The sequence below is a fragment of the Rhodopseudomonas sp. genome (genome assembly GCF_036404135.1).
GTDB lineage: Bacteria > Pseudomonadota > Alphaproteobacteria > Rhizobiales > Xanthobacteraceae > Rhodopseudomonas_A.
This window is the reverse complement of sequence record NZ_DASWPE010000089.1, coordinates 1-57,671: the sequence shown is the minus strand read 5'-3', so window position 1 is coordinate 57,671 and position 57,671 is coordinate 1. Positions and strand designations below refer to the sequence as shown.

Genomic DNA, 57,671 nt, shown 5'->3' with positions numbered 1-57,671 from the left:
TGCCCACGCGATGCATTCGGTCGCGCAGATCGAGGCCAGCAGAACCGAGATCAACAACCTCAATGAACGCCTACAGGCGCTGACCGGACAAATCGCCGCCAGCAACGAACAGCTCGCGATTGTCGGGATTCGCCTGAAGGCGGCCGAGGCTCAGCGCGAGGATAACCAGGAGACCATTCGGAGGCTGAGCCTCGAGCTCGAAGAGCTCAAGCTCGGGGCGCTGGAGCGCGCCGATGCGTCGCTCATGGCTGACCAAGAAGACCCCGGGCGCGAGGCCTTGCGCAATCTGGTTCGTCAGCAGTCGAGCATCATTGAGCGCCTCAACCATGACCTTCGTACCGTTCAGAGCGAACGCGCCCGTCAATTCGAAAATGTCCGCCTGCATGCCGACGCCACCGAGCTCAGCCAAAGCGAGTTTCGCGAAATTGTCAGGCAGTACGAAGCTGAGCGAGAGGCAAACGAGCGGCAACTGGCGGACCTTCGCCAGCAGTATGATGTGGTGCTAACTCGCTATCAGCGCGTGGCGTCGCTGGCCAAATGGCTGCCCGGTTCGGTGAAACGCTGGATCAGGCGTGGGCTGACGCGGTTGGGCCGGTAACGGACGGGCACGGGAATTGATCTTGGGATCGGGATGCAAATTGCAGCAGGCGCCGCGCAGCTCGCCTGCAGAGACGATGTCGGGCGTGGGCTGTTGCGTGCCGGGCTTGCTCTGTCACAGCTTTTTTCAGCAATTGCGCCGCCCGGTGCTTGCCTCGCCGCGGCGGGCAAAGCAGGGTTCTGATCGGGTTTTTGTTATTTTGGTTGCGAGATGAATATTGATCTAACCGGGCCCGAACGCTTGATGATCAAGGAAACGGGGCTCTTCGAAGACGTCTATTATCGAGCGCAGGCGCGACTGCATCCGACACAGGATGCGGTGAACCACTATCTGCAACAGGGCTGGATAGCTGGATTGTCGCCGCACCGCGATTTTGACGGCGCTCTGCTGGCCTCCTATTTCGAGTCGGCGGGATTCTCCGGGCCGCCGCTGTTGACGTTGGCGGTGCTGCAGATGGCCGGATGGCCGGTCTACAAGAATCGCGACGAGCTCGATCGGTTCGCCGAGGTCATGCGGCTCAGTCCGTTGTTCGATGTCTCCTATTATCGCCAGCAGGTCGGGGCGGCGCTGGCGGGTCTCGATCCGGTGCTGCACTATCTGATTGTCGGCGAACAGCTCGGGTTCAGGCCGTCGGCCGGGTTTGATCCGGTCTACTACGCGGAACGCTACGCCGACGTGGCCGGCGCGCGCTTGAATTGTCTGTATCACTTTGTGGCGAATGGACAATATGAGAACCGTTGCGCGTTGTCGGTCGCCGACCGGCAGCCGATCGACCTGACGCGGTTCTCACCCGCGAAGCGGACCGTCGTCGTGGTCAGCCATGATGCGTCGCGAACCGGCGCCCCCATTCTGGCCTTCAACATCGCCAAACAGCTCGCCGAAAATTACAACGTGGTGGTGATCCTGATGCACGGTGGGGCGCTGGTCGGCGATTTTGCCGCGATCTCCTCGCACCTGATCGTCATCAAGGACGGCGAGCGCACGCCGACCGAACTGAAGTTCTTCGTGAAGAGCATCTTGAACGCCCGCAAGGTGCGGTTTGCCGTCGTCAACAGCATCGAGTCGCGCGATATCGTGCAGCCGTTTTCGAGGTGCTTCGTTCCGACGCTGATGTTGATGCATGAGTTTTCATCCTACACGCGGCCGTTGGAGTCGGTGCGCCAGGCGCTGTGCTGGGCGACCAAGATCGTCTTCTCGGCGCGGCTGGTGCTGGAAGCGGCGGTCAGAGAACACCCCAATCTGGCCGATCTGGACTGTCAGGTGATCCCGCAAGGGCTGTGCGACCTGACGGGTCTGTTGCCGATCAAGGCGAAAAAAGACGAGTCCAAGGAACTGAAGAAGGCGATGCGTCCGGAAGGGCACGAGAACGATTTTGTCGTGCTCGGCGCCGGCTCTTTGCACATTCGCAAAGGCATCGACCTGTTCTTGATGACCGCCGCGGAGGTGTTGCGACGGGCGCCGCAGCTGCCGGTTCGGTTCGTGTGGATCGGCCACGGCTACGAGCCGGATCGCGACATGAGCTATTCGGTCTACATCCGCGAGCAGATCCTGCGCTCCGGCTTGAACGATCGGGTCAGTCTGCTCGATGAGGTTGTCGGTTTCGAGAACGCCTATGCCAACGCCGATGCCTTCTTTCTGTCGTCGCGGCTCGATCCGCTGCCGAACGTGACGATCGACGCGTCGATTCATGGCCTTCCGGTGATCTGCTTCGATCAGGCGAGCGGCTTTGCGGAGATCCTGCTGCGCGATCCGGTCGCCAAACTCACGGTGGTTCCGCATCTCGATGTCGGCGCCGCCGCGAGCGTGATCATGGAGCTATCCAGCGATGCCGGGCTGCGCCAGCGTCTCTCGGAAGCGACGCGCGCGCTCGGCCACGCCACCTTCGACATGCGCCGCTATATCGGCCAACTCGAAGACCTTGGGCTGTCTGCGATCGGCGCGGTGTCGCAGCGCTTGCAAGACTTCCATACGATCCGAAACGATCCGCTGTTCGATGACACGATCTTTCTGCCGCCGTCGAGCCGCGGCGAGTCGCGCGACGACGCGATCAAGCGATTCCTCGCCTATTGGTCCTCGACCCTGATGGCGCCGTCGCCGCTGCAGATCCTGCCGGATTTCAGACGGCCGTTTCCCGGGTTTCATCCGCAGCTCTATGCCGAGCGGAATGAGCCACTGACGCCCGGCAGCAACCCGCTGGCGGATTTCATTCGCCGCGGCCAGCCTGAAGGGCCGTGGCTGCACAGCGTTTTCCGGCCGATCCCCGGCGACAACAGGCTGAGCGGGCCGACCAAATTGCGGGTCGCGATCCAGGCGCATTTCCACTACCCGGAACTCATCGTCGATTTCCTGGCCAAGCTCGGGGCCAATCAGCATCGATGCGACTTGTATTTGACAACCGACACCATCGCGAAAGCCAAGTTCCTTGAAACGGCCACCGCGAAATACGATCGCGGTTGCGTGGTGACCAGGGTGGTACCGAACCGTGGGCGCGACATCGGTCCGTTTCTCACCGCGTTCCGGCAGGAACTCGTGGGCGGCTATGACGTGATCGGGCATTTTCACGGCAAGCGCAGCCTGTCGGTCGATCCGGCGGGCGGCGAGACCTGGCGGGATTTTCTTTGGCATCACCTGATCGGGGATCTCTACCCGATGATGGATTTTGTGCTGCATCGCTTCGAGGATGACCCCGGGCTCGGCATGGTGTTTGCGGAGGAGCCGCATATCGTTGGCTGGAGCAAGAATCGCGGCCTCGCCGAGCAGCTTGCAAGGAAAATGAACATCGCCCTGCCGCTGCCGCAGTTTCACGAATTCCCGGTGGGCACGATGTTCTGGGCGCGGGCGGAGGCGCTGGCGCCGATGTTCAGCCTCGATCTCGGCTGGGAGGACTATCCGGAGGAGCCGATCGACGACGACGGCACGGTGCTTCATGCGCTTGAACGGCTGCTGCCGCTGGCGGCCGGCCATGCCAATCTCAGCTTTGCGACGACCTATATCCAGGGCGTCAGCCGGTGAGCCGTGCTGGCCGCGAAGACGAACGAACCGCGATGGTCGAGAGCATGATCCCGAAAAGCGGGCACCCGCTTTCGGAAAAGATCACGCTTTAGCTGCGATGTTATCCTTGTACCACGCATAGGTCTGCGTCACCCCGTCGCGAAGCGCGATGCGGTGCGTCCAACCCAGTCGCGCGATCGCGGTGACGTCGAGCAGTTTGCGCGGCGTGCCGTCGGGCTTGCTGCGGTCGAACACGAAAGATCCTTGATAGCCGACCACCTGCTTGATGGTTTCCGCGAGTTCAAGAATGGTCACGTCGACGCCGGTGCCGACGTTGAGCGGCACAGCGCTCTCGTGAAATTTCATCAGGTGAATCGTGGCGTCGGCGAGATCGTCGACGTGCAGGAACTCGCGGCGCGGCGCACCGGAGCCCCAGATCTCCACCGAAGGGCTGTTCTGCAGCTTGGCCTGATGCACCTTGGCCAGCAGCGCCGGCAGCACGTGGCTCGAGGTCAGGTCGAAATTGTCGTGCGGCCCGTAGAGATTGGTCGGCATGCAGGAGACGAAGCGGGCGCCATATTGCTGCCGATAGGCCTCGCACAGCTTGAGCCCGGCGATCTTGGCGATCGCATAGGCCTCGTTGGTGGGCTCGAGCTTGCCCGCCAGCAGTTCTGATTCGGAAATCGGTTGCTGCGCGAATTTCGGATAGATGCAGGACGAGCCGAGGAACAATAGCTTCTCCACGCCGGCCTGCCAGGCGGCGTGGATGATGTTGGTCTCGATCACCAGGTTCTCATAGAGGAATTCCGCCGGGTGTCGCGAGTTGGCGAGAATGCCTCCGACCTTGGCGGCGGCGAGGAAGATCGCCGCGGGCCGTTGGGTCTCGATGAAGCGCGCGACGTCGGCCTGCACCCGCAGGTCTAGCTCCGACCGAGAGGCGGTGATGATCTCGCAGTCTTCACTCTGCAGCCGCCGCACGATCGCGGAGCCGACCATTCCCCGATGGCCGGCCACCCAGATCTTGCGGCCCTTGATCGCGAACGGGGTCTTTTGCACGGCGGCTTCGGCGTCCATCTCGCACCTGTCAAACTGGGCGGTTTGCCCTGCAATTCTCGCGGCTGTTGCCGTGGCCGGCTCGGCGCGCGGTCACGTCGTCAACTGCTCCCAGGCAGCCGTCAGTACCGCGCCACGCGGTTCAAGCCGGTCGACCGAGCTCCCTCCACAGGTAGCTCAGCAACAGCTTGCCGGTGCGGAACGCCTTGAAATGCGTCTCACCGGCAATCCGCCTGGACTCCCGCGTCGGAAATTCCACCGCACGGTAACGCTTGCGGTAGCACCTCGCCACCATTTCGATGTCAATCGAAAGACCTTCCTGCAACGGTTCGATCGCCAGGAAGCGGTCCTTGCGCATGCCGCGGAAACCGTGCAGCACGTCCCAGATGATCGGGCCTTTGCGGCGCCACAGTACAGCGGTGACGAAGCTGATGCAGAGCACGAACCATTTGCGCGGACGAAACCAGTCGTCGTCCTCTTCGTTCTTGGAGCCTTCGATATTGCGGCTGGCGATGACGAGGTCATTACCGGCCTCGAACAGCGGGCGAAATTTCAGGATGTCCTGCTGATCGACCGTTCCTTTTGGGTGGAACAGCACCAAGGCATCGGTCGTGCACTTGGAAAATGCGAACAGGTAGGCCTGATTGTAGCCCTTGACGGGTTGCCGATACACCGGGATTCCCAGCGATTCCAGGTATTCGACCGTGCCGTCGGTGCTGCCGCCGTCGACCGCGAAGACTTCTTCATAGGCATGCAGCGGCAGCCGCGGCGCGTCCTGTTGGCAGCCCTTCAACTCGTTCCATGTCAGCAGACACAGCGACAGCCGGAGCTGACCCTTGGTGTTACTTGGTTCCACTGCGCCCCTCGCTGATATCGTTGAGATCGCTGATCCAGGCGTTGAGCAAAGGCAGTTCATCCTTGCCGATGACGTCGAGCTTCACCAGCGCTTCGTAGCAGCGGGCGAGGTTATCGAGCATGTGCGCGGTGCCCTTGCGCAGCGGGGTGTCTTCGAGGGTCTTGCGGATCCGGTCGTTGTTCAGATAGCCGGGGACCTCGTCGGCGAAATCCTTGATCAGGCTGTGTTCGTTACGCTCCTGATAGACGGTGGGTTCGTGGAACAGGATGTGCCAGTCGTTCTCCCAGGCGATGCGCTGCGCGACGAAGCTGCGCCAGATATCGGTCATCCGAAACGAGCAATAGGCAGGCAGATACAATAGCGGATAGGTCTCGGGCCACCAGGTGGTGTTCTGGCTGTTGAACGGGCACCAGGCGCCTTGGCCGAGCGCGACGCGGCGGTCGCTGCGGAACGACTGCGGCAACGGCAGCAGCAGCCGGTAGACCGCGTCGACGTCGGGGTTTTCATCGGCGAGGCCCTGCTGGATCGGGCAATCCAACCGTTCGACCGCGAGGCTCTCGAAATCCGGCGCGGGCTGCTGAACGAACTCCAGCGGCAGGCCGCGCGGCCAGATCTGCACGTCGGAAAAATAGCGATACACGTTGATCCATCGCGATTCGCGGATCGCGCTGGCCTCGACGTGACGATGCCTGGCGCCGAAGAAGTCCGGCCGCGGAATGTTATCGTCGTCGGTTTCCAGGATCAGCGGCGCGCGCTCGGCGATCGCCAGCAGATAGCCGATGTTCTTGCGGGCGTAGTGCCGGGTCGGGCAGCTCTGGGCGAAGGCGAGGCCGGTCTTGAGCTGCGCCGCGACGTCCAGGAAACGGCAGCCGTCGAGCGAGAAATCCGCCGGACTTTTGGTGTCGCCGATCACGATGAACTGAAACCCGGCCTGCTTGGCTCCATCGGCGATGATCCGCAGTGCCTCATTGGGCGCGTTGATGGAGGTCAATACTATGTGCATGTAACTCACTCGCTCGGAAGAGGGGCTGACCGGAACGACTCGTAATCGAGTTGCGATCTAGGCTGTGGGATGGGCTTCCATGTTGGTTTTCCAGAACACGCCGAAGGCACCCGGCAGGCTCGTTAGCACGAGGCTGAGCCCGAACGCCACCGACACCGCAAAGGAGGGACCGCTGGCAATCCCGAGCAGGCCGAAGCCCGCGACGGTAGCGGCCTCGCGCACGCCCCAGCCGGCGAAGGAGATCGGCAGGATCATCAGCAGCATGATCGGCATCAGCAGCACCGCCATCTCCGCAACCGAGGCGACGATGCCGGCGCTGCGCGCGATAAAGATCATCGCCACCACGTTCAGCAAATGCATCAGCGCGCTCAGCGCCACGATCGCCAGCGAGGAGCCGCCATGGCTGAACATCATGCGGACGATCGACACCAGATCCGTGGCGATGGAAAAGATCCGGTTCTGCATCAGCTTCATCGAGGACAGCCGATCGTTCCGGTTGAAGATGCCGAGCCCGACCGCGCCGGCAAGCCCGGCCGCGGAGGCGGCCGACAATAGCAGCAGCGACATTTGCAGGACCGGAGAGGAGTCCGCCAGCTCGTAGGTCACCGGCGTGACGATCACCACCATCCCCAACAGCGTGAGCAGGCCGATCATGCGATCGAGCATGATCACCTGTGCGGCCACCCGGCGCCGCATTCCGGATCGTGTCAGTTTGACGACGCGGGCAATATCGCCGGCCACGAAGGTGATCAGAACCTGGCTGAGGAAAAGCCCGGCCATCCAGATGTTGAGCGATTGCAGGAAACCCACCCGCTGCCCGAACATCGCCACGACGTATTGCTGGCGAACCGCCGCGAGCAGCGACTGCACGAAAAGAATCACCACCGACCCGATGATCGCGTAGAGCATGTTGCGATCGAGCAACACCGACTTGACGCTGTCGATATTCAGGCGGGGCAGAACCAGGAAAATCAGGGCAACGCTGGCAAGTATTTTGACGATTAGGGAAAGTCTTGCCGTCAATGTTTTCTTGAGCAAAAGCCTAATCCCGAATTTGGCCTGAATTCATGACCCTGGCGGCGCGCGAAGCGACCACAAATGTTGTTCAGCTCCCACGCGGGCGGTGCGTTGACCAGCCGGAAATGCTAGCCAAGCTGTTACGACAACATCCATGTCAGATCAAGTCGGCCGCCCCTCCGGGCGGCCTTGCCCGGGGGCGAAACCGCTCTTTTTTCAGATCGGTGCCGGGCGCTTGGATCCGGCATTCACACTCCGACGGGACTCGGCCGGGAACGCTTCAGGATGCGATTGTTACATGACGTTGGCGGCGGCGGGGCCGCCGGCGGGCGCGACCGCCAATCTAAGGCTTGAACAACAACTGCAAGCGATATAATCGACGATGAGGTATATTGTGACGGGTATCTAGCCCAATGGTTTAGCTTCAGCGCCTGCAGCATTTCCCCGGCTTGTCTTGGTCCAGTTGTAGTCTTGGCTACTCGGATTGTGTATGAACCGAGACTAGGCTGCCGCCCGAACCGTGCTTAGGACATTGCAGGATATGACGAAAAAAGTTGCGCTGATTACCGGCATCACCGGCCAGGATGGTTCTTATCTCGCCGAATTGTTGCTGACCAAGGGCTATGCCGTGCATGGCATTCGGCGGCGTACCTCGTTGTTCAATACCGATCGTATCGATCACCTGTATCATGACCCGCACGAAAAGGGCTACGATCTTACCCTGCACTCCGGCGATTTGACGGACTCCACCAGCCTCATTCGCATCATGCAGGAAGTGCAGCCGGACGAAGTCTATAATCTCGCCGCGCAAAGCCACGTCGGGGTTTCCTTCGACGAGCCGGAATACACCGCGAACTCTGACGCGCTCGGGGCGCTACGCATCCTCGAGGCGATCCGCATTCTCGGGCTGATCGGCAAGTCGCGGTTCTACCAGGCCTCGACCTCCGAATTGTACGGGCTGGTCCAGCAGACGCCGCAGTCGGAAACCACCCCGTTCTATCCGCGGTCGCCCTACGCGGTCGCGAAGCTGTATGCGTACTGGATCACCGTCAATTATCGGGAATCCTACGGCATGTATGCCTGCAACGGCATCCTGTTCAATCACGAGTCCCCGGTTCGCGGCGAGACCTTCGTCACCCGCAAAATCACCCGGGCGCTGGCGCGGATCAAGCTCGGCCTGCAAGACCGGCTCTATCTCGGGAACCTGAACGCGTTGCGCGATTGGGGCCATGCCCGCGATTACGTCGAAATGCAGTGGCGGATGCTGCAGCAGGAGAAGCCGGACGATTTCGTGATCGCGACCGGCGAACAGCATTCGGTTCGCGAGTTCGTGCAGGCCGCGGCCGGTGAGATCGATCTGAAGCTGCGGTGGGAGGGCGAGGGAATCGACGAGAAGGGCTACGACGCCGGCACCGGAAAGTGCCTGGTCGAGATCGATCCTCGCTATTTCCGCCCGGCCGAGGTGGAAACTTTGCTGGGCGATCCCAGCAAGGCCAAGCGGCTATTGGGCTGGACGCCGACCGTGAGTTTCGGCGAACTGGTGCGGGAGATGATGATCGAGGACTTCAAGTCGGCGCAGCGCGACGAACTGGTTGCGCATCACGGCTTCAAGTATTTCAATTACAACGAGTGAGAAATCACGGGCGGCGGCACGCGGCGAATTGCGAGCGGATGGCGCTGCCGTCCGGCTTGCGTAATCGCGCAGGGAGGACGCCCTCGGTTGCGGCGCCCGATGTGGCTGCCGGCGGCGCGCTAGGCCGCGGCGCGGTCAGGAATTCGGGTTGCGCGCCGCGCGAATTGGCGGTGACTGAAAGAGGTCCGTGATGCTGGATTTCTCCAGGTTCAATCGACAGAAGATCATGATCACCGGCGGCGTCGGGCTGATCGGCTCGGCGCTGGCGCGGCGGCTGCTGGAATCCGGTGCCGAGGTCGATATTCTGCTGGTCGATAGCCTGAACGAGAATTTCGGCGGCAACCTGTTCAATATCGGGGCGATCAGGGATCGCGTCCGGGTGAACATCTCCGACATCCGCGACACCCACGGGCTGCGTTATCTGCTGCGCGATTGCGATATCATCTTCAATCTCGCCGGCCAGACCAGCCACCTCGATTCGATGAGTGCGCCGTTCGAGGATCTGCAGATCAATTGCCTGGCACAATTGTCGCTGCTGGAAGCCTGCCGCGAGATCAATCCGGACGTCCGGATCATCTATGCCAGCACCCGGCAGGTCTACGGTCGCCCGCAATACCTTCCGGTCGATGAACGCCATCCGGTCAATCCGGTCGACGTCAACGGCATCAACAAGGTGTCGGGCGAGTCCTATCACCTGCTGTATCACACCGTGCACGGCCTACCCACCACCGTGCTGCGCCTGACCAACACCTACGGGCCGCATATGCGGATCCGCGACGCCCGGCAGATCTTCCTCGGGATCTGGGTGAAGAACCTGATTCAGGGAAAACCCTTCGAAGTCTGGGGCGGAGCGCAGCGCCGGGATTTTCTGTATGTCGACGATGCCGCCGATGCGTTTATTGCCGCGGCGCTCAGCGACAGCACGATCGGCAAGGTCCTGAACGTCGGAGGTTCCGACACCGTGACGCTGGAGGAATTGGCGCAGCGGCTGGCCGGCGTGCGCGGGTCCTCCGGCTTTCAGGTCTGCGAATTTCCCGCCGATCGAAAGCGGATCGATATCGGTGACTATTTCACCGACGATACCGCGTTCCGGCAATTGACGGGCTGGCAGCCGCTGACGTCGCTGGCGGACGGGCTCAGCCAGACCGTGGATTTCTACCGCAAGCATATCGATGCCTATCTCTCGTCCTGATCGCGCTTGCGTCCCTTCGCGACATCGGCATCGCTTGCTCGCCCGGTTGCGCCAACAGCGGTTCACAGCATGACACCCCAGGTTCCCCTCAACGATTTGAAGCGGCACACCGAACCGGTGCAGACGGAGATTCTACAGGCGGTCAGCGAGGTCGTCGGCAGCGGATGGTTCGTGCTGGGTCGGCAGGTCTCCGCGTTCGAGGCCGAATTCGCAGCCTATGTCGGCGCTGCGGCTTGCATCGGGGTGGGCAACGGCACCGACGCGCTGGAACTGGCGCTGCGCGCGGTCGGATGCGGTGCCGGCAGCGAGGTGGTCACGGTGGCGAATGCCGGCATGTATGCCTCGGCGGCGGCCGTGGCGATCGGCGCGACGCCGGTGTTTGCCGATGTCGATCCAGTGACCTTGACGATGGATCCGCGGTCGCTGGAGGCCTGCATCGGCGAGCGCACCAAGGCGATCGTGGCGACGCATCTCTACGGCCAGATGGCTGCGATCGAGCTGATCGCCGACATTGGCCAACGCCGCGGCATCCCGGTGGTCGAGGATTGCGCGCAGGCCCATGGCGCGAAACGCGGCGAGCGGCAGGCCGGCAGTTTTGCCGCGGCCGCCTGCTTCAGCTTTTATCCCACCAAGAACCTCGGCGCGATGGGCGATGGCGGTGCCATCGTCACCAGCGATCCAGCGCTCGGCGCGACGTTGCGGTCGCTTCGGCAATATGGCTGGGGGCGGAAATACGAGGCGGTCGCGCCGCACGGCCGCAACAGCCGGCTCGACGAAATCCAGGCCGCCATCCTGCGCAAGAAATTGCCGTATCTTGATGGCTGGAACGCGCGGCGGCGCGACATCGTGCGCCGCTACCATGCCGTCGCCGCGCCGCAGATCGTGCTGCCGGACGCCGCCGACCCCGCCTATGTCGCGCATTTGTGCGTGGCCCGGACGCCGCATCGGGCGGCGTTGCGTGCCTGGATGGACAGCCAGGGCGTCGCCACCGAGCTGCATTATCCGGTTTCCGATCACCAGCAGCCGGCGCTGCAGGGGCTGTCCCGCGCGCCGGTGTCGCTGGCGGTGACCGAGCGGGTCGCCGCCGAGATCGTGACGCTGCCTTGCTTCCCAGAAATGACGGAAACTGAGATAGTCAGGGTCTGCGACGCGTTGCACGTGTTCCGAGCTGCGGATTTGTGATGACCGATAAACCCGACATCGAATGGGACCAGCTCGATTACGCGCGATTTGCGCAGCTCGCCTCGGACGATCGGCTCTCGATGTATGAGAAGATCGGCTTTCCGGATTCCTATCGCAAGGGATATGAGGAGCTGATCGTCAACGACATCGCCGCAAAGCTGCCGCGGCTCGGGCAGTGCGGCCTCACGGTGCTGGACATCGGTCCGGGATGCAGCGCGGTGCCGCACATGCTGATCGAGCTCTGCCGCCGGCAGCAGCACCGGCTGTTTCTGGTGGATTCGCCGCAGATGCTGGCGCAGCTTCCCGATCCGGATTTCGTCGTCAAGCGGCCGGGTCAGTTTCCCGAGTGCGCCGGCGGCCTTGCCGAGCTGAACGGCGCGGTCGATGTGGTGATTTGCTACTCGGTGTTTCACTATGTCTTTGCCAGCGGCAATCCCTACGCCTTCGCCGACGAGATCCTGCGGCTGCTGGCTGCCGGCGGGCAGTGCCTGATCGGCGACATTCCGAACGCCTCGAAGCGCTACAGGTTCTTTGCCAGCGACGCCGGCATCGCCTTCCACAAGCAGTTCACCCGGAGCGATACGCTGCCTCCGCAGCGGCCGGACGGCCCGCAGCCCGGCGTGATCGACGATTCGGTTCTGATGGGGCTAGTTTTGCGCGCGCGGGCGGCGGGGGCGGATGCCTATCTGGTGCCGCAGCCGGCCGAGCTGCCGATGGCGAACCGGCGTGAAGATCTTCTGATCAGGAGGCCCTGATGAGCTCGCCAGCCACGATCAAATCCAGAGATCTGGTGATTATCGGCGACAGCGCCTTCGCCGAGGTGGCCTGCGAGTATTTTACCCACGATTCCGATTACAACGTGGTCGGCTTCGCGGTCGAGCGCGGCTATCTCAAGACCGAGCGATTGCTGGGGCGGCCGGTGGTGGCGCTCGACGAACTGACCACGCGGTTTCCGCCGGCGGACCACGACGTCTATGTCGCGATCGTCTACAGCCAGCTCAACTGGCTGCGCCATCGTCTTATGCGCGCCGCCGAGGAGCTGGGCTACGGGCTTGCGAGCTATGTCAGCAGCCGCGCCTTCGTCTGGCCGAATGTCAAGATCGGCAAGCATTGCTTCATTTTCGAGAACAACGTCGTGCAGCCGTTCGTGACGCTCGGCGACAATGTGGTGCTGTGGAGCGGCAACCACATCGGCCACCACTCGCATATCGCCGACAACGTGTTCGTCTCCTCGCATGTCGTGATCTCCGGGTTCTGCGAGATCGAGGCGAACTGCTTCTTCGGCGTCAATGTGGCGGTGGGCAACAACATCACGGTGGCCCGGGATTGCTGGATCGGCCCCGGGGTGGTGATCAACCAGGGCACCAAGGAGGCCGAGCTGTATCGCGCGCCGGCCGCCGAGCCGTCCAAGGTGAGCGCACTGCGCTTCTTCCGGGTGAAGGATTGACGCATGGCGTGGCGCAAGCTCGGTCTGGTCTATGCGCCCGAAGGCGACGCGCCATGGGCACGCTCGCACGCACTGGCGCCGACGCCGGTGCTGCGCGACGACGGCAGGCTGCGCATTTATCTGTCATCCTGCGACGCGCAGATGGTCGGCAGCGTCGGCTATGTCGAACTCGACCCGGCATCGCCGACGCGCGTGCTCAAGGTGGCGCACCGCCCGGTCTTGGGGCCGGGCGCCCCCGGCTGCTTCGACGACAACGGCGTCAACGTCACCGCGATGCTGCGGGTCGGTGACGAATGGTGGATGTATTATTTCGGTTATCAATTGTGCCAGCGCGTGCGCTACGTGCTGTTTGCAGGGCTGGCGATCAGCAGGGATGACGGCGAAACCTTTCAGCGGGTGTCCCAGGTACCGATTCTCGACCGTAGCGACGGCGAACGCTACGTTCGCAGCGCGCCCTTTGTGCTGCGGCAGGGCGACGGCTTCCGGATGTGGTATGTCAGCGGCGACGAATTCATCGACGTCGGCGGCAAGCAGGTGCCGCGTTATGGTCTGCGCTATCTGGAATCGGACAACGGACTGGATTGGGCGAAGTCGGGTTTGCCGATCGTGTCGCCGCAGGGCGTCGACGAATACGGCTTCGGCCGGCCTTTCGTGCTGGCGACGCCGTCCGGCTATCGGATGTGGTATTCCCACCGCACCCGCTCGCAATGGTACCGCATCGGCTATGCGGAATCCCAGGACGGCGTGCGCTGGACGCGGCGCGACGGCGACGCCGGAATCTCCACCTCGGAGACCGGGTTTGATTCCGATATCGTCTGTTATGCCTCGGTGATCGACACCAGCGCCGGGCGGTTGATGTTCTACAATGGCAACGACTACGGCCGGACCGGGTTCGGCGTCGCGATCGAACAGGCTGGGCAGCGATGACAGACCACCGCAAGACGCTCTCGCTGGTCGTGCCGGTGTATTACAACGCGGAATCGATTCTGGAGTTGCACTCGGAACTGGAGAGCCTGTCGCGTCGACTCGATAGCCGCGGCGTCGATCTCGAACTGATCTTCGTCAATGACGGCTCGGGCGACGAGTCGCTGGCCCGGCTGCTGCAGGTCAAGCAGTTGCGGCCCGCCACCAAGGTGATCAACCTGTCGCGCAATTTCGGCGCGGTGGCGGCGTCGAAGACCGGCTTCGGCTTCGTCACCGGCGATGCCTTCACCGTGATCGCCGCCGACCTGCAGGATCCGCCCGAACAGATCCTCGAAATGGTCGACCGCTGGCTGGCCGGCGCCAAATTCGTGATCTCGGTGCGTGCCTCCCGCAAGGATCCTCCGGTGACGCGGCTGTTTGCCTGGATCTATTACCGGATTGTCGACTGGATGGTGGTGAAAAATTATCCCGCCGGCGGCTTCGACCTGATGCTAATGGACCGCGCGATGCTGCAATACATGATCGGCAGCACCAAGAACACCAATCCGAACATGTACGCGTTCTGGCTCGGCTTCACCCCGGTGAAGCTGCCCTATCACCGCCGCGAGCGCCGCCACGGCCGCTCGCGCTGGACGTTCGGCAAGAAACTGAAATTCTTCGTCGACACGGTCAGCGGCTTCTCGGTGACGCCGCTGCGCATCCTGTCGCTGTTCGGCATCGGGGTGGCGCTGGCCAGTTTCGCCTACGGTGCCAGTGTCGCGGTGTCGGCCTTGCTGGGACATGTGCAGGTTCGCGGCTTTGCGACGCTGGCCGCGCTGATCAGCTTCTTTTCGGGGCTGATCCTGTTCATGCTGGGCGCGCTCGGCGAATATCTCTGGCGGGTGTTCGACGCGGTCAACAACAAGCCGGAAGCCGTGATCGAAGACGTATTTCTCTAGGGATCGATAACGATGACGATCGCGATCAGGCGCTATACGAACGAGATGCGCCCGGCCTGGGACGACTTCGTGCGGTCGAGCAAGAACGGCACGTTTCTGTTTTGCCGGGACTATCTCGAATATCATCGCGACCGCTTCGACGACTACTCGCTGGTCGTGCTCGACGGCGAGCGCATCGTCGCGCTACTGCCGGCCAATCGCGTGGACGACGAGTTGCAGAGCCATGGCGGCCTGACCTATGGCGGCTTCGTCACCAGCGAGACCATGACCACGCCGCTGATGCTGGAGCTGTTCGCCGCGCTCGGCGATTATCTCCGCGAAGCCGGCTTTCGCAGCGTCTATTACAAGACGATCCCCGCGATCTATCATGCGGTGCCGGCCGAGGAGGATCTCTACGCGCTGTTCATCGGCCAGGCCGCTTTGGTGCGGCGCGACGTGCTCAGCGTGGTCAGGATGGCACGGCGGCCGAAGCTGCAGGAGCGCCGCCGCCGCGGCGACGCCAAGGCCGCGCGGGCCGGCGTGAAGGTTGCGCGATCCGACGATTGGCCGGCCTATTGGGCGCTGTTGTCGGACCATCTGCAGCAACGCTTTGCCACCGCGCCGGTGCACTCGCTGGCTGAGATTTTTTATCTGCAGGGTGCGTTTCCGGCCAACATCCTGCTTTACGCGGCCTGGCTGGACGAGGAGATGGTGGCTGGCGTGGTGATCTACCTCTCGGCCGAGGTGGCGCACGTGCAATACATCGCCTCGTCGGCAAAGGGCCGCGATCTGCATGCGCTGGACCGGCTGTTCGTGCAACTGATCGATGAGCCCGCGATCCAGCGGCGCTATTTCGATTTCGGCATCTCCAACGAGCAGCAGGGTCGGGTGCTCAATCGCGGGCTGATCGAGCAGAAGGAAGGGTTTGGCGGCCGCGCGGTGGCGCATGATTTCTACCGGATCGATCTCGACGCGGCCCGGCAATGAGCGACCCGCAGCAGGCGCCGCTGCGGCACGGCCTCAAGCGGCAGTTCTCGCGTTTCGTCGGCGTCGGCGTGGTCAACAGCGTCGCGACCTTCGTGCTCTATCAGATGCTGCTGTTGGCGATGCCGTATTGGCTGGCGTTCACCCTTTCATTCGCCGCCGGCCTGGTGTTCGGCATGATCGCCGGGGCGCGGCTGGTGTTCGGCCGCAAGATCAACCTGGTCTCGGCGGCGAGCTTTTCAGCTTATTACGTATTCAGCTACGCCTTGAGCTTGCTGATCCTGATGGTGGTGGTCGACCGGCTGCAGATCTCGGCGCGGCTGGCGCCGTTGATCGTCATTGCCATCATGGTGCCGCTGAATTTTCTCGGCAGCCGCTATGCGCTATCGCTGCGCTCGCAGCCGCGCGACGCGGGCGAACGCTAGGCCGAGGCGGATTCCGTCTCGGCTTCAGGCACGGCCCGTCGGAACGGCCAGCGCGGCTGCCGCATGGTGTGGATCCACAGCGCGACGAATACGCTGACGTTCATCGCCGCGACCAGTAAGGTGACGTCGATGCCGCCGATCACCCGGGGCCAGCTCGACAGATAGGCGAATAGATTGAACGTCATCGCGGTGGCCCAGAAGATAAACACCGGCAAATAGCTTGGCGCCGCCGCCGCCAGCAGCGCCGAGCTGATCACCGCGATATGAAGATGGTTTTCATGCACCTCGGTATGCAGCATGGCGTAAGACACTGTGGCGGTGGTGCAAAACAGCAACAGGGTGCGGGGCGATCGTTTGGTGAAGCCAAATCCGACGATCAGCGCCGCAAATGACGTCAGCGAGACGATCTGCGAGGTGGTCCACAGCCAGCCGGGCACGTGAAACAGATATTGCTTGATCGTCAGCATCGGCGAGGTCGGGCCGAGGTCGGGGACGGAGGCCTCGCCGCTCGCCAGCGCATTCACCCAACCGACCACCCAGTTCAGGTTGAAGGCGTTGCCGGAAAAGAAAGTGCGGGCGCCCGGCGCGCGGAGAATGCCGAGGATGACCTCGCTGCCGAAAAACCCGATCTCGGAGCCGAGCACCACAAGCGCCGCCACCAGCAGTTCGGCCCAAACCCGAGGCCGCCTGAGTTCCGGCCAGATCCAGATCAGGAAGAACGGCGTCAGGATGATCGGCTGCCATTTGAACAGAAGGGCGATGCTGTACAGCGTCGAAAACATGATCCAGCGCCGGTCGGCGAGCGCGATCAGGGCTCCGATCAGGAACGGCGTGAAAAAGATGTCGGTGGATTCGAAGATCATCGAATTGGCGGCGAGCCCCAGCATGGTCGCGGTGGCGATGCCGAGGTTTCTACGCCAGGCGTAGACCGACACCCCGGTTGCGAACAACAGGATCGATTGGATCACCTTGAAGGTGGCGTATTGCGGCCAGGGCAGCAGCGATATCAGAGCAAAGACGCTGAAGGTCATCGGCGGATAGACGTCGCGCACGGCGTAGTAGCCGGCGACCAGCCCGTGCTCCTGGAACTGCTTGATCCAGATCGCCCAATGGGTGGCCCAGATTTCCGGACCGAGCCGCGACGGCACGAACGACAGCGTCGACAGCGCGACCACCACATAGGCCAGAACGAGGATGTCCCGCATTCCGTTTTGCGGATATTCGCTTAGGTTCATGTCATGACCTGATGTAAGCGAGGTGAAGCGGACAATACGCCTTGGTAACCGAACGCTGCATCGCAGGGCGAACCCCACGAGGTGAAATGCGGATCAATGGGCACGGCCGTCGACAAGATAGACCGCCCCATGGTCGTCATGAAAGCTGGCGCGGGCGTAGCCGGGATCAAAGCCGGGCGGGGCCGGTGCGACCCAGGCGTAGCTGGTGACGTTCGCTTCCCGCAGCAGCAGCATCGCCGCTTCGGCATCGGCGGAGCGCTCCACCCGCTGCAGCCGATCCATCCGGTCGATCGCGATGTTGCGCCGGCTGTCGTCCTGCTTCAGCTGGCTGGCGGCGCGAGCCAGGAACGTCGGGGTGTTGGTCAGGCTCGCCAGGGCGGTGGCGGTGTCGACGATGTAGGCCTTTGGGTCGACGGGGCCGACCGCCACGGTGGCCTTGGCGTCGCTTGGATGAAGCCTGATCCATCGGGCCGCGGCGATAATGCCGGGATCGGCCGCGACGTCATAATATTCCTTGCCCCAGGCGAAGCGCGGCCGGGCCGGATCGAATCCCGTCGCGGCGATGGCCGCCGCCGCGACGCAGACCGCGCCCAACCAAGCAACCGCGAGCCGCCGCTCGGCGGCAAGGCCGCCGATCGCCGTGACCAGGTATTGCGCAATCCAGATGATGAGCACCGCATAGAGCAGCACGAAGCTGCGGTGCTGATATTCGCTGATATCGCCCCAGGGATCATGCGGCGCGTACAGCACCATGGCGAAAAACACCGCGATCAGCGCCAGCGGTAGCGTGTCGAACGCGCCCCAGCGCCAGCCCGCCCGCTGTTTGGCCAGCTTGAGCGCGATGGGGTATAGCAGCAGCAGCGCACCGACCGCCGCGGGTAGCAGCAACAACGTGCCGGCGAACAGGCCGGGCAGCTCGCCGGTCCGCGCGATGATCCGATCGTACAGCCCGGGATAGGCGGTCGGCTCGTTGGCGCGGTAGATGAAATTGAGGTACGGCACCACGGCCGAATGCGCCAACCAGAGCTGTCTGGCCGGCGCAATGGCGGCCACCGCAATGATCGCGGCAAACGCTGCCGCGCCGGCCCCGCCGAGCCAACGCCACGGGTGGCTGCGCGCGGGCTTCGACTGCAGCAGGAAGCTGATCGCCAGCGCCGGGGCGAGCCAGATCAGGAAATGCACCCGCATCTGGAAGATGGCGATGGTCATCACGAGGGCGCCGATCAGCGTGGCGGTTGCCCGGGTCCGCTGCCAATCGTGCAACAGGATCAAGGCGACGCAACAGGCGGCGATGCCATAGCCCGCTCCCGGCGTGGTAAACAGCAACCAGTAGAAGCTGTAAAAACCGTTCTCGAAGCCGTAACGCGCGGCATCGGGAAGTAGCGTCAAGCCCGCTATGGCGGCCACGCCGGCCAGCCTGCCGGCAAACTGGCTCGCCAGCAGATAGCTCGCCGCAAGTGCCAGCAACAGCCCGAGCGGCGCCAGCACGGCGGTAGCGATCGCCATGCCGGAGGCGTTGACGGCCCCCAGCACGGCGGAGGGCAGCATGTACATGCCATAGTGGTAGAACACCCGCGGGTAATCTGCGAGCAGGATCGAGCCACGGCCGGCGGCCAGCGGATCGCCGAATTCGGCGAGCTGGGCGCCGTGCACGTAGTAGTCGCTCCAGGCGTGCAGCCTGCCGGTCGCGTCCAGAATCGGCGCGGTCTGAGCAAAGCCGCGGCACCAGATTGCGACGATCACCGCCACCACCAAGAGCGCTGCGAGATCACGCCAGTCGGTGGTCCGCGGCACTTGCCGCCAGCCCGCGACGGCACCGGCCAGCGGCAGAACGATCACCCCTGACCACAGCAGTAAAGCGCCGCTCGGCACGCCGCTGCCGAACGATCCCACGAGCAGCAGGATCGAACTCACGACGGCGCCGGTCAGCATCGCCATCGGCGCGCGCGGAACCAGTGCCGAGCAGGAAAACAGCGTCAGCATGATCTCGCCCACGGCCAACACGATGCCGCTGCCGATCAGCATCTCGGCCGCGCCGCGCAGCGTCAAGGGCACGTCGGCGAGGGACAGCATGGCGAGCAGGAATGCGGTGGCGATCAGCCCGGCTGCGAGATATCCGGCCAAAGCCAGCGCCGTCTCTTTGGCAGACTCCGCTCGGCCGGTGCGGGGACTCTCGCTTGCCGCAAGGCGGATCTGGCGCTCGACCGACGATGTCATTGCGGCGATCGCCGCAGCCTGGCGACGCCGGTGCGCAACAGGCGCGACAGGTCACCCAGCACGATGAACGGCAGCGCCGCGGCGATGCAGCCGACCGGAAACAGATAGCGCGGCTGCATGCCCGACCAGGCGCTGGCGTCCAAAATCGCGAACAGCAGAACCCGTGAGGCGACCAGCGCCAGCATCGCGCCGAGCGCCAAGCTAAGCACTGGCGACAGCGGCCAGCGGCGGACCAACACGGCGGCCGCGAGGAAGCAGGCCAGCGCGAGCCAGCAGCTCCATTTGAGGGTCGCGTTGTAATGGGCGAAGATCCATTGCGCCGCGGTCGTGCGCCATTCCGTCGTTGTCGGTGGCTCCTGCAGCTTGCTGATGTTCATCTGGATCAAGTCGTTTTCGCCGGCGTTGAGCAGGATCGGGTTGTTCAGCGGAACATGCTCAAGTCCCGGCGTCAATTGCAGCGTGCCGTTCTCACGCTCGATCCGAAACCCGTAGGGCGTCAGGCCCTGCCGGAATGGCCATTCGATCTTGAAGGCCAAGGCCGGTTGCGGGTTGTCCTGCTGCAGGCCGACCCCGGCTTCCCGCCGCAGCTCGGTCTTGGCCTTCACCGCGATCAGGTCGTGCCCGACCAGATCGAAACTCTTGATCGGAGATCCCGACGACGACAGCCAGCCCTCGATGGTTGCCACGGCGGAATTGTCCTGCGGCGGCGGCGCGCGGCGGTTGGCGATGCGGTCATAGAGCGCAATGATGTTCGGGGGCAGCACGCTGTCGGCGGCGCATTGCGAAAGATGCGCGGCAAACAGCAGCGTGGACACGTTATACAGCGAGGCCGGCAGGTATGGCAGCCAGGCCGACAGATTTGGATCGATGAAGGACAGCGGCACCCGACGCGCCTTCACGGTTCCGGCGTGAAAGGCCTGTTCCATTTCATCGGCGATCCGGCCGTAGAACGCCTCCGCCTGCGGTGCGCTGGAATAATACCCCTTGGCATTGACGGCGTCGCGTAGCAGCCAATAGAAATATCCAGCATAGAGGTCGCTGGTGCCGGCGAACATTTCTCCTTCGTGGCGTGCCCATTTGGCCGCCGGACTGTCCTCGAGGAAAGGCCGCAACTCGGCGAACGCCGGACTGACCTGATAGGCTTTTTCGCGCGCCGCCTGCGACACCGGCACAAAGCGCGGCGAGGGGGCGTCGATCTGCTGCAGCTTGGTGAAGGCGCGGACGTAATTCGGCGCGGTGAGTTCGTTGGTTGCCCACAGTCCGAAGCGCGCGCCGCTGATCGAGATCAATACGGCCCCGAGCGCGACGACGAGCACGGCCGGTGCGATGACCAGGGCCGCGGTGAGCCGCCAGGCCGCGGCAAAATCAACCCGCCGCAGCAGCCAGACAGCAACGATCCCGGCGAAGCTCAGCGCCAGGAATCCCCCCAGCAACGGCCCGGCTTCCTTTCGGGTGTGCCAGGCCAGCGCTAAAAAGATGGCGAACAACGCCGCATTCAGCGCCAGGTCGCGCCCGTTTCGGTAAGCGATGACGCGGACAAATTGGCCGCCCGCCAGCAGCATCAGTATTGCGTAGAAATTTTCCGCAAAGGTGCAGTCGAACAGATCGATGCTGTAGGGATGGAACGCGATCGCGGCGAATGCCAGCAACTGCGCCCAGCGCGGCACCGCAAGCCGGCCCCACGCCACGGCAAACGAGATCGCCGCAATCAGAAATACCAACTCGCTGGCAATTCGCAGCGGCAGTCCGGTCTGGCTGACGAGGGCGATCGCCAGCGGATAGATCGGCAAATGGATCAGCGCCATGAAATCGTAGGGCCGCCGCCAGTATCAGGCGTTGGCCGACAAAACCTGCCAGTAATCATCATGCGCGCGACTGGTTGCAGCGATCTCGTGATGCGCCACCAGCACGATTTTTAGGATGACAAGGGCGACGATCAAGCTTGCAAAACGCCAAGAAGTATTGGATGGCTGAGTTGCGTTTTCAGGGAGCTTTGTCATGGTGACGCAGGTAGCACGGCTTGCATCATACGCCAAGAAGCCAGTTTAAAAACCCGGCCGGTTTCCACGAGCGCGGGGCCATCATGGGCCTCGGTTAGCCGGTTTGTGGTCCCGTTTTAAGATATCTATTGGGATTATCCCGAATGAATCTCGCGTTTCGAAGAGGCGAAGGGAGTGCCTGGGCGCTGCTCGCGGTGTTTGTGGTTGCGCTTGGTGGCTACAATGCCAGATTGATTTACGACGACATCTATTTGATCACCTATTTTAAGATCATTCATAATAGCCACTTCGGTTTTCTCCCAACATTAATCTTGAACCTAGATCTTGCGCCTGCTGAATATCGGCTTTACGGGTTTTCGCGGCTGCTACACTACATTTTGTGGAGCTGTTTTGGTTCACAAGCGTGGTTTTATGGTTCTGTAATCAGTGCCACGCAAGTGGCGGCAGGATATGGGATTTCCCGATTATTACTTAGAGCCGGCGCCGATCGATTTCAGGCTAATCTGGGTGGAGTTGTCTGTTCTCTTTCGGCCTTTATCGTGACGTCCTGCTTCCATCACTATTCCTATTTGATTTTGCCTTATCAGTTGACGATCTTCTGTGCGCTTGTCATCAAGCGCCGAAAACTTGTATTGGGTATTTCCATTGCCATCGCGCTTTCGGGCGAGGCGCATCTTGCCGGGGCGGCAACCCTTCTCCTTTTGGCGGCGTTGATTGATAAGGAACGGTCGTTGCGAACCCGCCTCACGGACGCAGCGTTACCAATTTCGGCCATGTTCCTGACGGTTGTTACTCACCGACTGATATGGCTCTATCTCGTCGGGGACAGTGCCGCTCCAACGCGTTACAATCTGAGTTTTCCAACCCGAACGGAGTTAATTGAGCGCACCGGCCGCTGGCTGAACTCTTTGTTCCCGGGAATGACGACCCAAATTTTCGATATTTTCACGTTCTCCGGAGGCTGGGCCTTATTCGGATTTCTCATGGTGATTCTGGCGAGCGCCTTTGTTCGCTTCGTCCCTAAGCCGGGGAGCGACGCCGGGTGGCGCATTCCATTGGGCTTGGCTGCTATCTTTTTGTCCAGCCTCGCAATCTTGTGGGCACTCAGTGCATTTTCGGGACAGGTTTCGGCCGCCCTTCCGCGGCGGTACGGCTATGTTCCCAACACTATTTTTGTAGTCCTGGTCGTCGTCACCCTAAGCGCCCCGAGAATCAGGGCGAGGCTTAGTGCCGGTCCTGCAATCGCGGCAGCCGCGCTTAGCATATCGATCTGGGGGCTGCTTGAGTGCGTGACGCTTCCCTTGGTCAACATTCAAGACGGGCGGGTTTGGGACGTGCTACGTGGCACATTGAAGGCGAAAGGTGATGGAGCCGGCGTCTTGTTCGTGAGTGCCAGTGACTGGTCGGCTACCCAAGTGGATGAACTCAAGAAACTCGACAGCGTCTCATTTCGTGGCGATCCGTCAGAGGTGTTGGAGTCTCCCTTTAGCGGTTATGCTTGGGAGGCAGAGTATTCAATTGTCGTTGCAGGCGCAGCGTTTGCGGCTCACCGGTGGCGCACGGTTGACGAAGACCATGTCGAGCTTTTTGGCAACGGTTTGAATTTTCGTGCTTCACGGTTGGTGGAGAAGAAATCCGTAGTGGTGTTTTTCGATGAACGCCCGGCGGTTCGTCCGCTAAGCGACCCAAGGGCTATTACGACCTTTATGGATTGGGACAAATTTCATGCGGCGGTGACTGCCAAAGGATTGAAATGGTAATTGTCGCCGACCGCGCGGGTATTCCGATTCAAGTGGGACTCGGGTTGATCGTGAATTTAAATAATGAAATGCGGGATCTGTTTGTCGAGTGATCGCCGCCCTAATTCTGCGCCGCGTGTTTCGGCAGATCGACGATGGCGCGTAAGCCGTCCCAATCGGTCGGGCCGCCGGTGATCTTCAGTGACGGCGCGGGCGGCGAGTAGACGCCAAATCCGATCCGGATCGGCGTTGTGTGATTGAGCTGCGGGATCGGGAAACGCTCGATCCATTCGGTCACCGCGGCGCTGTCGGCGCAGCCCGAACACAGCGGCCGGTCCAGCCCGCCGACGATCCCGTTGGCGTCGATGAGATGGAAGAACATCGCTTCTGCGGGCAGCGGCGGCCCGGTCCGGCGCAACGCCAATTCCGCGATCAACTGGTCGCCGGATTGGCGGAAATTCACAGCCGTGACGGCATATTGATGTCCGAACAGCAGTCCTGAGGGCGGAGTGCCAGGCGGCTGCCGCGAGGTGATTTCGACGTTCGGGAACGGCGGCCGTAGCAGAAAGAAGCGGCTGCCATCGGGCTGGGTGGCGTGCAGTTCGGTCTTGCTGAAGCCCTTGCTCACCATGGCGGCGATCACCTCGGATGAAAACCGGCCGAGAAATTCCGGGTCGTAGGGCGGCGACTTATACAAGAGCGCACCGCCATAGGCGGTCTGCTCCGCGGAGTTTTCGATGTCCGCCGCCGTCAGCCGGGGAAATGACTGGAACGGAAATCCGGTCCAGGATCGGCCGTTGCCGCGCAGCAGGCTGACGAAATTGAACAGCGCGGCGTGAAAGGCCGGACTGCCGCCGAGCTGATAGATCGGCCCGCCGGTGGTCAGCGTTTCGGTCTCCGCGACGATCTCGGCGACGTGCCAGTCGCGGCGGTCGGGCGACGGCGGCGCCATTTCGAGCGGGTAACGCGACAACGGAAGTCGCATCGCCTCGGGCAACAGCGCTGCGACCAGGGCGGCGTTGATCAGCGGTGCGAGCAGGCTGGCGCCGATCAGCACGCGGCTCGCGCGGCTCCGCGCCGTCCACAGCAGGCCGAGGCCGAGGCCGGCGCCGAGAAACAGCGGGCCGTAGCCCGGATAGGCGTAGCGCTCGTCCTTGAAATTGCTCAGCGCCACGATGGCCAGCGGCAACACGAATCCTGCCGCCGTCATCGCAAGGAACAGCAGCCTTGGCGCGGCTCTGCAGATCAGGCCGTAGCCGACCGCCGCCGAGAGCGCCAGCGCGCACAGCAGGAATTCGTAGCCGTTGAGCAGGCGCCAGATGAAGCGCAAGGCGCCGATCGGATCGCCCGCGCCGCCTTTGGCGTATACCGCAGCGACGCCGGCGGAGCTCAAGAAGCGGGTGGTTTCGAGCACCGCACGCCAGTTGATGACATAGGATGGAGCGGCCAGCAGCAGGCTCGGCAGCGCGATCAGCGCCAGACCGATCAGGATTTCACCGGCGGCTCGGCGTTGCGTCCATCGCCACAGGATCGGCAGCGCCGGCCCGATCAGAAACGCCGGCGCAGTGACCTTGGCGAGCACGCAGCCCAGCACCGCGGCGCCAAACAGCAGCGCCCAACGCCGGCTGCCGGATTGGAAGTAGCGCAGCCCCGCCGCATAGCCGAGCAGCACAAAAGTGATCAGCGGAAACTCGATCAGGAAGGTATTGGAGAGATATTGCGTCGCCGGGTAGATCGCGAACAGCAGGCAACCAAGAAAACCCGAAATCGCCGCCGCGGGCGCCGACAGGCCGAGCACGGACATGCCGAGGGTCTTGGTGGCGTCGTAGAGCGCAAAGATCGCCAAAGGCCAGAACAGAACGAAGATCGCAATGGCAGCGTCGGGGGAGGGACCGAACAGCAAGAAGCCGGGCAAGGTGAGCAGGCTTGGCAGACCGCCGCGGCCGGGGTCGACGGTGAGATAGGCGTGGATGAAATTCGACAGCGATCCGGAGAGCAGCGCCTTGTATTCGATCAGCCCTGCCAGCAGGTAGGAGGACTCGTCGAATTTCGGCGGTCTTTGGTCGAGCGCTTGCCAACGCCAGAACAATAGCGCGCAGCAAAGCGCCAGCAACGCCGTGGCACCCGCCGCCGAGATCGCCGGGCGGATCACAGCTTTTGGGACTGCTTGGAGACGAACCATTACCGCCTTGCCATCGCTGGATCAGCGAATCTGCGCGCGTTTCAGATAGCGCATTGCCGGTCGCGTGCAAAGTGCGGGTTGTGCGCGCCGTCGTGGCGCAGAGCTGCCCAACCGTCGAGATGGGGCTGCTCAACGGCACGGCGCGCCTCGCGTGGTTCGCGCTAATCATGACCGCGGCGAATCCGTGGTTGCTCGGCGCGGCGATGTCCGCCCGCGCGACCGTGGCCTCGCGAAATATAGGGAAATGGCCGCCGCCGCGATTGGGAAATTTGCGCCGGCCGCGCGCCCGGTAAACGTTGCACATTGATTTTTGCGCATGTATGCCGTGCGTAGCTTTCCCGAAAAGCGCCGATCGTGCGGGCGCGGTGCGCGCGTTTCGGCAGTGCAGCGGCGGCGAGCGGAGGAATTGGGTTGATGTCAGGCCCGTTGGCCGATGCGGCAGGCCGGGACGCCGGCTTCGGTCGTCTGCAGTTTTCCGCACAGCCGCGGACCGGCTCCGCCCGCTGGGCCGCGGCGCTGCTCGCGGTGGTGTTCGCGGCGCTGTTCGTCCGCTGGCAGATGCTCGACCGGGCGCCGCCGGAGTGGGACGAGGCGATGTATCTGCTCGACGGCCTCGGCGAGTATCAGGCCGCCAAAAGCGGCGGGCTGCTGGCGTTTTATCACGCCTTTCTCACCACCAATCCCGGCCGCGTTGGCCTGTTGGCATTGATCGCGCAGCCCGGTTTCTGGCTGTTCGGCCCGTCGGCCGATGCCGCCATCGCGCCGTTCGCCGTGCTGTGCCTGCTGGCGGTGTGGGCGTTTTATGATTTTACCTACCATCTGGCCAAGCACGGTCTCGGCTTTGGCGACCGCCAGGCCGGGCTGGCCGGCGTGGCCGCGGCGCTATTTTTCGTGCTGTATCCGGCGACCGGCTATCAGTCCAACAAGTTTCTCGCCGAGTTTCCTTTAGTGGTCAGCGTTGCGGTGCTGAACGCCGCGGCGATGCGCTATTTTCTGCGCGGCGGCTCGCTGTGGGCGCTGGCGCTCGGCGCCAGCATCACCGCCGGCTTCCTGGCCAAGATTACTTTCCCGGCGCTGGCGATCGTCGCCGCGGGCCTGGTGCTGGCGCGATGGTGGCCGAGCCGCGATTGGCGCCGGGCGGCCACCGAAGCTGTGCTGATTGTCGCCCTGCCGTTGCTGGTGGTGGCGCCGTTTCTGATCCGCAATTTTCATACGATCGTCGAGCAGACCCGCTTCCTGGCCTCGGCACAGCTCGCCAGCGTTTACGGGTTTGGCGGCGCGCTGGATCTGCGCAGCTCGTTTCTGTTCGTGTTCGGACTGGCGCATCAGTACGAATTCCTGCTGCTCAACCTGCTGGCGCTGGCCGCCGTCGGGATCTGCGGGCTCAGTCGCAGCTCGTCGTTGAAATGGCTGGCGCTGCTGGCGGCGGGATATCTGGTGCCGCTGTCGATCGTGGCGTTCAGCAACTTCAAGATCGAACGCTACGCCTATCCCGGCGAGGTGACGCTGTTCTGTCTCGCCGGATTAGGGCTGGTCGCGCTGTGCCGCGGACGGATTGCGGTCGCCGCGTGCCTGCTGGTGGCGCTGTCGATCGTGCCGGGCATCAAATACGCGATCGCCAACAACCTGCTTGCACCGAGCGCGAGAGGACTGGTCGCCTGGAGCTACAGCCACGGTCGGATCAATGAACGTTACTCGATCCTGCCGCTGGAACCGGCCCGGCGCGACGACATCGCGGAATTGATCCGCGAGGTCGACCGCAACGCCGGCGCCGGCCCGGTGATCCTGCTCGGCGGCGCGCCGGATTTCCAGGGCGCGCTGTTGACGTTCCAATCCCGGCTGCAGGGCACCGACCGCATTTACACGACCTTCGCCACGTGGATGACGGACGGAGACGCAGCGCAGCGCAACATGCTGGAGTTCGTCAAGAGCGTCGCGCCGGCCGCGTTGTTGTACAAGACCCCGCCCTATGAGCCGGCGTTTCTCGGCAGGCTGGTTCCGGAGACGGTCGAGCTGCTATTGCGTGGTGGCGGCTATCGGAAGATCGACCTCGCGGTGACGCAGCCCAATGGCAGCCGTTTCATGCTGCTGGTTCCCGGTCACGACGACGGCGGCGGGCAGGCGGCGCCCACGCCCGCGCCGGCGCCGTTGCGTTATGGCGGCCGCTACGAATCGACGCTGCCGGAATTCGCGCGCGATGGAGAGAGGCTGATCGTAAAAATGCTGTTCCGCCGGATCGGGCCGCCGATCCCGGCAGAGACGATTTTCTTTCACGTGCTGGACGATGCCGGCAACATCATCGGCAATCTCGACCGCGCCTTCTGTCAGCAATGTGCCGATCCGGCCAAGGTTCAGGTGCGCGAGCAGCGCTTCGTGATCCAGCCCGACGTGCTGGCGCGGGCCAAGCGGATCGGGTTCGGCGTTTACTCCGCCGAAGCCGGCAGCGTGCCGCTGGCGACCGAGGGCGGCGCCACGGATTGGGATGGCCACCGCCTGGTGCTGGCCATTCCCGAACCAATCCGATGACAGATCCGCGATGACAGTTTCGCGTTCCGCGGCCGACAGCCGCCACAACGACGGCTTTGGATCGTCACCACAATGGGGGCCTCGCAATTTGACAACCCGGGTATTTCTCGCGCTGCTGACGCTTGCGCTGCTGTTGATCGTCGGTCTGTACGTCTCGGCGTCGCACCTGAACAACGATGATATCGTGTTCAACACCGGCTATTTCGACGACCTCAAGGCGTTGCCGCTGCCGCAGCGGCTGTGGCTGCTGCTGTCCAATGGCGACGTCGGCCGCGGCCAATTCCGCACCTATGGTCTCGCCCGGGTCATCCAGTATCTCGAAATCGAAGCGCTGGGGCGCAGCCCGCTGGCGGTGTATGGCAGCATCGTCGCGCTGCAATTGGCGAGCGCCGCGGCACTATATTGGGCGCTGACGCGGCTCGTTGCGGATTCGCTGGCGCGATTGCTGATCGCGGTGATCTGGTTCGGCAATCCCTTCGTACTGCTGATCTCGCACACCTTTCATCACTACCTCTACACGGTCGGCCCATTCCTCTTCCTGTTCATCTGGATCGGCCTGGCGCTGAACCGGCCAAAGACCCCGTGGGTGATCGGCGCCGCGCTGTTGAACGCGGCATGGCTGATGGGGGAGGCCGCGATCCCGAGCATCTACCTGCTGTTGCTGCTCGGCATCGTCGGCGCCGAGCGAAAGCGGCCGTTCCTTTATCAGTTGGCGGCGGTGTCGTTGCTGCTCGCGGCCTATATCGTGTATCAGCGCTCGGTGCTGTATGATCCGACGCTGTCGCGCTGGACCTTCGTCGCGCCGGCGTCGTTTGATGACGCCTGGTATCGGGCGATCCACGTGTTCGACCGCATCTTCCACGATGGCCGCGCCAGCGTCGGGCTGGACTATCGGGATTTCGACATGCCGGGCGGGTTGGTCGCCGGCATGGAGATCTACAGTAATCCATTGTTCTGGGGTGCGCTTATTGCGCTGGGCGGCGTCGCGCTGTGGTTGCCCCGGCAGCCGGGCCGGATCGCCGCCACGCCCCTGATCGCCGCGCTGTTGTTCGCGGCCAGCACGTTCTCGCTGTATTTTCTGCTTTACGTCGCCACCGGCGCGCCACCCTTCACGCTGCGCTACATGCCTCCGGTCGGCGCCGTGCTGGTGGTGACGCTGGTTCTGCTGCTCGGCAGCCTGCTGCGGCGGCCGCGGCTGGTGGCGGCATTGAGCTGCGTGGTGCTTTTGTGCATCACCACGCTCGGCCTGTGGTCGCTCAGGCAGAGCGTCGACGCCGATTTCAACGACAAGGTCGGCCGGCTGATCGCCGCCAGGCAGCAGGGCAAGACCGCGGTGCTGATCTACAACCAGTTGCCGGAGATCGGCGTGCCGCGCGTCAGCGGCAACTATCCGGCGCTGGGATCGCCCTACGAATCCGCGGTCAATCATCCGCTGGCGGTGATGTGGACCACCCACTATTATCTGTGGCTGGTGCTGGGCTTTCAGGCGATCGGGTCGGACTACAAGGAGATCGACGCCGACAGCATCGATCTGATGTATGGGCCGTCGGCGGTGCGGGTGAAGAAGTCCGATCTGGTGATCGTCGGCATGGAGCCGTCACCCTATCCGGTGTATCGCCCGAATTTTGTCTGGTATCGCGACTGGGACGAGTTTCTCAAGCGCTGACGCTGTCACGCGGGCGAGCCGGTCACTTTTCCCGGAAGGCGTGGGCGATCTGGTCGTTCAGCGGCTTGGTCAAAAAGCTCATCACGGTGCGCGGCGTGGTCTGCACGAAGGCTTCGACAGGCATGCCCGGGATCAGCTTCAGCCCGCCGAGCCGTTTGATTTCGTCCTCCGGCACACCGATCCGCAGCGTGTAGTAGCGGCTGCCGTTCTTCTGGTCCTCGCTGACGTCGGCCGAAATCTGCTTCACGCTGCCGATCAGCTCCGGAACGCTACGCTGGCTGAACGATGAAAAGCGGATCAGCGCGAGCTGGTCGAGCTCGACCTGGTCGATATCCTGCGGCTGTAGTCGGACCTCGACGCTGAGCATGTCCTTGTTGGGGACGATCAGCATTATCTGCTCGCCGGCGGAAATCACCCCGCCGACGGTATGGATGCTGAGCTGCAGCACGCGCCCGGCCTGCGGCGCGCGGATGTCGATCCGCCGCAGCAGGTCCTCGGCGGCGACCTTCTTCTCCACCAGTTCGGCGATCTTGCCGCGGATGTCGGCGAGGTCCTTGCCGACCTCGGTGCGCATGTCCTGATCGATCTGCAGGATCTGGATTTCGGTTTCGGTGATCTTGCCTTTCGACTGCGCGATCGAGGCTAGAAGCTGGCCGCGTTCGCCGTCCAGCCGTTCCTTTTCGCGTTCCAGCGTGGTGACGCGGGTATAGGGCACCAGGTTCTGTTTCCAGAGCCGGTCGACGCCTTCCAGTTCCTTGATGATCCATTCGCTCTGCTTGAGCTTGGAGCCGATCTGAGCCTCGTAGCCGGCGATCTCCTCGCGCAATTGCGCGACGCGTTCGCGAAGCTGCGAGCGCTGGCCGTTGCGGGTCTGGCGGCGGACCTCGAACTGGGTGCGCTCACCGCGGATCGCCTTGGCGACGTCGGGGCTGCCGATCCGATCCAGCAGGCCGGGCGGGAACGCGACGACGTCCTCGCCGTCGCGTTCGGCCTCCTCGCGGGCTTGCCGAGCCGCCAGTTCGTCCAGCGCCTTGGTGATGATCGCGACGTTGGCGCGGGTCTGGGTTTCGTCGAGGCGCAGCAGGATATCCCCGGCGTCGACGAGGTCGCCTTCCTTGACCCGAACCTCGCCGACCACGCCGCCGGTCGGGTGCTGGACCTTCTTGACGTTGGAATCCACCACCAGCAGGCCCTGCGCGATCACGGCGCCGGAGAATTCCGTTGTCGTCGCCCAGCCGCCGAGGCCGAAAATCAGCACGCCGGACGCGATCCCGGCCGCCCAGATGTGCCGGGTGAGCGAACCCCTGATATTGGCGAGGGGCGTGGTCATCGTCCCGGCATTTCGTTACGGATGCGCCAGCCGGCGGCCGCCGCGGCGGCCGGGGGCGTCGCGGGCGGTGGTGTCGGGGCGACGCGACGGACCATCCTGGACAGAATCTCGTCTTTCGGCCCGATCGCCTGGCAGCGGCCTTGCACCATGACCATCACGGTATCGAGGCTCGCCAGCGCGTTCGGCCGATGCGCCACTACGATCACGATGCCGCCGCGCTGCCGCACGCCGAGGATGGCGCCGCTCAGCGCCTCCTCTCCCTCGGCATCAAGGTTGGAGTTCGGCTCGTCCAGCACCACCAGGAACGGATCGCGGTACAGCGCCCGCGCCAATGCGATGCGCTGGCGTTGGCCGGCCGACAGCGCGCTGCCGTTCTCGCCGATGTCGGTATCGTACCCCTTTGGGAGACTCACGATCAGCTCGTGGACCCCGGCGCAATGCGCGGCGGCCACGATCTTGGCGGGGTCGGGGGCGGGCTCGAACCTCGCGACGTTTTGCGCGATGGTTCCGGCGAGCAGTTCGACGTCCTGCGGCAGATAGCCGATGTGCTGGCCCAACACCTCGGGCGTCCACTGATCGAGCGCCGCGCCGTCGAGCCGGATGGTGCCGCGCGCCGCCGGCCAGATCCCGACAAGCAAGCGCAGCAGCGAGGATTTGCCGCCGCCGCTCGGGCCGATGATGCCGAGACCGGCGCCTTTCTCCAGCCGAAACGAGACGTCCTGAACCACCAGCCGGCTATCTGCCGGCGGCGTGGCGCTGACCCTGTCGGCCTCGAAGCTGGCGCAGGGCGCCGGCAGGCCCATCTGCGGTGCCGGCTCCGGCAGCTTCGCCAACAGCTTGTTGAGGCGTTTCCAGCTCTGCCGGGTCGAGACGAAGTTCTTCCAATGCGCGATCGCCAGATCGATCGGCGCCAGCGCGCGACCGCCGATGATCGAGCCGGCGATGATCACCCCGGCGGTGGCCTCCTGGCGGATCACCAGCCAGGCGCCGATCCCCAGCATGGCGGATTGAATGACCATCCGCGTCGTCTTCGACACCGCCCCGAAGCCGCCGCTGATGTCATTGGCCTGCTGCTGCGCGTCCAGATACTGCACGTTGCCGGTGTTCCACACCGAAGTGATCCGCGCCGTCATTCCCATCGCATGCAGCACCTCCGCGTTGCGCCGCGACGCCTCTGCGATCGCGTTGCGCCGCACCGCCAGCTCGGTGGCGGCGCGCGCCGGCTCGGTGGTCAGCCGATCGGTCAGGTAGGTCAGCGCGATCAGAAACAGCACGCCGAGCAGCGCGGCGACGCCGATCCAGACGTGGAACAGAAAGCAGATGCCGAGATAGATCGGCAGCCAGGGCAGGTCGAGAAACGCCACCGGCCCGGCGCTGGACAGGAAGCTGCGCAGCTGGTCGAGATCCCGCAGCGGCTGCAGGCCGTCGCCGGCGCCGCGCGACGTCAGCGAGATCCTGGACAGCAGGCCGAACACCCGCGTGCTCAGATCCTGGCCGACGTAGCGCCCGATCCGGATCAGCATCCGCGAGCGTAGCAGGTCCAGCAGCGCCTGAAATCCGAACAGCAGGCCGGCCAGGATCGACAGCCCGGCCAGCGTCGGCAGGCTGCGGCTCGGAATCACCCGGTCGTAGACTTCCAGCATGTAGAACGAGCCGGTGAGATAGAGCAGGTTGATCAGTGCGCTGACCGCGCCCAGCGCCCACGGCGCGGCGGCGCAGGCAAATAGCGCCACCTGCAATTCATCCCGGCGGAATCGCTTCGAAATCATGTTTCGCGGCCATTCGGACGTGATCAAATGGAAAAAGAAATTGCTGCCAGTCAATCCATGGTCGAACGAACGATGCTGAAAGCTAGCGCATCCGGCAATAAAGCCAAGTCCCTTCGCGGGGCGGCGCCTTCTGCCGACCGCCGGGCCGCTGATGTTGAACTATTGGCCTGTCGCAGCGCCGCCGCGCGGTGCCCTGCGGCCTTGTCGCGGCAGTCGGATGTGTTAAATTCCCCACGTAGCACGCCGTCGGCCGAATCACCCGGTAGGTACCTGCAATCATTCATGTTTAAAGATTGTCGAAGGTTTTTGTCGACGTCGGGCCTTGGATCATTGTCGTTTGATCATTGTCGGGCCAACACCTGAATCACCGGAGTATTGTGCGCTAGCGAACTTAGGATAAGTTTCTATGTCAGACCCGACCTACGTGGAAGATGACGTCAACGAGGACGGCGCGATCGTCGAGGCGTTCGCAAAGTTGATATTTGAGAATGCCAGGGCTCTTGCGAAGGCGCCGGTCGCCGCGATCATGAGCGCGTTTACCGTTGCCGTGCTTAGCGGGTCGCTTGCCAAGGGGGTTTTCGTCGGCGTCATCTGCCTGTTCGCGTCGCTGTTCAATACCTGGCGGCGGTTCATTGAGCCGATCAGCTTCTGGTTTTTTCTCATCTCCATCGCTTTCTGGTGCGACCCCGACATCGTCAACGACATCAAGCTGGCGCTGGCCTGGACGAAAATCGCATCCTGAACATTCCGGGCTGTCACCAGCCGGGCCTTCGGCGCGCCGACAGGCCGGATGACGAGGGATGTCGCATCCGGCCTTCGCGGATAGTCCGCTCAAAATGCGAACGCGATCTGCACCGGCGCGGCGGCGCGCAATGTCATCCCGCCGGACACCGCAGCGGCAAAAAGAAACGCAGCCATAGCTAGGGGAATGGCGAGCAATCTGAGTACTTCCGTTGACGGACGCATGGCCATCTCCTGGAGAGTCAACCCGGTTGAAGCCTGCATAATTATGGTTAACGCGCGCTTAACGCGGGTATTGATACGCGCCCACTACCAGCCGATCAGCCCGCCTATAGCCAGCGCTTCCGACGCTTGAAGCTCTTGAGATTCTTGAAGCTCTTGCGCTGGTCGCCGGCGCCGCCGAGATAGAATTCCTTGACGTCCTCATTGTCGCGCAACTCATCGGCCGAGCCGTCGAGTACTACCTTGCCCTGTTCCATGATGTAGCCGTGGCTCGCCACCGACAGCGCCGCGCGGGCGTTCTGTTCGACCAGCAGGATGGTGACGCCGAGGTCGCGGTTGATCTGCTTGATGATCGCAAAGACTTCCTTGACCAAGAGCGGCGACAGCCCCATCGAAGGCTCATCCATCAGGATCATCTTCGGCCGCGCCATCAGCGCCCGGCCGATCGCCAGCATCTGCTGCTCGCCGCCGGAGAGATAGCCGGCAAGGCCGGTGCGCTCCTTCAGCCGCGGGAAGTAATTATAGACCATCTCGATGTCGGCGCCGATCCCATTGTCGTTGCGGGTGAAGGCGCCGAGCCGCAGATTTTCCAGCGAGGTCATGTCGGAGATGATGCGGCGGCCCTCCATCACCTGGAAGATGCCGCGGCGCACGATTCTGTCGGGATCGATGCCGTCGATCCGCGCGCCGTCGAACACGATCTCGCCGCGCGTGACCTCGCCGTCCTCGGTCTTCAACAGGCCGGAGATCGCCTTCAGCGTGGTGGATTTGCCGGCGCCGTTGGCGCCGAGCAGCGCCACGATGGCGCCCTGCGGCACTTCCAGGCTCAGCCCGCGCAGCACCAGGATGACGTCGTCATACACCACCTCGATGTTCTTGACGCTGAGGAGGGGGGCGATGGCCACAGTGGGAGCGGGATGGATGTCTGGTTGCACAATCGTCTGCACGGCGAAACCTCCGGATGCGACTTCTTTCCCTCCCCTTGCGGGGAGGCTGGCCCGGCGAGCGAAGCGAAGCCGGGTCGGGTGGGGGTTGCAATTGTCACAGTGCTTACGGCACCCCCAACCCCGGCCTCCGCTTTCGACGATGCTGCGCATCGTCGTCGCCCGGCCGACCCTCCCCGCAAGGGGGAGGGAGCCATTGTCGGCTTCGCTAAAGTAAGCAGTTTTCAATCACCACCCCGCCCATTCCGCTTTGCGCGGCAGGTCGATGGTCGTGACTTTTTCGAGCTTCACGGTGCCCTTCTTGATCAGATCGTTGAGGTCGCCATCGGTCGGCCCCGAGACGCGAGAGCGATACAGGTTCACAGTCAGCGTGCCGCGGTGGTCCTTGTCGGTCCAGGTCGAGGGATTGCATACGCCTTCCATCCCGGCCGGCACCCAGTCCTTCTTCTGATAGAATCCCTTGGCGACGTTCTCGCCGGTGGCACCGCCATTCGCCGCGGCCCAGTCCAGCGCCTCCTTCATGTACAGCGCGCTGCAGATCCCGGCGAGGTAATGCACCGGCCGATAGACGTTGCCGGTCGGGTCGGAGATCCTGGAGATCTCCTGCACGGTCTTGATGCCGGGCGCGTCGCCGCCCCAGCCGACCGCGGTGCGCAGCGGGAAGATCACGCCGTCGGCGGCGTCGCCAGCGGTCTTCGCGGCGTTCTCGTCCATGCCCCAGACATTGCTCATGAACTGCACGTCGACCCCGGCGGCCTTGCAGGCCTTCATCACCGAGATGTTGGAGGCCGCGGTGTTGCCGAGATAGGCGTAGTTGGCGCCGGCGCTTTTCAGGCTGAGGCATTGCGCGCTGTAATCGCCCGGCGACAGCGCGAACACCAAAGGCGGCAGCACCTCGAAGCCGAGCTCGGTCGCCATCGCTTCGCCGGCGGCCTTCGGCGCGTTGGGGTAGGGGTGGTTGGCGCCCATATGCACGAATTTCGGCTTGCCGGGCTTGCCCTTGGCCTTCCAGTCCTCCGCGGCCCAGCTCAATTCGGCGCGCAGCGCGTCGGAATAGGACGGACCGTAGAAGAAATTATACGGCGCCGGCTTGGCCTTGCCGCTCAGGCCGACGGGATCGGTCAGTGCCGCGGCGTAGGAGCCCGACAGGTCGGGGATCTTGTCGTTGGCGAGGAAGCCGGTCAGCGCCTCGGTGTCCGCGGTGCCCCAGCCCATGATCGCCGCCACCTTGTCGCCGCCGGACCATTTCTTGTACAGCGCGATCGCGCGCGGCACCTGATAGCCGTAATCGTTGGTGTCGACGTTGAGCTGCTTGCCGGCGACGCCGCCGTGCTTGTTGACCCAGGCGAAAGTGTCGGCGACGCCCTGGCCGTAGGGGGTGCCGACGTCGGAGGTGCCGCCGGAATAATCGGCGAGGTGGCCGATCGCGATCTGCGCCTGCGCGCCGGCCGCCGCGCTGCCGATCAACAGCGCCAGCGAGGCTGCGCCCAACAAGGATTTCATCGTCATGGTGTTTCCTCCGATGGTTTTCTCTTATTGTATCTTGGCGTCGGTCGTCCTCAATGCGAGAACGGGTAGAGTTTCCAATAGGTCTTGATCTGCCGCCAGCGATGCGCGAGCCCATCCGGCTCGAACATCAGGAACGCGATGATGATCAGCCCGATCGCGATCTCGCGCAGGAAGGTCAGGTTGTTGTTGAGCGACAGCGCGCGGTCGATCGCGCCGCCTTTCAGACCGGCGGAAATCCATTCCATCGATTCCGGCAGCAAGACGACGAAGGCGGTGCCCATCAGGCTGCCCATGATCGAGCCGGTGCCGCCGATGATCACCATGGCGAGGAAGATGATCGAGCGTTCGATGCCGAAGCCCTCGTTGGAGACGACGAGCTGGTAATGCGCGTAGAGCGCCCCCGCAATGCCGGCGAAGAAGGCGGCGAGCCCGAACGACAGCGTGCGATATTTGGTGAGGTTGATGCCCATGATTTCGGCGGAGAGATAATGGTCGCGCACCGCCACCAGCGCGCGGCCGTCGCGGCTGCGCATCAGATTGGTGACCAGCAGATAGCTCGCCAGCACATAGGCCAGCACGACGTAGAAATATTGCCGGTCGCCGCGCAGCACGTAGCCGAAGATCGAGAACGGCTGCGCCATCGCCGGCACCGAGCCGCCGGAGAACCATTCGGCGCGCGAGAAGAAATCCAGCAGAATATATTGCGCCGCCAGCGTGGCGATGACCAGATACAGCCCCTTCAGCCGCGCCGCCGGCAGGCCGAACACCAACCCGACCAATGCAGTGATCACGCCGGATAGTGGAATCGCGAAGAACACCGGGATCGGCAGAGTGTTGGAGAGATAGGCCGAGGTGAAGGCGCCGAGCAGGAAGAACGCGGCGTGGCCGATCGAAATCTGCCCGGTGAAGCCGACCAGGATGTTCAGCCCGAGTGCCGCGATGCCGTAGATGCCGATCTGGATCAGGATGCTGAGCCAATATTCCGAGAGCAGCATCGGCGCAAAGCACACCAGCACGATTCCGAGAAGCGCGGCGTTGCGGCTCATCGGGGTCGGGAAAATCGTGGTGTCGGCGGCGTAAGAGGTGCGGAAATCGCCGGCGGGAATGATCGAGGGAGAAGCCATAAGGATCAGATCCGTTCGATGTCACGTGTGCCGAACAGCCCATAAGGCTTGATCATCAGGATGATGATCAGCACGTAGAACGGCGCCACTTCGTAGAGATTGCCCCAGTGCAGATATTCGCTGTCGACATATTGCGCGAGGTTTTCGAGAAGCCCGATGATCAGCCCGCCGACCACCGCGCCGCCGATGCTGTCGAGCCCGCCGAGGATCGCCGCGGGGAACACCTTGATGCCGTAGCTGGACAGCCCCGACGACACCCCGTTGACCACCGCGACCACCACGCCGGCGACCGCCGAGACGGTGGCGGAGATCGCCCAGGCCATCGCGAACACGCTTTTCACCGAAATGCCGAGCGACTGCGCGACCTGCTGGTTGAACGCGGTGGCGCGCATCGCCAGGCCGTATTTCGAGACCTTGAAGAACCACGCCATGCCGATCATCATCGCCACCGAGACCACCAGGCTCATGACGTAGACGGTCTGGATCTGTAATCCGGCGAAGGAGACCGACTGGCTTTCGAACACCCGCGGAAACGGCTGCGGGCTGACGCCAAACATCCATTTCAGCGCCGCCTGAAACACCGTGGACAGCGCGATCGTCACCATGATCACCGAGATGATCGGCTCGCCGATCATCGGCCGCAGGATCACGACCTGCACTGCGATGCCGAAGCAGAACATGAAGGCCAGCGTGATTGGCATGCCGAGATAGAACGGCACCTGATATTTGGTTAGCAGCGTCCAGCACACCCAGGCGCCGATCAGCAAGAGTTCGCCCTGCGCGAAATTGACGACCTGCGTGGCCTTGTAGATCAGCACGAAACTCATCGCCACCACGCCATATAGCGTGCCGACCACCAGGCCGTTGACCAGGAGCTGGATCAGGAGCTGGGCGTTCATGCGGGCGAGGCTCCGGGCTGACCGAACGTTGGATTGCTGATGGTCTGAAGCAGCTTTACGCTTCTGTATTTCCACGCGTGCTGAGCTAACCTCTCCCCGCTTGCGGGGAGAGGTCGGATCATCGCGCAGCGGTGATCCGGGTGAGGGGGCGTTTCCTCATGCGAGAAGCTAAGGACGTTCAAACCGCGCGTGCCAGGCGGCTGCGACGCGCGGCGACCGAGGCCGAGAACGCGTTGTGGCATCGGCTTCGCGCGCGTGCGCTGGATGGCCACAAATTCGTCCGCCAGGAGCCGGTCGGTCCTTATACCGTGGATCTGATCTGCCGCGAACGGCGACTGATTATCGAGATCGACGGCGGGCAGCACGCCGATAACGCGCGCGACATTCGCCGCGATCAATGGTTGCGAGCGCACAATTATCGCTTGCTGCGGTTCTGGAACAACGACGTGCTGGGCAATATAAACGGCGTATTGGAAACCATCGCCGCCGCCCTTGCCGAAGCACCCCCTCACCCGGATCGCTGACGCGATCCGACCTCTCCCCGCAAGCGGGGAGAGGTGAACTTGCTGCGGCGCTCCGGGCTGTCTTTCCCCAAGCGCGGTGGAGACAAGAGACTGCTGAGGTTCAACGAACCTCTCCCCGCTTGCGGGGAGAGGTCGGCGCGGGGCCGGCGATGCGCAGCATCGTCGGCATCGGGCCGGGTGAGGGGGCGTGTCTCCCTGGGTAGTGTTAGCGGCAATGCGATATTCCTGATCGGAGCCGAGCGGAATGTCGCCCCTCTGCTGCAACCCATCATGGCCGCGTTGTCGCAATTGGCGCCCCCTCACCCGACCGGCTTCGCTGCGCTTCGCCGATCGACCTCTCCCCGCAAGCGGGGAGAGGTGGCGCCCGCGGCTGGCTTCGGTGGTTAAAACCAAGGCCCCGTTCATTCCGCCGCCTCCATCGCCACCACGTCGCGCGCAAGATCGACCACCGTGAGCCGGGTGCGGATGCGTTGCGTGGTGCCGTCCTGGAACTGGATCATCGTGTCGACCGCAATTTCCGGCGCGCCGCCGTAAATCCCTGCGATGATGTCGGCGTATTTCTCGTTGATCACGCTGCGGCGCACCTTGCGGGTGCGGGTCAGTTCGCCGTCGTCGGCGTCGAGCTCCTTGTACAGCAGCAAGAACTTGCCGATCCGCTGCGCCGGCGGCAGCGTGGCGTTGACCGCTTCGACCTCCTTGCGCAACAGCGCGTAGACCTCCGGCCGCGAAGCGAGGTCGGTGTAGGTGGTGAAGGAGATCCGCTTCTTCTCGGCCCATTTCGAGATGATCGAAAACCGGATGCAGATCATCGCGGCGAGCTGATCACGGCCGGCGCCGAGCACCACGGTCTCGCCGATGACGTCGCCGCGCTTGACGCCGAGCTCGCGCATGCCGAGCGCGAAATTCCGCACCCGCTCCTGATAGTCGGCCCAGGAGATTTCGCGCCACAGCCCAAAATCCTTTTCGCGCAGCGCGATCTCGGCGCCGTGCTCGCTGGCGTTGAGCCGCAATAGCTTCGGGTAAGTGTCGGCCTGCGCGACCCGACCCGCATAGTCCATCATGCCGCGGTCTCCGTGGTTTCGGCGACCGCCGGCGGATCGTCGGGATCGACCAATAGCTCGTCCTCTTCGCCGAGATAAGCGCGCTTGACGTGGCTGTCGGCGAGCACCGCGGCCGGCTCGCCCTCGGCGATCTTGCGGCCGAAATCCAGCACCATCACCTTATGCGAGATGTCCATCACCACGCCCATGTCGTGCTCGATCATCATCACCGTCATGCCGTATTCTTCGTTGAGGTCGACGATGTAGCGCGCCATGTCCTCCTTCTCTTCGAAGTTCATCCCGGCCATCGGCTCGTCGAGCAGGATCAGCCGCGGCTCGAGCGCCATCGCGCGGGCGAGTTCGACGCGCTTGCGTAGGCCGTAGGGCAGGGTGCCGGCGGTGGCCTTGCGCACGCTCTGCAGGTCGAGGAAGTCGATGATCTCCTCGACCTTGCGGCGATGCTCGAGCTCTTCCTGCCGCGCGCCGGTCAGCCAGTACAAGGAGCAGGTGATGAAGTTGTTTTTCAACAGATGGTGGCGGCCGACCATGATGTTGTCGAGCACGCTCATATGGTGGAACAGCGCCAGATTCTGGAAGGTGCGGCCGATGCCGAGCGAAGCGCGGGCGTTGGGCTTCAGCGCGGTGATGTCGCGGCCATGATAGAAGAGCTGGCCCTCGGTCGGGCGGTAACGGCCGGAGATGCAATTGACGATCGAGGTCTTGCCGGCGCCGTTCGGGCCGATGATTGAGAACAACTCGCCGTCGCCGACCGCGAAGCTGACATCGGTCAGCGCCCGGACCCCGCCGAAGCGCAGCGACACTGCGCGCAGCTCCAATGCGTGTTGCACGCATTCCCTCCCCTGGTTCGCTGTCGCGGCGGCGCTGCACGCGCCTGCCGTCGCAACGTCCTCGATCCGGGCGTTTCGACGCCCTTAATCACGCGGTTGATCCGCCGCCCGAGCTTACACGGTTCGAATCCGGCTCATATTCGACTATTGGGTTTGCCGATGTCAAAGCCGCCGGCCGCGACCGATATGCGCATCGGGATCGCGCGAGCTGCTGCGCCGCAGCATGCAACGCTCGTGGCAGCGCCGGCGCGCGGCGCCGGTCAGGCCGTCAAGCGGACCGCGGTCTTGCGCCGGCGGCGGCTTGTGCAGAGCGCCAGCGCCTCCTGCAGCGGCATCGGACGGCCGAGCAGATAGCCCTGCACCTTCTTCACCCCGATCGCGCGCAGCGCGTCGAGTTCGGATTGCCGCTCGACGCCTTCGGCGACGATCCGGCTGCCGGTGTCGCGGGCGAAGCCGACCAGGGCGCGGGCTAGCGCCTTGCGCGCCGGGTCGAGGTCGATGTTCTGGGTCAGGCCGATGTCGAGCTTGATGAAGTCAGGCTCCATGTTGAGGATGTGCCGCAGGCTGGAATAGCCGGCGCCGGCGTCGTCGACCGCCAGTCGCAAGCCGCGCTCGCGCAGCGGCCGCAACACGTCGATGATGGCGTCGTAGTTGCCGACCGTGGAATGCTCGGTGATCTCGACGATCAGCCGATCGAGCGGCAGGTCGGCGAACACCGTCGCGAAGTCTTTGCTGAGGATGGTGGCCGCCGAGGCGTTGACGCCAAGATCCATCGGCGCGGGAAAGCTATCGAGCGCCTGCAGCGCCTTGCGAATGGCGTGCAGTTCGAGTTCGACGCCCATGCCGACCTCGGCCGCGTCGGCGAACCACTTGTCCGGCGAGCGCAAAGGCTGCGGCGAAAACCGCGCCAGGCATTCGAAGCCGACCGGCTGCATGATGTTGGTATCCCAGATCGGCTGGTACACGATCGACATCTGGTCCCGCTCGATCACATGGCTGACCCGGCTCTGCTTGTCTCGCAGCTCGCGTTGCGCCTCCAGCTCGCAGCCGATTTCGAACGTGGCGATCTCGGCGAACGCCTTCATGGTCGCCAGGTCGCGCTCGTTGAGCGAGCGATCGGGCTGAAAGCCGATGCAGCAGAACATGCCGTAGGTCTCGCCGTTCGGCAGCTCGATCGGCACGCTAAGATGGCTGCCGACATGGCAGGCGGCGGTGATCGGCATCGCCATCGCCAGCGGCTCGGCGGAGGTGTCGGGAATCAGCTGCGGCAGCCGGCCTTCGAGAATGTGCCGGCAATAGATCTCGTCGAGCGCACGTCTGTCGCCGGGCTTGATCAGGTGCTCCAGCCCCGGCGCATCGACCACGCGAAACACCGACTGGTCGCCTTCGAACTTCGAGACATAGGCGACCTGCAGGCCGAGATGGCTGCGCACCGCCTGCAGCGCCCGCCGGATGCGGTCGCTGGCATCGCCCTCGCGTTTGACCGCTGCGAACAGCGGACTGAGCTCGGGATCGTTTCCGCTCAGGATACGGTTCATCTCGCTGGCCTCCAGAAGCTAACGCTTCATACGCTGCTCATCGGTGACCAATCAGACATGCCTGGACTCGTTCCGGCGTGCATTGTTCCATTACCAGCGTGATTAACGGGTGCTTGCCGGCGGATTGCCAAATAGGTTAACGGATTCCGCAGTGCGATGCGGGGTTCCGCGGGCTCGCCGACATCAGGCGGGGCAGCGGCCGCGCGCCTGGCCGGCCGGGCGGCGATCAGACCTCCAGCCACTCCTTGCGCACCGCGTCGTTGGCCTTGAGTTCGGCCGGCGAGCCTTCGAACACGATCCGGCCGTGCCCCATCACGTAGAGCCGATGCGAAATCCGCAGTGCGATCGAGAGTTTCTGTTCCACCAGCAGGATGGCGACGCCGCGCCGGGCGATCTCGGCGATCAGGTCGCCGACCTGCTGCACGATGATCGGCGCCAAGCCCTCGGTCGGCTCGTCGATCATCACCAGATCGGGGTCGCCCATCAGGGTGCGGCAGATCGTCAGCATCTGCTTTTCGCCGCCGGACAGCACGCCGGCGGCGGTGTCGGCGCGCGCCTTCAGGTTCGAGAACATCTCCAGCATGTCGTCGAGCCGCCACTTGCCGGGATTGCGCGGGTCCTTGACGCCGAGCATCAGATTCTGTCGCACCGTCAGCCCGGGGAAGATGTCGCGATGCTCGGGCACATAGCCCAGCCCGCGATGCGCGATCTTGTAGCTCGGCAGGCCGGCGATATCGGCGCCCTTGAAGCGGATCGAACCCACCGGCGGCACTTCGCCCATGATCGCCTTTACCGTGGTGGAGCGGCCGACGCCGTTGCGGCCGAGCAGGCTGACCACCTCGCCGGCGGCGATCTGCATGTCGACGCCCTGCAGGATGTGGCTCTTGCCGTAATAGGCGTGCAGGTCCCGGACTTCGAGCATCACGCCGCCTCCTCGCCGAGATAGGCTTCCTTGACCCTGGGATTGCCGCGGATCTCCTCCGGGGTGCCGGAGGCGATGATCTGGCCGTAGACCAAGACCGAGATGCGGTCGGCGAGGCCGAACACTACGCTCATGTCGTGCTCGACGATCAACAGCGTGCGGCCCTCGGTGAGCCGGCGGATCAGCGACACCGCGCGTTCGGTCTCGGCGTGGCTCATGCCGGCGGTCGGCTCGTCGAGCAGGATCACGTTGGCGCCGCCGGCGATGGTGATGCCGATCTCCAGCGCGCGCTGCTCGGCATAGGTCAAAAGGCCCGCCGGCACGTCGCGGCGGCCGACCAGATGGATGTCCTCGAGAATCCGCGCGGTGCGCTCGCGCACCTCCGGCAGCCTGTCGATGTTCTTCCAGAACGCGTAGCGCTGCCCGGTGGCCCACAGCACCGCGCAGCGCAGATTTTCCCACACCGTCATGTTGCCGAACACGTTGGTGACCTGGAACGAGCGCGACAGCCCGCGCCGGTTGATCTGGTAGGGCGCCAGCCCCGAAATCACCTCGTCGCGCAAAAGGATGCTGCCGGTGGTCGGCCGCATATAGCCGGAGATCAGGTTGAACAGCGTCGACTTGCCGGCGCCGTTCGGGCCGATCAGCGCGTGGCGCTCGCCCTGCGCTACCTTGAGGTCGACGTTCTGGATCACCTTGGTGATGCCGAAGCTCTTTTCGACGCCGCGCAGTTCGATGGCGCTCATGCGGCAACTCCGTTCTGGCGGGCGGCGGTGAGCGCTTCGTCCCAGGCATGGCCGACGCGGCGCCAGCTCAGCCGCGCCAGCGCGAAGCCGCCGATGATCAGCACGAGCGCGGTGGCCCAGGTCAGCGGGCTTGCGGCATTGAACGGCAGGCCGAACGGGCGGATATGCGGGTCCTCGCCGGGATTGACGGTGTAGTGCACGGTGGTTTCGATCGCCAGCATCAGGCCGACGACCATCGCCAATGTGGGCAGCAGCGCCACCGCGTAGCTCGGCAGCACCCGGGCCATGGTGCCGCCCTTGATCAGCGGCCGGTGCATCATCAACAATCCGGTTATGCCGCCCGGCGCGAACATCACCACCGCGATAAAGAACAGCCCGAAATACAATTGCCACACCGGGGTGACGTCGCTGAGGCCGAGCGACAGGAAGGTGACGAAGATCGCGCCGACGATCGGGCCGATGAAGAAGCCGATGCCGCCGATATAGGCCGCGAACAGCACGGTGCCGGACTGCACCGCGCCGAGATAGGCGGAATTGGCGATCTCGAAATTGATTGCGGCGAGCGCGCCGGCGATGCCGGCGAACAGGCCGGCGAAGCAGAACGCCAGATAGCGGACCACATGCGGATCGTAACCGACGAACTGCACCCGCTCCGGATTGTCGCGGACCGCGTTGCACATCCGGCCGAACGGCGTGCGGGTCAGCGCGTACATCGCGATCACCGCGAGCAGCGTCCAGCCCGCGACCAGATAATAGATCTGGATCTGCGGGCCGAAATTCCAGTCGAACAGCTTGAGCAGCTTGGTGCGGTTGGCGGAAACCCCGGCCTCGCCGCCGAAGAAGCTGCGCAGGATCAGCGCTGAGGAGGCGACCAGTTCGGCGAGCCCCAGCGAGATCATCGCAAAGGCGGTGCCCGAGCGCTGCGTCATCACCCAGCCGATCAAGGCGGCGAAGAACAGCCCGGTGGCGCCGCCGATCAAGGGCACCAGCGGCAGCGGGATCGGGAATCTGTGGCCGACGATGAAGTTGATGGCGTGGATGGCGAGGAAGCCGCCGAGCCCGTAATACACCGCGTGGCCGAACGACAGCATCCCGGTCTGGCCGAGCAGGATGTTGTAGGACAGCGCGAACATGATCGAGATGCCGATCAGGCTGAAGGTGGTCAGCGAGCCGCCGGAGGAGAAGATCTTCGGCAACAGCAGCAGCGTCGCCGCCACCGCGATCCAGATCAGGTAGAATTTCAGCTTGTCGGCCAGTGCCGGCGGCGGAGGGGCTGCGCTCACGGTGACGTCTCTCATGTGTCGCGGGTCCCGAGCAGGCCCATCGGGCGGAAGATCAACACCAGCACCAGCAGCAGATAGGGCATGATCGGCGCGATCTGCGCGATGGTGACGTTCCAGATGTCGCTGAGCCAGCTTTGTGCGAGGTCGGGGCTGAGCGGACCGAGCAGGCCGGCGAGCGAGCCGTTCATCGACACCGCGAAGGTCTGCAACAGGCCGATCAAGAGCGAGGCGATGAAGGCGCCGGGCAGCGAGCCGAGCCCGCCGACCACCACCACCACGAACAGGATCGGGCCGAGCAGCCCGGCCATGTTGGACTGCGTCACCAGCGCGGGACCTGCGATCACGCCGGCGACCGCGGCCAGCGCGGTGCCGACCCCGAACACCAGCATGAAGATGCGCCCGACATTGTGGCCGAGATGGCCAACCATATGCGGATGGGTCAATGCGGCCTGCACGATCAGCCCGATCCTGGTTTTCTTCAGCGCCAGCAACAGCCCCAGAAAGATGCCGACCGAGACCAACAGCATGAACATCTTGAAGGCGGGATAGTTGGTCGAGAACAGCGTGAAGGCGGGGAAGTCCAATAGCGGCGGCACCCGGAAATCCACCGGGCTCTTGCCCCAGATGATCTGCACGATCTCCTCGATGGCGAAGGCGAGGCCGAAGGTGAACAGCAGTTCGGCGACGTGGCCGTTCTTGTGCACGCGGCGCAGCCCGTAGCGTTCCACCGCGGCGCCGATCGCGCCGGCCAACAGCGGCGCGATCAGCAGCGCCGGCCAGAACCCGACCCAGCGGCTGATCTGGAAGCCGAAGAAGGCGCCGAGCATGTAGAAGCTGGCATGGGCGAAGTTCAGCACGCCGAGCATGCTGAAGATCACGGTCAAGCCGCTGGCCATCAGGAACAGCAGCATGCCGTAGAGCACGCCATTCAAGGTGGAGATGACGATCAGTTCAAGCACGGTGTTGCCTGCGATCTTGAGAATGGAGGGGCGCTTACTTCGCCTCTCCCCGCACGCGGGGAGAGGCGAGGGCGCGCGGCGCGTCGCGGCGACGGCGCTACGGCCGCTCCATCTTGCAGGTGGTCGGCAGCACCGTCGCCGGGGTGTCGATCTTGGCGACCAACCGCCAGCCCCAGCCGGTCTTTTCTTCGTCGAACGGCTCCTTCTCGCTGCGCTCGCCGAAGGAGGAGATGTAGATCGGCTGGAAGAACTGGTGATCGTCCTTGCGCATGGTGCCGTCGCCGCCGTTGAACACGTCGATCTTCATGTCTTCCAGCGCCTGCGCGACCTTGACCGGCTCCAGCGACTTGGCCTGTTCGGCGGCCGCCGCGAACATCCGCATTTCGTTGACCGCGCGCGGATACCAGACGCCGAAGTCGTATTTGGCGCGGAACGCCTTCTCGAAATCCTGCGACGCCTTGTGGTCGATATTGGCGAAGCCTTCGGTGATCTGGAACACCTGGTGATTGAGCCCGGTCTGCTTGATCGCGGTGGGGCCGCCGCTGCCGCCGGCGTAATAGGTGTACCAGTTGACCTTCAGCCCGGCGTCGGCCGAGGCCTTCAGCAACAGCGCGATGTCCTGGCCCCAATTGCCGCTGACCACGGTGTCGGCGCCGGAGGCCTTGATCTTGGCGACATAGGGCGCGAAGTCGCTGATCTTCAGCAGCGGATGCAGTTCGTCGCCGACGATGGCGATGTCCGGGCGCTTGGCCGCCAGCATCGCCTTGGCCTGGCTGCGCACCGACTGGCCGAACGAATAGTCCTGGTTGATCAGGTAGACCTTCTTGATGTCGGGCATGCCCTTCATGTAGTTGGTCAGCGCTTCCATCTTGATGTCGGAATTGGCGTCCCAGCGGAAATGCCAGAAGCTGCACTTGGCGTTGGTCAGGATCGGATCGACCGCGGCGTAATTGAAATACAGCACTTCCTTGCCGGGGTTGCGCTCGTTGTATTTGGTGATGAAGTCGCTCAGCGCGCCGCCGACCGCCGAGCCGTTGCCCTGCGTCACATAGCGCACCCCGGCGTCGATCGCCTTCTGCGCCTGGATCAGGCTTTCCTGCGGGTTGGTCTTGTTGTCGAGCGGCACGATCTCGACCTTCTTGCCGAGCACGCCGCCCTTGGCGTTCAATTCCTCGGCGAGGTATTGGAAGGTCTTCAGCCCGCCTTCGCCGACGCTGGCGCCGCCGCCCGACAACGGGTCGATGTAGCCGATCTTGACGGTGTCTTTGCCGGCGTCCTCGGCCATCGCGGCCTGGCCGAGCATCGGCAAAGCCAGCGCGGCGGCCACTACGAATCTGCGCATGGGGTCTCCTCCTTGGTTTTTTGTTATGGCGTTTCTTGTTGTGGTGTTTTTGTTAGGGCAGAGGGTATTGCCGAACGCGCGTGGCTTTTCAAGCCGCCCGACCATCCCGCTTTGTTTTGATTGTGAGGCAATGAACGCGGCGCCGCAAGTGCGCCGATCGTTCGACGCACGGCGCGGATTCGGCCGTTCGCTCTGGGAACCAGGATGCGGCGCCGCGCCAGCACGCGCGTCGGCTGCGCCGGCCGGCGGATGCTGCGCGCGGTCGCGCGCGCGGCGCATTCCGCGCAGCGGGATAGGGCTTGCGATCGGCCGCGCAATTTGCGCAATGTCGCGCGCCGCCGCGCTAGCGGGCGGCGATCGAATCGGCTCGCCGGCGCGGCGGTCGATCGGATCGAATCGAAATCATCAGGGGCCGGCCGAGCGCCAAACCGCAGCTTGTCGCGACGCGGCCGATCCCGCATCAACAGGTCGCGGCGGCGGACGGCGCCGACCCACCCTGCGGCGTCTCGTCGGCGAGACGCCGGCACAGCATCTGGAAGTCAGAAATGAAGCTTGGCAAGCGAGTATTGGTCACCGGCGGCGCCGGCTTCTTGGGATCGCATCTGTGCGAGCGGTTGCTCGGGCTCGGCCATCAGGTGATCTGCGTCGACAATTTCTTCACCGGGCAGCGCCGCAACATCAAGCATCTTTTGGCCAACCCCGACTTCGAAGTGATCCGCCACGACGTCACTTTCCCGCTCTATATCGAGGTCGACCAGATCTACAATCTGGCGTGCCCGGCCTCGCCGATCCACTACCAGCATGATCCGGTGCAGACCACCAAGACCAGCGTGCACGGCGCCATCAACATGCTGGGGCTGGCGAAGCGGCTGAAATGCAAGATTTTCCAGGCCTCGACCTCGGAGGTCTATGGCGATCCGGAAATCCATCCGCAGGTCGAGAGCTATTGGGGAAGGGTCAATCCGATCGGGCTGCGGTCGTGCTACGACGAGGGCAAGCGCTGCGCCGAGACGCTGTTCTTCGATTACCACCGCCAGCACGCCACCGCGATCAAGGTGGCGCGGATCTTCAACACCTACGGCCCCAGGATGTATGTCAATGACGGCCGCGTGGTGTCGAATTTCGTGGTGCAGGCGCTGCGCGGCGAGGACATCACGCTGTATGGCGACGGCGCGCAGACCCGGTCGTTCTGCTACGTCGACGATCTGATCGAGGGCATCATCGCGCTGATGGAGACCGCCGACGACGTCACCGGCCCGGTCAATCTCGGCAATCCGGTGGAATTCACCATCCGCGAACTGGCCGAGCAGGTGGTGGAATTGACCGGCGCGCGCTCGCAGCTGGTGTTCGCTCCATTGCCGTCCGACGATCCGCGGCAGCGCAAGCCGGACATCTCGCTGGCGACGCGATTGCTGGACTGGCAGCCCAAGGTGCAGTTGCGCGAGGGACTCGGCAAGACCATCGAACATTTTCGGGCGGTGCTGGCCGAGTAACGACGCTTGCTCACGGCACCGCGGCGCGCGGCTTGCGGGCGCTGAGCGCGGTCGCCATCGCGCTGATCAACGGCTTCATGAAGAAGGCGTTGTTGGCCGGATAGATGTCGGTGCGCAGGCCGTAGGCGGCCAATTCCTCGGACACCACCGGGCCGACCGAGGCGATCGGCGTCGCCCCCAATGCGGCGCGCAGCCGCGGCTCGCAATGATGCGCCCGCGCTACGTCGATCAGCCGGCGGATCTGCCCCGAACTGGTCAGCGCCAGCGCGTCGATCTCGCCCGCCGCCATCGCATCGATCGCCGCCAGCACGTTGCTCTCGGCGGCGCGGGCGTCATAGACGTAAGGCAAAACCGCATCGACCGCGGCGCCGCCGGCGGCGATCGCTGCGATCAGCACGCTGTGGTCCTTGTCCGGATAAAGCTGCAGCCCGAGCCTTCGGCCGTGCAGGTCGATTCCGGACAGCGTCGCGGCGATGCCTTCCGAAGTCGGCACCTCGGTGACGACGCTGGCCTCCAGGCCGATCTCGCGCAGCGCCCGGCCGGGCTTCGGGCCGCGCGCGAAGGTTCGCGATTGTCCGATCGCCGCGATCAACGGCTCGCCGAGTTCGATCCGCCGCGCCGCCTTGAGCAGCCGGCGCAGCCCTTCGCCGGTGGTCAGCACCAGGTCGTCGAACGGCTGCGCGATGGCGCGGCGGATCCAGGCCTCGACCGGGGCGGGGTCCGGGGCGTCGTGAATGGCGAACATCGGGCATTGCAGCACGGTCGCGCCCTGTTCGGTCAGAAGCCTCGCGAACTGGGCTTCCTCGCGGGTTTCCAGGATCAGGATGCGATAGCCGTCCAGTCGTTCGACCATGTGATGTCCTGCGCTCGGGGTGTTGGCATCTTGCCGCTTTGGACGGGATTGGCGCAAGGCCGCCGCGGGTGGTAGAGCAGGGGCGCATTCCGCCGTTCCCGCTTCGTCCTCGCATCAAGCTGGCCTCATGCCTCATCATCAATTCGTGCTGACGGTGTCCTGTCCCGACCTGCCGGGCATCGTGTCCGCCGTCTCGACCTTCCTGTTCGACAACGGCCAGAACATCATCGACGCCCAGCAATTCGACGACAGCGAAACTGGGCTGTTCTTCATGCGGGTGGTGTTCAACGCGGCGCAGACCAGGGTGTCGCTGCAGGGCTTGCGCGAGGCGTTCCTGCCGGTCGCCGAGCGCTTCATGATGCGCTGGCATCTGCGCGACCGCTCCAATCGCCGCCGGGTGATGCTGCTGGTGTCGCAGTCGCACCATTGCCTGGTCGACATCCTGTATCGCTGGCGCACCGGCGAACTGGAAATGCAGCCGACCGCGATCATCTCCAACCACCCGCGCGAGACCTACAAGGACATCGAGTTCGGCGAGATTCCGTTCCACTATCTGCCGGTGAACAAGGAGACCCGGCGCCAGCAGGAAACCGCGATCTCCGGCGTGATCGCCCACACCAAGACCGATCTGGTGGTGCTGGCGCGCTATATGCAGATCCTGTCGAACGAGATGTCGGGCCGGCTGGAAGGCCGCTGCATCAACATCCACCATTCGTTCCTGCCCGGCTTCAAGGGCGCGCGGCCGTATCATCAGGCCCACGAGCGCGGCGTCAAGCTGATCGGCGCCACCGCGCATTACGTCACCAGCGACCTCGACGAAGGCCCGATCATCGACCAGGACGTCGAGCGCATCAGCCATCGCGACACCCCGGCGGATCTGGCGCGCAAGGGCCGCGACATCGAGCGCCGGGTGCTGTCGCGCGCGATTCGCTATCACCTCGAGGACCGCGTGATCCTGAACGGCAAGAAGACCGTGGTGTTCATGGATTGAGGCCTTAACAGCCTGCAACAGCAGCCGTCATCCGGTGGGTGAGCTGGCCGGATTGAAATAATTGAACACATATTCATTGTTCTTAAATTCGACTTGGTTTGGCCGTAACGGCGCAGCCGACGGCGGGCCAGGGCGACCGGCCGGTGCCGCCAGGGGCGATCGATGCCCCCGGGAGTGCCCGGGCGTCGGGCGTTTCATGTTACCGGCTCTACCTAGCGGCGGTATCGCGCGGCAAGCGGTTTTGGTAACAACAATTGCATCGGGCGCTGCCGGCCCAATCTGCTATGCAGCCGTGCCGCCGGCAGATCAGCGCCGCGGCCCGCCGCTTCAGCGAAAGTGAGTGATGAAACATCCCCCAAGATTGTCCGCCGCTCGATGACCAGGATCTCCGCGTTTACCTATCGGAACTGGCTGATCGCGATTCACGACGCCGGGGTGACGGCCTTTGCGGTGATCGCCAGCTTCTTCCTCCGGTTTCAAGGTGAGAATTTCACCGAGCGACTGCCGCTGCTGCTGACGATCCTGCCGTATTTCGTCGCCTTCAGCTTCTTCGTCTGTTACATTTTTCATCTCACCACCACCAAGTGGCGGTTCATTTCCGTCCCCGATCTGTTGAATATTCTGCGCGCAGCCACGGTGCTGACCGTGGCGCTGCTGGTGCTCGACTACATCTTTCTGGCGCCCAACGTGTTCGGCACGTTCTTTCTCGGCAAGACCACCATCATCATCTACTGGTTTCTGGAGGTGTTCTTCCTCAGTGGCTCGCGGCTGGCGTACCGGCATTTCCGCTATACCCGCACGCGTAACAAGGCGATGTCGAAAAACGCCGCGGCGACCTTGCTGATCGGACGGGCCGCCGATACCGAGGTGTTTCTGCGCGGCGTCGAAAGCGGGGCGGTGCAGCGGCTGTGGCCGGTCGGCATCCTGTCGCCGGCGCTGTCGGATCGAGGCCAATTGATTCGCGGCATTCCGGTGTTGGGCACGATCGACGATCTGGCCAATGTGGTCGACGATTTCGCCAGCCGCGACAAGCCGATCAAGCGCGTGGTGATGACGCCGTCGGCGTTCGAGAGCGAGGCGCAGCCGGAATCGGTGCTGATGCGGGCGCGCAAGCTCGGGCTCGCGGTCAGCCGGCTGCCGTCGCTGGAGGAAAGCCGCGATACTCCGCGGCTGGCGCCGGTGGCGGTCGAGGATCTCTTGCTGCGTCCCAGCGTCAAGATCGATTACGCAAGGCTCGAGGCCTTCGTGCGCGGCAAATCCGTGGTGGTCACCGGTGGCGGCGGCTCGATCGGCTTCGAGATCTGCGACCGCGTCACCACCTTCGGCGCGGCGCGGCTGTTGATCATCGAGAATTCCGAGCCGGCGCTGCACACGGCGATGGAAGCGATTCTCGGCAAGGAGTCCAAGGTCGCGGTCGAAGGCCGCATCGCCGACGTGCGCGACCGCGAGCGCATCCGGCAATTGCTGATGGCGTTCAAGCCGGACATCGTGTTTCACGCCGCGGCGCTGAAGCATGTGCCGATCCTGGAGCGCGATTGGGCGGAGGGCGTCAAGACCAACATCTTCGGCTCGGTCAATGTCGCCGACGCCGCCTTGGCCTCGGGCGCCGCGGCGATGGTGATGATTTCCACCGACAAGGCGATCCAGCCGGTGTCGATGCTGGGGCTGACCAAGCGGTTCGCCGAAATGTATTGCCAGGCGCTGGATCGCCAATTGATGAGCGGCGCCGATGGCGGCCGGCCGCCGATGCGGTTGATCTCGGTGCGGTTCGGCAATGTGCTGGCGTCGAACGGCTCGGTGGTGCCGAAATTCAAGGCGCAGATCGAGGCTGGCGGCCCGATCACCGTGACCCATCCCGACATGGTGCGCTACTTCATGACCATCCGCGAGGCCTGCGATCTGGTGATCACGGCTGCGACCCACGCGCTCGGCCCGGAGCGGTTCGACGCCTCGGTCTATGTGCTGAACATGGGGCAGCCGGTGAAGATCGTCGATCTCGCCGAACGCATGATCCGGCTGTCCGGGTTGCAGCCCGGCTACGACATCGAGGTGGTGTTTACCGGGGTGCGGCCGGGGGAGCGGCTGAACGAAATCCTGTTCGCCGACCAGGAGCCGATCAGCGAGACCGGCATCGCCGGCATCGTCGCCGCCAAGCCGAACCAGCCGCCGATGGAATTGCTGCGGCAATGGTTGGCCGAACTCGAGCAGGGCGTCGGCAACGAAACCTATTCCGAGATCGCCGGGGTGCTGAAAGCCGCGGTGCCGGAATTCCACACCGAGGCCGAGCTTCGCGCCGCGGCGCAGTGATCAGCGGCGCGGCCGGGAAAACCGCGTCAGCACCACGGCGACCGCGGCGACGCCGAGCCCCAGCAGCAACACCTCGATGAGCGCGGAGTGGCTCGCCGCCGCGCCGATCGCCAACGCGGCCAGCGCCAGATTCAGCACGAACACCTCGGACACCACCTGCATCACCGTGAAATGGTTGGTGGTGGCGCGCTGATAGAAATGCGAGCGGTGCGATTGCCAGACCGCCTCGCCGGCCAGCAGCCGCCGCAGCAGCGTCAGCGTGGCGTCGAGCAGATAATACAGCGGCAGCAGCAGCGCCGCCGCCCAGCATTGCGCGGCGAGTTCGATCAGGCACCAGGCCAGCAACAGCCCGATCGGCAGGCTGCCGACGTCGCCGAGAAACACCCGGGCCACCGGCTTGTTGTAGGGCGCAAATCCGAGGCAGGCGCCGCCGAGCGCGGCGGCCAGCACCGCGGCGGGCCACGGCAGCGTGCCGAACAGTCCCAGTGCCACCAGCGCGCCGGCGACCGGCAGCACTTCGGCGACCGTGATCCAGTCCAGTCCATCCATGAAGTTGACCAGATTGACGAACCACAGCGTGCCGAGCAGCAGCCCGGCGCGTTCCAGCCAGGCCGGCAGAAACGGCGCGATCCGCAACTCCTCGGGCAGCGCCCAGACCATGGCGGCCACCGCCGCCGCCTGCGCGATCAGCCGCGGCGTCACCGCCAGCGGTGCGATGTCGTCGATCGCGCCGATCGCGGCGAGGGTCAGGGCTGCGGCGAACACCGGCAGCAGCTCCGGCAGCGCCGCCGGCGCCTGCAGCCCGATCAGGTCGCCGGCCACCAATAGGGTGGCGACCACCACCGCGATGCCGGCGCCTTGCGGGGTCGGAATGGTATGCGAGGAGCGGGCGTTCGGCCGCGCCAGCGCGTAGCGCTGCAACAGCGGCAGGCACAGCCGGATCAGCGCCGCGGCCAGCAGCGCCGCCGCAACGATGCCGAGGCCGAGCAGCCAGGCGGGGTCAAGAGCGTCGTTCGGCATTGCGCGGGATCGAGGTTGCGGGACCGCGACGGTCCATCCGGGCTGGGTGGGCGCGGTATAGGGGATCGCGGTTCAGCCGTCCATCGGCGGGCCGGCCGAACGGCCTCAATCGGCCGAGCGGTCGATGCCGGAGGGGTCGGTCTTTTCCAGCTCCTTGCGCTCGTTGGCGGGCATCGCGCGGCGCCGCGCCATCTCCTTGGCCCAGGCGTCGTATTTGGCGCTGCCCGGCCGCGGCGGGGCGTCCGCCGGCAGCCCGCCGGCCCATTGCGGGACGTAATCCCCGCTGCCCGCGGCGAGCTTTTCGTTGATGGTGCCGCAGCCGCCGAGGCTGCAGGCCAGCAGCACGGCGCCGACCGCGCCGATGCGCCGCCAGCATCCCCCATCCAACCCATCAGAAATCCACAAGATCGTCCTGCCTCGCCAACGGATGGCTGCCCGCATCGTCAAAATCACCTGGGCCCTGCATGATAGATCCCGGCTTCCATGGCAATGATATGGCTGCCGCGGCGCCGGGCCGCTGCTGCCGGCCGGGCTCTGCCAAGCTGTCCATGTTTGGTTTGCATTGAATTAATGATGTCGTCCGATCCTCGTTTTGCAGCGCGGGTCGGCCGTGTAGCGGTGTGCGCGCCGATCGCATTCGACCGGGGAGCCATGATGCAACGGACCAAGCCGCCGTTTCGGGCGGAGCATGTGGGCAGCCTGCTGCGCCCACCGAAACTCCAGGAGGCGCGCGGCAAATTCGCGGCCGGGGCGCTCAGCGCCGACGATCTGCGCAAGATCGAGGACGTCGAGATCGAGAAGCTGGTGCACAAGCAGTCGGCCTATGGGCTGAAGCTCGCCACCGACGGCGAATTCCGCACAGCCGCGGGGCAGCTCGACTTTTTCACCGCGCTCGAGGGCTGCGAGCCCGATCAGGCCGGCGGGGCGCTGCGGGTGACCGGCCAATTGGATTTCCCCGACCACCATCCGGTGCTGGCGCAGTTCCGATTTCTGCAGCGCCACGCCGAGATCGCCCATGTGACGCCGAAGCTGACGATTCCGTCGCCGGCGCTGCTGCACTTCCGCGGCGGGCGCGACGCCATCTCGCTTGAGGCCTATCCCAGCATCGGGCTGTTCTTCGAGGATCTCGCCAAGACCTATCGCCGCGCCGTGAAGGCGTTGTACGAGCAAGGCTGCCGCTATCTGCAGGTCGACGACCCGGTGTGGGCGCGTCTCGGTTCGGAGGCCGAGCGGCAGATGCTGCGGCAGCGCCGCGACGACGCCGGCAATCTGCAGCGGGTCTATGCCCGCGTCATCAACTACGCGATCGCCGAGCGGCCGTCCGACATGGTGATCACCAGCTCTGCCGGCCGCGGCGAGTTTCGCGCCAATTGGCTGGTCTGCGGCGGCTACGAGCCGGTGGCCGAGACGCTGCTCGCCGGCACAAATTACGACGGCTATGTGCTGGAATTCGATTGCGACGGCGCCGGGGGCTTCGCGCCGCTGCGGTTTCTGCCGAAGGGCAACAAGATCGTGGTGCTCGGGCTGATCGGCGCGACGCCCGGCGCGCCGCAGAGCAAGGACGACATCAAGCGGCAGATCGCCGAGGCCGCGAAATTCGTGCCGCTGCAGCAATTGGCGCTGTCGCCGCAAAGCGGCTTCGCCGATGTCGGGGCGGGCGATATGGTCTCCGAGGACGAGCAATGGGCCCGGCTGCGGCTCGCGGTCGAGGTGGCGCAAGAGGTGTGGGGCAGGTAGCGATGCTGCGGGGCCTGGCGCTGATGATGGTGCTTGCCGTCGCGATCCCATCGGGCGCGCGGGCTCAGGTCGAAACCTTGACCGGCCCGTGGCAGCAGATCAGTTCCAATGCGGGCAATTGTCCGACCTGCCAGATCACCATCGATGGCATCGGCGCGTTGCGCGTGACCGCCAACAACGGCTGGACCGCGACGATTGTTGAGCGCGAGCGGAACGGCATGCCGACGGCGGGCGGTGGCGGCCAATGGCGCGCGCCGAACAACCCGCTCGACGGCAAGACCTTCATCGTCGAGTTCGAATTGCGCGGCGACCGCCTCCACATGACGATGACGCTCGACGGCGGCCGGGGCCGTCTGCGATTCATCGAGGCGGTGTTCGGTCGCCCTTGGCTGGGTTCGTAACCGTCCGCTAGGCCTTGCTGCCGCGCCCGACGCTCTCATAGACGAAGCCGTGCGCGGCCATCTGCTCGGCGCGATAGATGTTGCGCAGGTCGATCACCACCGGCTGCTTCATCGCGGCCTTCAGCCGGCCGAGGTCGAGCGCTCGGAATTGGACCCATTCGGTGACGATCACCAGCGCGTCGGCGCCCTCGGCGCAGGCATAGGCGTCGTTGCAATAGGTGATGTCGGGCAGTTCGGCGCGGGCCTGCTCCATGCCGACCGGATCGAACGCGCGCACCTTGGCGCCCATGTCCAATAGGCCGGTGACCAGCGGGATCGACGGCGCCTCGCGCATGTCGTCGGTGTCCGGCTTGAAGGTGAGGCCGAGCACCGCCACGGTCTTGCCGCGGATGTTGCCGCCGAGCGCGTGCGACACCTTGCGCGCCATCGCCCGCTTCCTGTTGTCGTTGACCGCGAGCACCGCCTCGACGATGCGCAGCGGCACGTCGTGGTCGAGCGCGATCTTGACCAGCGCGCGGGTGTCCTTGGGAAAGCACGAGCCGCCGAAGCCCGGACCGGCGTGCAAGAATTTCGGCCCGATGCGGTTGTCCATGCCGATGCCGCGCGCCACTTCCTGGACGTCGGCGCCGACCTTTTCGGCGAGATCGGCGATCTCGTTGATGAAGGTGATCTTGGTGGCGAGGAAGGCGTTGGCGGCGTATTTGATCAGCTCGGCGGTGCGCCGCGCGGTATACATCAACGGCGCGGCGTTGAGCGACAGCGGCCGGTAGATCTCGCCCAAGACCTTGCGGCCGCGCTCGTCGTCGGTGCCGACCACGATGCGGTCGGGGAACTTGAAGTCGCGGATCGCAGCGCCTTCGCGCAAGAATTCCGGATTCGAGGCGATCACCACGTCGGCGGTCGGATTGGCCTCGCGGATCAACAGCTCGACCTCGTCGCCGGTGCCGACCGGCACCGTCGACTTGGTCACCACCACGGTGAAGCCCTTTAGCGCTACCGCGATCTCGCGGGCCGCGGCGTGGACGTAGCTCAAATCGGCATGGCCGTCGCCGCGCCGCGACGGGGTGCCGACCGCAATGAACACCGCGTCGGCGTCGCCGACCGCGGCCGTCAGTTCGGTGGCGAAATCCAGCCGCCCGGCCTTGACGTTGGAGGCTACCAGAGCGTCGAGACCGGGTTCGAAAATCGGGATTTCGCCGCGCCGCAGCCCGTCGATCTTGGCTTCGTCCTTGTCGACGCAGGTAACCTGATGGCCGAAATCCGCAAAGCAGGCGCCGGACACCAGCCCCACATAGCCGGTGCCGATCATCGCAATTTTCATGGAATAACCTGTCGCTGGTGA

At 64.1% G+C, this 57,671-nt stretch carries 48 protein-coding genes and 1 pseudogene (1 of these 49 running past the window's edge); 21 read left to right on the top strand and 28 right to left on the bottom strand.

The annotated features are described in order from the left end of the window. On the top strand, window positions 1-598 hold the end of the coding sequence (locus VGC77_RS10215; RefSeq protein WP_331171456.1) for a methyltransferase domain-containing protein. Its footprint begins 953 nt before the window's first position; the window shows 598 of its 1,551 coding nt (coding positions 954-1,551); its start codon lies beyond the left edge, outside the window; its stop codon occupies window positions 596-598. Between the two features lie 243 nt (window positions 599-841). Continuing rightward, window positions 842-3,610: a rhamnan synthesis F family protein gene (locus VGC77_RS10210; RefSeq protein ID WP_331171455.1), complete on the top strand. Its 2,769-nt coding sequence runs from the start codon at window positions 842-844 to the stop codon at window positions 3,608-3,610. Between the two features lie 81 nt (window positions 3,611-3,691). On the opposite strand, the gene fcl is transcribed toward VGC77_RS10210, so the two are convergent. The 4 genes from fcl to VGC77_RS10190 form a co-directional block, all read right to left on the bottom strand. Next, on the bottom strand, window positions 3,692-4,663 hold the full coding sequence (fcl, locus tag VGC77_RS10205; RefSeq protein WP_331171454.1) for a GDP-L-fucose synthase: 972 nt from the start codon (window positions 4,661-4,663) through the stop codon (window positions 3,692-3,694). 121 nt (window positions 4,664-4,784) lie between these two features. After that, a complete protein-coding gene (locus VGC77_RS10200; RefSeq protein ID WP_331171453.1) occupies window positions 4,785-5,498 on the bottom strand; it encodes a glycosyltransferase in 714 nt (237 codons plus the stop codon). Beyond that, window positions 5,485-6,501, bottom strand: coding sequence for an STELLO glycosyltransferase family protein (locus VGC77_RS10195; protein WP_331171452.1), 1,017 nt, complete (start codon window positions 6,499-6,501; stop codon window positions 5,485-5,487). Before VGC77_RS10195 ends, VGC77_RS10200 begins: the two co-directional genes overlap by 14 nt. 57 nt (window positions 6,502-6,558) lie before the next feature. Further along, a complete protein-coding gene (locus VGC77_RS10190; RefSeq protein WP_331171470.1) occupies window positions 6,559-7,524 on the bottom strand; it encodes a lysylphosphatidylglycerol synthase transmembrane domain-containing protein in 966 nt (321 codons plus the stop codon). Between the two features lie 535 nt (window positions 7,525-8,059). Here VGC77_RS10190 and gmd point away from each other — a divergent pair. From gmd to VGC77_RS10145, 9 genes are all read left to right on the top strand, one after another. After that, window positions 8,060-9,151, top strand: a complete 1,092-nt coding sequence (gmd, locus tag VGC77_RS10185; protein WP_331171451.1) for a GDP-mannose 4,6-dehydratase — start codon at window positions 8,060-8,062, stop codon at window positions 9,149-9,151. 190 nt (window positions 9,152-9,341) lie between these two features. Further along, complete coding sequence (locus VGC77_RS10180; protein ID WP_331171450.1) at window positions 9,342-10,343, top strand: NAD-dependent epimerase/dehydratase family protein; 1,002 nt, start codon at window positions 9,342-9,344, stop codon at window positions 10,341-10,343. Between the two features lie 69 nt (window positions 10,344-10,412). Continuing rightward, on the top strand, window positions 10,413-11,525 hold the full coding sequence (locus VGC77_RS10175; protein ID WP_331171449.1) for a DegT/DnrJ/EryC1/StrS family aminotransferase: 1,113 nt from the start codon (window positions 10,413-10,415) through the stop codon (window positions 11,523-11,525). Then, entirely contained in the window at window positions 11,525-12,280 is a 756-nt protein-coding gene (locus VGC77_RS10170) for a class I SAM-dependent methyltransferase (protein ID WP_331171448.1), read from the top strand. Before VGC77_RS10175 ends, VGC77_RS10170 begins: the two co-directional genes overlap by 1 nt. Further along, window positions 12,280-12,972 (top strand): acetyltransferase, encoded by a 693-nt coding sequence (locus VGC77_RS10165; protein WP_331171447.1) that lies wholly within the window; start codon window positions 12,280-12,282, stop codon window positions 12,970-12,972. The genes VGC77_RS10170 and VGC77_RS10165 overlap by 1 nt, the downstream gene beginning before the upstream one ends. Window positions 12,973-12,975: 3 nt before the next feature. Further along, window positions 12,976-13,899, top strand: coding sequence for a glucosyl hydrolase (locus VGC77_RS10160; protein ID WP_331171446.1), 924 nt, complete (start codon window positions 12,976-12,978; stop codon window positions 13,897-13,899). Further along, window positions 13,896-14,834, top strand: a complete 939-nt coding sequence (locus VGC77_RS10155) for a glycosyltransferase family 2 protein (RefSeq protein ID WP_331171445.1) — start codon at window positions 13,896-13,898, stop codon at window positions 14,832-14,834. The genes VGC77_RS10160 and VGC77_RS10155 overlap by 4 nt, the downstream gene beginning before the upstream one ends. Before the next feature lie 12 nt (window positions 14,835-14,846). Continuing rightward, window positions 14,847-15,800: a GNAT family N-acetyltransferase gene (locus VGC77_RS10150; protein WP_331171444.1), complete on the top strand. Its 954-nt coding sequence runs from the start codon at window positions 14,847-14,849 to the stop codon at window positions 15,798-15,800. After that, window positions 15,797-16,222 carry a GtrA family protein gene (locus VGC77_RS10145; RefSeq protein ID WP_331171443.1) on the top strand — a complete coding sequence of 142 codons (426 nt, stop codon included), beginning with the start codon at window positions 15,797-15,799 and terminating at the stop codon, window positions 16,220-16,222. The genes VGC77_RS10150 and VGC77_RS10145 overlap by 4 nt, the downstream gene beginning before the upstream one ends. Here VGC77_RS10145 and VGC77_RS10140 read toward each other — a convergent pair. From VGC77_RS10140 to VGC77_RS10125, 4 genes are all read right to left on the bottom strand, one after another. Continuing rightward, window positions 16,219-17,427, bottom strand: a complete 1,209-nt coding sequence (locus VGC77_RS10140; RefSeq protein WP_331171442.1) for a hypothetical protein — start codon at window positions 17,425-17,427, stop codon at window positions 16,219-16,221. The genes VGC77_RS10145 and VGC77_RS10140 overlap by 4 nt on opposite strands. A gap of 123 nt (window positions 17,428-17,550) precedes the next feature. After that, window positions 17,551-19,506: a hypothetical protein gene (locus VGC77_RS10135; RefSeq protein ID WP_331171441.1), complete on the bottom strand. Its 1,956-nt coding sequence runs from the start codon at window positions 19,504-19,506 to the stop codon at window positions 17,551-17,553. A gap of 164 nt (window positions 19,507-19,670) precedes the next feature. Then, window positions 19,671-21,479 (bottom strand): hypothetical protein, encoded by a 1,809-nt coding sequence (locus tag VGC77_RS10130; RefSeq protein ID WP_331171440.1) that lies wholly within the window; start codon window positions 21,477-21,479, stop codon window positions 19,671-19,673. A 24-nt stretch (window positions 21,480-21,503) separates the two neighbouring features. Continuing rightward, window positions 21,504-21,674 carry a hypothetical protein gene (locus tag VGC77_RS10125; RefSeq protein ID WP_331171439.1) on the bottom strand — a complete coding sequence of 57 codons (171 nt, stop codon included), beginning with the start codon at window positions 21,672-21,674 and terminating at the stop codon, window positions 21,504-21,506. A 143-nt stretch (window positions 21,675-21,817) separates the two neighbouring features. Between VGC77_RS10125 and VGC77_RS10120 the strand changes: the two genes are divergently transcribed. Further along, window positions 21,818-23,434: a hypothetical protein gene (locus tag VGC77_RS10120; RefSeq protein ID WP_331171438.1), complete on the top strand. Its 1,617-nt coding sequence runs from the start codon at window positions 21,818-21,820 to the stop codon at window positions 23,432-23,434. Window positions 23,435-23,534: 100 nt separating this feature from the next. Here VGC77_RS10120 and VGC77_RS10115 read toward each other — a convergent pair whose 3' ends face one another. Continuing rightward, window positions 23,535-25,565: a hypothetical protein gene (locus VGC77_RS10115; protein WP_331171437.1), complete on the bottom strand. Its 2,031-nt coding sequence runs from the start codon at window positions 25,563-25,565 to the stop codon at window positions 23,535-23,537. Window positions 25,566-26,009: 444 nt separating this feature from the next. Between VGC77_RS10115 and VGC77_RS10110 the strand changes: the two genes are divergently transcribed. After that, on the top strand, window positions 26,010-28,121 hold the full coding sequence (locus VGC77_RS10110; RefSeq protein ID WP_331171436.1) for a hypothetical protein: 2,112 nt from the start codon (window positions 26,010-26,012) through the stop codon (window positions 28,119-28,121). Window positions 28,122-28,209: 88 nt separating this feature from the next. Next, a complete protein-coding gene (locus VGC77_RS10105; protein WP_331171435.1) occupies window positions 28,210-29,787 on the top strand; it encodes a hypothetical protein in 1,578 nt (525 codons plus the stop codon). Between the two features lie 22 nt (window positions 29,788-29,809). Here VGC77_RS10105 and VGC77_RS10100 read toward each other — a convergent pair whose 3' ends face one another. Both VGC77_RS10100 and VGC77_RS10095 read right to left on the bottom strand, forming a co-directional pair. Next, the gene (locus VGC77_RS10100; RefSeq protein WP_331171434.1) at window positions 29,810-31,117 is read right to left on the bottom strand and encodes an HlyD family type I secretion periplasmic adaptor subunit; all 1,308 of its coding nucleotides are present in this window, start codon (window positions 31,115-31,117) and stop codon (window positions 29,810-29,812) included. Beyond that, entirely contained in the window at window positions 31,114-32,886 is a 1,773-nt protein-coding gene (locus tag VGC77_RS10095) for a type I secretion system permease/ATPase (RefSeq protein WP_331171433.1), read from the bottom strand. Before VGC77_RS10095 ends, VGC77_RS10100 begins: the two co-directional genes overlap by 4 nt. Window positions 32,887-33,292: 406 nt before the next feature. Between VGC77_RS10095 and VGC77_RS10090 the strand changes: the two genes are divergently transcribed. Continuing rightward, complete coding sequence (locus tag VGC77_RS10090; protein ID WP_331171432.1) at window positions 33,293-33,628, top strand: hypothetical protein; 336 nt, start codon at window positions 33,293-33,295, stop codon at window positions 33,626-33,628. Window positions 33,629-33,717: 89 nt separating this feature from the next. On the opposite strand, the gene VGC77_RS10085 is transcribed toward VGC77_RS10090, so the two are convergent. From VGC77_RS10085 to VGC77_RS10065, 5 genes are all read right to left on the bottom strand, one after another. After that, complete coding sequence (locus VGC77_RS10085) at window positions 33,718-33,852, bottom strand: hypothetical protein (RefSeq protein ID WP_331171431.1); 135 nt, start codon at window positions 33,850-33,852, stop codon at window positions 33,718-33,720. Between the two features lie 104 nt (window positions 33,853-33,956). Further along, window positions 33,957-34,796 carry an ABC transporter ATP-binding protein gene (locus VGC77_RS10080; protein WP_331171430.1) on the bottom strand — a complete coding sequence of 280 codons (840 nt, stop codon included), beginning with the start codon at window positions 34,794-34,796 and terminating at the stop codon, window positions 33,957-33,959. A gap of 225 nt (window positions 34,797-35,021) precedes the next feature. Then, entirely contained in the window at window positions 35,022-36,302 is a 1,281-nt protein-coding gene (locus VGC77_RS10075) for an ABC transporter substrate-binding protein (RefSeq protein WP_331171429.1), read from the bottom strand. A 50-nt stretch (window positions 36,303-36,352) separates the two neighbouring features. Continuing rightward, a complete protein-coding gene (locus VGC77_RS10070) occupies window positions 36,353-37,426 on the bottom strand; it encodes a branched-chain amino acid ABC transporter permease (protein ID WP_331171428.1) in 1,074 nt (357 codons plus the stop codon). A 5-nt stretch (window positions 37,427-37,431) separates the two neighbouring features. After that, window positions 37,432-38,325: a branched-chain amino acid ABC transporter permease gene (locus VGC77_RS10065; RefSeq protein WP_331171427.1), complete on the bottom strand. Its 894-nt coding sequence runs from the start codon at window positions 38,323-38,325 to the stop codon at window positions 37,432-37,434. A gap of 158 nt (window positions 38,326-38,483) precedes the next feature. Here VGC77_RS10065 and VGC77_RS10060 point away from each other — a divergent pair, with 158 nt between their 5' ends. After that, entirely contained in the window at window positions 38,484-38,849 is a 366-nt protein-coding gene (locus tag VGC77_RS10060) for an endonuclease domain-containing protein (protein ID WP_331171469.1), read from the top strand. A gap of 401 nt (window positions 38,850-39,250) precedes the next feature. Here the strand turns inward: VGC77_RS10060 and VGC77_RS10055 are convergent. From VGC77_RS10055 to VGC77_RS10020, 8 genes and pseudogenes are all read right to left on the bottom strand, one after another. Next, window positions 39,251-39,724 (bottom strand): annotated as a pseudogene (locus VGC77_RS10055) (long-chain fatty acid--CoA ligase); the annotation flags it as partial. A 182-nt stretch (window positions 39,725-39,906) separates the two neighbouring features. Then, window positions 39,907-40,737 (bottom strand): ABC transporter ATP-binding protein, encoded by an 831-nt coding sequence (locus VGC77_RS10050; protein ID WP_331171426.1) that lies wholly within the window; start codon window positions 40,735-40,737, stop codon window positions 39,907-39,909. Between the two features lie 260 nt (window positions 40,738-40,997). Further along, window positions 40,998-42,275, bottom strand: a complete 1,278-nt coding sequence (locus VGC77_RS10045) for a sensor domain-containing phosphodiesterase (protein ID WP_331171425.1) — start codon at window positions 42,273-42,275, stop codon at window positions 40,998-41,000. A gap of 226 nt (window positions 42,276-42,501) precedes the next feature. Further along, window positions 42,502-43,197, bottom strand: a complete 696-nt coding sequence (locus VGC77_RS10040) for an ABC transporter ATP-binding protein (protein ID WP_331171424.1) — start codon at window positions 43,195-43,197, stop codon at window positions 42,502-42,504. After that, window positions 43,197-43,943 carry an ABC transporter ATP-binding protein gene (locus tag VGC77_RS10035; protein ID WP_331171423.1) on the bottom strand — a complete coding sequence of 249 codons (747 nt, stop codon included), beginning with the start codon at window positions 43,941-43,943 and terminating at the stop codon, window positions 43,197-43,199. Before VGC77_RS10035 ends, VGC77_RS10040 begins: the two co-directional genes overlap by 1 nt. Beyond that, window positions 43,940-45,241: a branched-chain amino acid ABC transporter permease gene (locus VGC77_RS10030; protein WP_331171422.1), complete on the bottom strand. Its 1,302-nt coding sequence runs from the start codon at window positions 45,239-45,241 to the stop codon at window positions 43,940-43,942. Before VGC77_RS10030 ends, VGC77_RS10035 begins: the two co-directional genes overlap by 4 nt. Next, window positions 45,238-46,185 (bottom strand): branched-chain amino acid ABC transporter permease, encoded by a 948-nt coding sequence (locus VGC77_RS10025; protein WP_331171421.1) that lies wholly within the window; start codon window positions 46,183-46,185, stop codon window positions 45,238-45,240. The genes VGC77_RS10030 and VGC77_RS10025 overlap by 4 nt, the downstream gene beginning before the upstream one ends. 97 nt (window positions 46,186-46,282) lie before the next feature. After that, window positions 46,283-47,527 (bottom strand): branched-chain amino acid ABC transporter substrate-binding protein, encoded by a 1,245-nt coding sequence (locus VGC77_RS10020; RefSeq protein WP_331171420.1) that lies wholly within the window; start codon window positions 47,525-47,527, stop codon window positions 46,283-46,285. A gap of 545 nt (window positions 47,528-48,072) precedes the next feature. Here VGC77_RS10020 and VGC77_RS10015 point away from each other — a divergent pair. Next, window positions 48,073-49,020, top strand: a complete 948-nt coding sequence (locus VGC77_RS10015; protein WP_331171419.1) for a UDP-glucuronic acid decarboxylase family protein — start codon at window positions 48,073-48,075, stop codon at window positions 49,018-49,020. 10 nt (window positions 49,021-49,030) lie between these two features. Here VGC77_RS10015 and VGC77_RS10010 read toward each other — a convergent pair whose 3' ends face one another. Further along, complete coding sequence (locus VGC77_RS10010; protein WP_331171418.1) at window positions 49,031-49,873, bottom strand: uroporphyrinogen-III synthase; 843 nt, start codon at window positions 49,871-49,873, stop codon at window positions 49,031-49,033. A 127-nt stretch (window positions 49,874-50,000) separates the two neighbouring features. Between VGC77_RS10010 and purU the strand changes: the two genes are divergently transcribed. Then, window positions 50,001-50,864 carry a formyltetrahydrofolate deformylase gene (gene purU, locus VGC77_RS10005; RefSeq protein ID WP_331171417.1) on the top strand — a complete coding sequence of 288 codons (864 nt, stop codon included), beginning with the start codon at window positions 50,001-50,003 and terminating at the stop codon, window positions 50,862-50,864. 375 nt (window positions 50,865-51,239) lie between these two features. Next, window positions 51,240-53,171, top strand: a complete 1,932-nt coding sequence (locus VGC77_RS10000; protein WP_331171416.1) for a nucleoside-diphosphate sugar epimerase/dehydratase — start codon at window positions 51,240-51,242, stop codon at window positions 53,169-53,171. On the opposite strand, the gene VGC77_RS09995 is transcribed toward VGC77_RS10000, so the two are convergent. Together VGC77_RS09995 and VGC77_RS09990 are read right to left on the bottom strand one after the other, a co-directional pair. Further along, window positions 53,172-54,191 (bottom strand): glycosyl transferase, encoded by a 1,020-nt coding sequence (locus VGC77_RS09995; RefSeq protein WP_331171415.1) that lies wholly within the window; start codon window positions 54,189-54,191, stop codon window positions 53,172-53,174. A 105-nt stretch (window positions 54,192-54,296) separates the two neighbouring features. Further along, window positions 54,297-54,590, bottom strand: coding sequence for a hypothetical protein (locus tag VGC77_RS09990; protein ID WP_331171468.1), 294 nt, complete (start codon window positions 54,588-54,590; stop codon window positions 54,297-54,299). 255 nt (window positions 54,591-54,845) lie between these two features. Here VGC77_RS09990 and VGC77_RS09985 point away from each other — a divergent pair, with 255 nt between their 5' ends. Beyond that, a complete protein-coding gene (locus tag VGC77_RS09985) occupies window positions 54,846-55,928 on the top strand; it encodes a 5-methyltetrahydropteroyltriglutamate--homocysteine S-methyltransferase (protein ID WP_331171414.1) in 1,083 nt (360 codons plus the stop codon). Between the two features lie 2 nt (window positions 55,929-55,930). Continuing rightward, a complete protein-coding gene (locus VGC77_RS09980; RefSeq protein WP_331171413.1) occupies window positions 55,931-56,329 on the top strand; it encodes a hypothetical protein in 399 nt (132 codons plus the stop codon). Window positions 56,330-56,336: 7 nt separating this feature from the next. On the opposite strand, the gene VGC77_RS09975 is transcribed toward VGC77_RS09980, so the two are convergent. Continuing rightward, window positions 56,337-57,650 carry a UDP-glucose/GDP-mannose dehydrogenase family protein gene (locus VGC77_RS09975; RefSeq protein ID WP_331171412.1) on the bottom strand — a complete coding sequence of 438 codons (1,314 nt, stop codon included), beginning with the start codon at window positions 57,648-57,650 and terminating at the stop codon, window positions 56,337-56,339. Window positions 57,651-57,671 lie beyond the last annotated feature (21 nt).

Bases quoted from the DNA above. Each gene is read 5' to 3' on its own strand.
- VGC77_RS10210 (WP_331171455.1), top strand. From the start codon at position 842: ATGATCAAGGAAACGGGGCTCTTCGAAGACGTCTATTATCGAGCGCAG.
- fcl (WP_331171454.1), bottom strand. From the start codon at position 4,663: ATGGACGCCGAAGCCGCCGTGCAAAAGACCCCGTTCGCGATCAAGGGC.
- VGC77_RS10195 (WP_331171452.1), bottom strand. From the start codon at position 6,501: ATGCACATAGTATTGACCTCCATCAACGCGCCCAATGAGGCACTGCGG.
- gmd (WP_331171451.1), top strand. From the start codon at position 8,060: ATGACGAAAAAAGTTGCGCTGATTACCGGCATCACCGGCCAGGATGGT.
- VGC77_RS10180 (WP_331171450.1), top strand. From the start codon at position 9,342: ATGCTGGATTTCTCCAGGTTCAATCGACAGAAGATCATGATCACCGGC.
- VGC77_RS10175 (WP_331171449.1), top strand. From the start codon at position 10,413: ATGACACCCCAGGTTCCCCTCAACGATTTGAAGCGGCACACCGAACCG.
- VGC77_RS10170 (WP_331171448.1), top strand. From the start codon at position 11,525: ATGACCGATAAACCCGACATCGAATGGGACCAGCTCGATTACGCGCGA.
- VGC77_RS10165 (WP_331171447.1), top strand. From the start codon at position 12,280: ATGAGCTCGCCAGCCACGATCAAATCCAGAGATCTGGTGATTATCGGC.
- VGC77_RS10160 (WP_331171446.1), top strand. From the start codon at position 12,976: ATGGCGTGGCGCAAGCTCGGTCTGGTCTATGCGCCCGAAGGCGACGCG.
- VGC77_RS10155 (WP_331171445.1), top strand. From the start codon at position 13,896: ATGACAGACCACCGCAAGACGCTCTCGCTGGTCGTGCCGGTGTATTAC.
- VGC77_RS10150 (WP_331171444.1), top strand. From the start codon at position 14,847: ATGACGATCGCGATCAGGCGCTATACGAACGAGATGCGCCCGGCCTGG.
- VGC77_RS10145 (WP_331171443.1), top strand. From the start codon at position 15,797: ATGAGCGACCCGCAGCAGGCGCCGCTGCGGCACGGCCTCAAGCGGCAG.
- VGC77_RS10140 (WP_331171442.1), bottom strand. From the start codon at position 17,427: ATGCGGGACATCCTCGTTCTGGCCTATGTGGTGGTCGCGCTGTCGACG.
- VGC77_RS10130 (WP_331171440.1), bottom strand. From the start codon at position 21,479: ATGGCGCTGATCCATTTGCCGATCTATCCGCTGGCGATCGCCCTCGTC.
- VGC77_RS10125 (WP_331171439.1), bottom strand. From the start codon at position 21,674: ATGACAAAGCTCCCTGAAAACGCAACTCAGCCATCCAATACTTCTTGG.
- VGC77_RS10120 (WP_331171438.1), top strand. From the start codon at position 21,818: ATGAATCTCGCGTTTCGAAGAGGCGAAGGGAGTGCCTGGGCGCTGCTC.
- VGC77_RS10110 (WP_331171436.1), top strand. From the start codon at position 26,010: ATGTCAGGCCCGTTGGCCGATGCGGCAGGCCGGGACGCCGGCTTCGGT.
- VGC77_RS10100 (WP_331171434.1), bottom strand. From the start codon at position 31,117: ATGACCACGCCCCTCGCCAATATCAGGGGTTCGCTCACCCGGCACATC.
- VGC77_RS10095 (WP_331171433.1), bottom strand. From the start codon at position 32,886: ATGATTTCGAAGCGATTCCGCCGGGATGAATTGCAGGTGGCGCTATTT.
- VGC77_RS10090 (WP_331171432.1), top strand. From the start codon at position 33,293: ATGTCAGACCCGACCTACGTGGAAGATGACGTCAACGAGGACGGCGCG.
- VGC77_RS10085 (WP_331171431.1), bottom strand. From the start codon at position 33,852: ATGCGTCCGTCAACGGAAGTACTCAGATTGCTCGCCATTCCCCTAGCT.
- VGC77_RS10075 (WP_331171429.1), bottom strand. From the start codon at position 36,302: ATGACGATGAAATCCTTGTTGGGCGCAGCCTCGCTGGCGCTGTTGATC.
- VGC77_RS10070 (WP_331171428.1), bottom strand. From the start codon at position 37,426: ATGGCTTCTCCCTCGATCATTCCCGCCGGCGATTTCCGCACCTCTTAC.
- VGC77_RS10065 (WP_331171427.1), bottom strand. From the start codon at position 38,325: ATGAACGCCCAGCTCCTGATCCAGCTCCTGGTCAACGGCCTGGTGGTC.
- VGC77_RS10060 (WP_331171469.1), top strand. From the start codon at position 38,484: ATGCGAGAAGCTAAGGACGTTCAAACCGCGCGTGCCAGGCGGCTGCGA.
- VGC77_RS10045 (WP_331171425.1), bottom strand. From the start codon at position 42,275: ATGAACCGTATCCTGAGCGGAAACGATCCCGAGCTCAGTCCGCTGTTC.
- VGC77_RS10040 (WP_331171424.1), bottom strand. From the start codon at position 43,197: ATGCTCGAAGTCCGGGACCTGCACGCCTATTACGGCAAGAGCCACATC.
- VGC77_RS10035 (WP_331171423.1), bottom strand. From the start codon at position 43,943: ATGAGCGCCATCGAACTGCGCGGCGTCGAAAAGAGCTTCGGCATCACC.
- VGC77_RS10030 (WP_331171422.1), bottom strand. From the start codon at position 45,241: ATGAGAGACGTCACCGTGAGCGCAGCCCCTCCGCCGCCGGCACTGGCC.
- VGC77_RS10020 (WP_331171420.1), bottom strand. From the start codon at position 47,527: ATGCGCAGATTCGTAGTGGCCGCCGCGCTGGCTTTGCCGATGCTCGGC.
- VGC77_RS10015 (WP_331171419.1), top strand. From the start codon at position 48,073: ATGAAGCTTGGCAAGCGAGTATTGGTCACCGGCGGCGCCGGCTTCTTG.
- VGC77_RS10010 (WP_331171418.1), bottom strand. From the start codon at position 49,873: ATGGTCGAACGACTGGACGGCTATCGCATCCTGATCCTGGAAACCCGC.
- purU (WP_331171417.1), top strand. From the start codon at position 50,001: ATGCCTCATCATCAATTCGTGCTGACGGTGTCCTGTCCCGACCTGCCG.
- VGC77_RS10000 (WP_331171416.1), top strand. From the start codon at position 51,240: ATGACCAGGATCTCCGCGTTTACCTATCGGAACTGGCTGATCGCGATT.
- VGC77_RS09995 (WP_331171415.1), bottom strand. From the start codon at position 54,191: ATGCCGAACGACGCTCTTGACCCCGCCTGGCTGCTCGGCCTCGGCATC.
- VGC77_RS09985 (WP_331171414.1), top strand. From the start codon at position 54,846: ATGCAACGGACCAAGCCGCCGTTTCGGGCGGAGCATGTGGGCAGCCTG.
- VGC77_RS09980 (WP_331171413.1), top strand. From the start codon at position 55,931: ATGCTGCGGGGCCTGGCGCTGATGATGGTGCTTGCCGTCGCGATCCCA.
- VGC77_RS09975 (WP_331171412.1), bottom strand. From the start codon at position 57,650: ATGAAAATTGCGATGATCGGCACCGGCTATGTGGGGCTGGTGTCCGGC.